General features: G+C 73.8%; 57 protein-coding genes (2 of these 57 cut by a window edge). 41 read left to right on the plus strand and 16 right to left on the minus strand.

The window, feature by feature from the left end; genetic code table 11:
- Together FJQ57_RS17410 and FJQ57_RS17415 are read right to left on the minus strand one after the other, a co-directional pair.
- Positions 1 to 257, minus strand: partial view of a DUF885 domain-containing protein gene (locus FJQ57_RS17410; protein WP_139982752.1) — the 5' end (the start) only. It extends 1438 nt beyond the left edge of the window; 257 of the gene's 1695 nt are visible here — the first part of the coding sequence; its start codon is at positions 255 to 257; the stop codon falls past the left edge of the window.
- 136 nt (positions 258 to 393) lie between these two features.
- A complete protein-coding gene (locus FJQ57_RS17415; RefSeq protein ID WP_139982754.1) occupies positions 394 to 1692 on the minus strand; it encodes a hypothetical protein in 1299 nt (432 codons plus the stop codon).
- A gap of 17 nt (positions 1693 to 1709) precedes the next feature.
- Here FJQ57_RS17415 and FJQ57_RS17420 point away from each other — a divergent pair, with 17 nt between their 5' ends.
- The 5 genes from FJQ57_RS17420 to FJQ57_RS17440 all read left to right on the plus strand — a co-directional run bounded on the left by FJQ57_RS17420 (position 1710) and on the right by FJQ57_RS17440 (position 5943).
- Entirely contained in the window at positions 1710 to 2894 is a 1185-nt protein-coding gene (locus tag FJQ57_RS17420) for an acetoin utilization protein AcuC (RefSeq protein WP_246081883.1), read from the plus strand.
- A 135-nt stretch (positions 2895 to 3029) separates the two neighbouring features.
- On the plus strand, positions 3030 to 3233 hold the full coding sequence (locus tag FJQ57_RS17425) for a helix-turn-helix domain-containing protein (protein ID WP_139982756.1): 204 nt from the start codon (positions 3030 to 3032) through the stop codon (positions 3231 to 3233).
- A gap of 240 nt (positions 3234 to 3473) precedes the next feature.
- Positions 3474 to 3575, plus strand: coding sequence for a 30S ribosomal protein bS22 (locus FJQ57_RS17430; RefSeq protein WP_008356322.1), 102 nt, complete (start codon positions 3474 to 3476; stop codon positions 3573 to 3575).
- Positions 3576 to 3590: 15 nt separating this feature from the next.
- Positions 3591 to 4754, plus strand: coding sequence for an NAD-dependent epimerase/dehydratase family protein (locus FJQ57_RS17435; RefSeq protein WP_139982758.1), 1164 nt, complete (start codon positions 3591 to 3593; stop codon positions 4752 to 4754).
- Positions 4747 to 5943 carry a lysophospholipid acyltransferase family protein gene (locus tag FJQ57_RS17440; protein WP_139982760.1) on the plus strand — a complete coding sequence of 399 codons (1197 nt, stop codon included), beginning with the start codon at positions 4747 to 4749 and terminating at the stop codon, positions 5941 to 5943. The genes FJQ57_RS17435 and FJQ57_RS17440 overlap by 8 nt, the downstream gene beginning before the upstream one ends.
- Before the next feature lie 101 nt (positions 5944 to 6044).
- Here the strand turns inward: FJQ57_RS17440 and FJQ57_RS17445 are convergent, their stop codons facing one another.
- The 3 genes from FJQ57_RS17445 to FJQ57_RS17455 form a co-directional block, all read right to left on the minus strand.
- Positions 6045 to 7193, minus strand: coding sequence for a DUF5667 domain-containing protein (locus tag FJQ57_RS17445; RefSeq protein WP_139982762.1), 1149 nt, complete (start codon positions 7191 to 7193; stop codon positions 6045 to 6047).
- Positions 7194 to 7302: 109 nt separating this feature from the next.
- Complete coding sequence (locus FJQ57_RS17450) at positions 7303 to 8076, minus strand: sigma-70 family RNA polymerase sigma factor (protein WP_139982764.1); 774 nt, start codon at positions 8074 to 8076, stop codon at positions 7303 to 7305.
- A 143-nt stretch (positions 8077 to 8219) separates the two neighbouring features.
- Complete coding sequence (locus FJQ57_RS17455; RefSeq protein WP_139982766.1) at positions 8220 to 9101, minus strand: HAD family hydrolase; 882 nt, start codon at positions 9099 to 9101, stop codon at positions 8220 to 8222.
- A gap of 101 nt (positions 9102 to 9202) precedes the next feature.
- Between FJQ57_RS17455 and FJQ57_RS17460 the strand changes: the two genes are divergently transcribed.
- The 7 genes from FJQ57_RS17460 to hemB all read left to right on the plus strand — a co-directional run bounded on the left by FJQ57_RS17460 (position 9203) and on the right by hemB (position 17385).
- Positions 9203 to 10855, plus strand: a complete 1653-nt coding sequence (locus FJQ57_RS17460) for a class I adenylate-forming enzyme family protein (protein WP_139982768.1) — start codon at positions 9203 to 9205, stop codon at positions 10853 to 10855.
- Entirely contained in the window at positions 10852 to 11088 is a 237-nt protein-coding gene (locus FJQ57_RS17465; protein ID WP_139982770.1) for a glutaredoxin family protein, read from the plus strand. Before FJQ57_RS17460 ends, FJQ57_RS17465 begins: the two co-directional genes overlap by 4 nt.
- A 156-nt stretch (positions 11089 to 11244) precedes the next feature.
- On the plus strand, positions 11245 to 11901 hold the full coding sequence (locus FJQ57_RS17470; protein WP_139982772.1) for a redox-sensing transcriptional repressor Rex: 657 nt from the start codon (positions 11245 to 11247) through the stop codon (positions 11899 to 11901).
- A gap of 289 nt (positions 11902 to 12190) precedes the next feature.
- A complete protein-coding gene (locus FJQ57_RS17480) occupies positions 12191 to 13510 on the plus strand; it encodes a glutamyl-tRNA reductase (RefSeq protein ID WP_139982774.1) in 1320 nt (439 codons plus the stop codon).
- Positions 13507 to 14475 (plus strand): hydroxymethylbilane synthase, encoded by a 969-nt coding sequence (gene hemC, locus FJQ57_RS17485; protein WP_246081884.1) that lies wholly within the window; start codon positions 13507 to 13509, stop codon positions 14473 to 14475. Before FJQ57_RS17480 ends, hemC begins: the two co-directional genes overlap by 4 nt.
- A gap of 77 nt (positions 14476 to 14552) precedes the next feature.
- Positions 14553 to 16277 carry a bifunctional uroporphyrinogen-III C-methyltransferase/uroporphyrinogen-III synthase gene (locus FJQ57_RS17490; protein WP_139982776.1) on the plus strand — a complete coding sequence of 575 codons (1725 nt, stop codon included), beginning with the start codon at positions 14553 to 14555 and terminating at the stop codon, positions 16275 to 16277.
- Between the two features lie 121 nt (positions 16278 to 16398).
- A complete protein-coding gene (hemB, locus tag FJQ57_RS17495) occupies positions 16399 to 17385 on the plus strand; it encodes a porphobilinogen synthase (RefSeq protein WP_139982778.1) in 987 nt (328 codons plus the stop codon).
- An 84-nt stretch (positions 17386 to 17469) separates the two neighbouring features.
- Here hemB and FJQ57_RS17500 read toward each other — a convergent pair whose 3' ends face one another.
- Positions 17470 to 18675, minus strand: a complete 1206-nt coding sequence (locus FJQ57_RS17500; protein WP_246081885.1) for a lytic murein transglycosylase — start codon at positions 18673 to 18675, stop codon at positions 17470 to 17472.
- Between the two features lie 292 nt (positions 18676 to 18967).
- Here FJQ57_RS17500 and hemL point away from each other — a divergent pair, with 292 nt between their 5' ends.
- From hemL to ccsB, 6 genes are read left to right on the plus strand one after another with little or no spacing between them, the layout of a single operon-like run.
- Entirely contained in the window at positions 18968 to 20311 is a 1344-nt protein-coding gene (hemL, locus tag FJQ57_RS17505) for a glutamate-1-semialdehyde 2,1-aminomutase (protein WP_139982782.1), read from the plus strand.
- Positions 20308 to 20988, plus strand: a complete 681-nt coding sequence (locus FJQ57_RS17510) for a histidine phosphatase family protein (protein WP_139982784.1) — start codon at positions 20308 to 20310, stop codon at positions 20986 to 20988. Before hemL ends, FJQ57_RS17510 begins: the two co-directional genes overlap by 4 nt.
- Complete coding sequence (locus FJQ57_RS17515) at positions 20985 to 21545, plus strand: TlpA family protein disulfide reductase (RefSeq protein ID WP_139982786.1); 561 nt, start codon at positions 20985 to 20987, stop codon at positions 21543 to 21545. The genes FJQ57_RS17510 and FJQ57_RS17515 overlap by 4 nt, the downstream gene beginning before the upstream one ends.
- A complete protein-coding gene (locus FJQ57_RS17520; protein WP_139982788.1) occupies positions 21538 to 22305 on the plus strand; it encodes a cytochrome c biogenesis CcdA family protein in 768 nt (255 codons plus the stop codon). The genes FJQ57_RS17515 and FJQ57_RS17520 overlap by 8 nt, the downstream gene beginning before the upstream one ends.
- Positions 22302 to 23960: a cytochrome c biogenesis protein ResB gene (gene resB, locus FJQ57_RS17525; RefSeq protein ID WP_246081886.1), complete on the plus strand. Its 1659-nt coding sequence runs from the start codon at positions 22302 to 22304 to the stop codon at positions 23958 to 23960. Before FJQ57_RS17520 ends, resB begins: the two co-directional genes overlap by 4 nt.
- On the plus strand, positions 23957 to 24994 hold the full coding sequence (ccsB, locus tag FJQ57_RS17530) for a c-type cytochrome biogenesis protein CcsB (RefSeq protein WP_139982790.1): 1038 nt from the start codon (positions 23957 to 23959) through the stop codon (positions 24992 to 24994). Before resB ends, ccsB begins: the two co-directional genes overlap by 4 nt.
- Before the next feature lie 130 nt (positions 24995 to 25124).
- On the opposite strand, the gene FJQ57_RS17535 is transcribed toward ccsB, so the two are convergent.
- The gene (locus tag FJQ57_RS17535) at positions 25125 to 25328 is read right to left on the minus strand and encodes a hypothetical protein (RefSeq protein ID WP_139982792.1); all 204 of its coding nucleotides are present in this window, start codon (positions 25326 to 25328) and stop codon (positions 25125 to 25127) included.
- Positions 25329 to 25398: 70 nt separating this feature from the next.
- On the opposite strand from FJQ57_RS17535, the gene FJQ57_RS17540 reads away from it, so the two are divergent.
- Entirely contained in the window at positions 25399 to 25662 is a 264-nt protein-coding gene (locus FJQ57_RS17540; RefSeq protein ID WP_139982794.1) for a DUF4229 domain-containing protein, read from the plus strand.
- Between the two features lie 30 nt (positions 25663 to 25692).
- Here FJQ57_RS17540 and FJQ57_RS23655 read toward each other — a convergent pair whose 3' ends face one another.
- Complete coding sequence (locus FJQ57_RS23655; protein ID WP_281284283.1) at positions 25693 to 25827, minus strand: hypothetical protein; 135 nt, start codon at positions 25825 to 25827, stop codon at positions 25693 to 25695.
- A 17-nt stretch (positions 25828 to 25844) separates the two neighbouring features.
- Positions 25845 to 26717, minus strand: coding sequence for a 1,4-dihydroxy-2-naphthoate polyprenyltransferase (locus tag FJQ57_RS17545; protein ID WP_139982796.1), 873 nt, complete (start codon positions 26715 to 26717; stop codon positions 25845 to 25847).
- Positions 26718 to 26761: 44 nt separating this feature from the next.
- Between FJQ57_RS17545 and FJQ57_RS17550 the strand changes: the two genes are divergently transcribed.
- The 4 genes from FJQ57_RS17550 to FJQ57_RS17565 are packed head-to-tail and all read left to right on the plus strand — an operon-like array spanning position 26762 to position 32209.
- Positions 26762 to 27736 (plus strand): AMP-binding protein, encoded by a 975-nt coding sequence (locus FJQ57_RS17550; RefSeq protein ID WP_139982798.1) that lies wholly within the window; start codon positions 26762 to 26764, stop codon positions 27734 to 27736.
- Positions 27733 to 28668, plus strand: a complete 936-nt coding sequence (locus FJQ57_RS17555) for an o-succinylbenzoate synthase (protein WP_139982800.1) — start codon at positions 27733 to 27735, stop codon at positions 28666 to 28668. The genes FJQ57_RS17550 and FJQ57_RS17555 overlap by 4 nt, the downstream gene beginning before the upstream one ends.
- Entirely contained in the window at positions 28665 to 30299 is a 1635-nt protein-coding gene (gene menD / locus FJQ57_RS17560) for a 2-succinyl-5-enolpyruvyl-6-hydroxy-3-cyclohexene-1-carboxylic-acid synthase (protein ID WP_139982802.1), read from the plus strand. The genes FJQ57_RS17555 and menD overlap by 4 nt, the downstream gene beginning before the upstream one ends.
- A 32-nt stretch (positions 30300 to 30331) precedes the next feature.
- The gene (locus FJQ57_RS17565; protein WP_139982803.1) at positions 30332 to 32209 is read left to right on the plus strand and encodes a cation:proton antiporter domain-containing protein; all 1878 of its coding nucleotides are present in this window, start codon (positions 30332 to 30334) and stop codon (positions 32207 to 32209) included.
- On the opposite strand, the gene FJQ57_RS17570 is transcribed toward FJQ57_RS17565, so the two are convergent.
- Both FJQ57_RS17570 and FJQ57_RS17575 read right to left on the minus strand, forming a co-directional pair.
- Positions 32199 to 33023 (minus strand): SDR family oxidoreductase, encoded by an 825-nt coding sequence (locus tag FJQ57_RS17570; protein ID WP_139982805.1) that lies wholly within the window; start codon positions 33021 to 33023, stop codon positions 32199 to 32201. The genes FJQ57_RS17565 and FJQ57_RS17570 overlap by 11 nt on opposite strands.
- A gap of 33 nt (positions 33024 to 33056) precedes the next feature.
- Positions 33057 to 33542 (minus strand): GNAT family N-acetyltransferase, encoded by a 486-nt coding sequence (locus FJQ57_RS17575; protein WP_139982807.1) that lies wholly within the window; start codon positions 33540 to 33542, stop codon positions 33057 to 33059.
- 58 nt (positions 33543 to 33600) lie between these two features.
- Here FJQ57_RS17575 and FJQ57_RS17580 point away from each other — a divergent pair, with 58 nt between their 5' ends.
- Positions 33601 to 34392, plus strand: a complete 792-nt coding sequence (locus FJQ57_RS17580) for a PP2C family protein-serine/threonine phosphatase (RefSeq protein ID WP_139982809.1) — start codon at positions 33601 to 33603, stop codon at positions 34390 to 34392.
- Between the two features lie 4 nt (positions 34393 to 34396).
- The gene (locus FJQ57_RS17585; RefSeq protein WP_139982811.1) at positions 34397 to 35044 is read left to right on the plus strand and encodes an MBL fold metallo-hydrolase; all 648 of its coding nucleotides are present in this window, start codon (positions 34397 to 34399) and stop codon (positions 35042 to 35044) included.
- 15 nt (positions 35045 to 35059) lie between these two features.
- On the opposite strand, the gene FJQ57_RS17590 is transcribed toward FJQ57_RS17585, so the two are convergent.
- Positions 35060 to 36346, minus strand: a complete 1287-nt coding sequence (locus tag FJQ57_RS17590; RefSeq protein ID WP_139982813.1) for an isochorismate synthase — start codon at positions 36344 to 36346, stop codon at positions 35060 to 35062.
- 113 nt (positions 36347 to 36459) lie between these two features.
- Between FJQ57_RS17590 and FJQ57_RS17595 the strand changes: the two genes are divergently transcribed.
- The gene (locus FJQ57_RS17595) at positions 36460 to 37095 is read left to right on the plus strand and encodes a hypothetical protein (protein WP_139982815.1); all 636 of its coding nucleotides are present in this window, start codon (positions 36460 to 36462) and stop codon (positions 37093 to 37095) included.
- On the opposite strand, the gene FJQ57_RS17600 is transcribed toward FJQ57_RS17595, so the two are convergent.
- Positions 37083 to 37988, minus strand: coding sequence for a L,D-transpeptidase family protein (locus FJQ57_RS17600; RefSeq protein ID WP_139982817.1), 906 nt, complete (start codon positions 37986 to 37988; stop codon positions 37083 to 37085). The two genes, FJQ57_RS17595 and FJQ57_RS17600, sit on opposite strands and share 13 nt — an antisense overlap.
- A gap of 96 nt (positions 37989 to 38084) precedes the next feature.
- On the opposite strand from FJQ57_RS17600, the gene FJQ57_RS17605 reads away from it, so the two are divergent.
- Complete coding sequence (locus tag FJQ57_RS17605; RefSeq protein ID WP_139982819.1) at positions 38085 to 38774, plus strand: demethylmenaquinone methyltransferase; 690 nt, start codon at positions 38085 to 38087, stop codon at positions 38772 to 38774.
- Between the two features lie 45 nt (positions 38775 to 38819).
- On the opposite strand, the gene FJQ57_RS17610 is transcribed toward FJQ57_RS17605, so the two are convergent.
- The 3 genes from FJQ57_RS17610 to FJQ57_RS17620 are packed head-to-tail and all read right to left on the minus strand — an operon-like array spanning position 38820 to position 40845.
- A complete protein-coding gene (locus FJQ57_RS17610; protein ID WP_211349064.1) occupies positions 38820 to 39584 on the minus strand; it encodes an AIM24 family protein in 765 nt (254 codons plus the stop codon).
- Positions 39581 to 40222, minus strand: coding sequence for an AIM24 family protein (locus tag FJQ57_RS17615; RefSeq protein WP_139982821.1), 642 nt, complete (start codon positions 40220 to 40222; stop codon positions 39581 to 39583). Before FJQ57_RS17615 ends, FJQ57_RS17610 begins: the two co-directional genes overlap by 4 nt.
- A 5-nt stretch (positions 40223 to 40227) precedes the next feature.
- Positions 40228 to 40845 carry an AIM24 family protein gene (locus tag FJQ57_RS17620; protein WP_139982823.1) on the minus strand — a complete coding sequence of 206 codons (618 nt, stop codon included), beginning with the start codon at positions 40843 to 40845 and terminating at the stop codon, positions 40228 to 40230.
- 236 nt (positions 40846 to 41081) lie between these two features.
- Between FJQ57_RS17620 and FJQ57_RS17625 the strand changes: the two genes are divergently transcribed.
- The 14 genes from FJQ57_RS17625 to nuoN form a co-directional block, all read left to right on the plus strand.
- Complete coding sequence (locus FJQ57_RS17625; protein WP_139982921.1) at positions 41082 to 41441, plus strand: NADH-quinone oxidoreductase subunit A; 360 nt, start codon at positions 41082 to 41084, stop codon at positions 41439 to 41441.
- A 97-nt stretch (positions 41442 to 41538) separates the two neighbouring features.
- Entirely contained in the window at positions 41539 to 42093 is a 555-nt protein-coding gene (locus tag FJQ57_RS17630; RefSeq protein ID WP_139982825.1) for a NuoB/complex I 20 kDa subunit family protein, read from the plus strand.
- Position 42094: 1 nt separating this feature from the next.
- On the plus strand, positions 42095 to 42799 hold the full coding sequence (locus tag FJQ57_RS17635) for an NADH-quinone oxidoreductase subunit C (RefSeq protein WP_139982827.1): 705 nt from the start codon (positions 42095 to 42097) through the stop codon (positions 42797 to 42799).
- Positions 42800 to 42848: 49 nt separating this feature from the next.
- The gene (locus tag FJQ57_RS17640; RefSeq protein WP_139982829.1) at positions 42849 to 44195 is read left to right on the plus strand and encodes an NADH-quinone oxidoreductase subunit D; all 1347 of its coding nucleotides are present in this window, start codon (positions 42849 to 42851) and stop codon (positions 44193 to 44195) included.
- A complete protein-coding gene (gene nuoE, locus FJQ57_RS17645; RefSeq protein ID WP_139982831.1) occupies positions 44195 to 45004 on the plus strand; it encodes an NADH-quinone oxidoreductase subunit NuoE in 810 nt (269 codons plus the stop codon). The genes FJQ57_RS17640 and nuoE overlap by 1 nt, the downstream gene beginning before the upstream one ends.
- On the plus strand, positions 45004 to 46326 hold the full coding sequence (nuoF, locus tag FJQ57_RS17650) for an NADH-quinone oxidoreductase subunit NuoF (RefSeq protein ID WP_139982833.1): 1323 nt from the start codon (positions 45004 to 45006) through the stop codon (positions 46324 to 46326). Before nuoE ends, nuoF begins: the two co-directional genes overlap by 1 nt.
- Positions 46323 to 48734, plus strand: coding sequence for an NADH-quinone oxidoreductase subunit G (locus FJQ57_RS17655; protein ID WP_139982835.1), 2412 nt, complete (start codon positions 46323 to 46325; stop codon positions 48732 to 48734). The genes nuoF and FJQ57_RS17655 overlap by 4 nt, the downstream gene beginning before the upstream one ends.
- On the plus strand, positions 48731 to 50038 hold the full coding sequence (gene nuoH, locus FJQ57_RS17660; RefSeq protein WP_139982837.1) for an NADH-quinone oxidoreductase subunit NuoH: 1308 nt from the start codon (positions 48731 to 48733) through the stop codon (positions 50036 to 50038). Before FJQ57_RS17655 ends, nuoH begins: the two co-directional genes overlap by 4 nt.
- Complete coding sequence (nuoI, locus tag FJQ57_RS17665) at positions 50038 to 50667, plus strand: NADH-quinone oxidoreductase subunit NuoI (RefSeq protein WP_281284285.1); 630 nt, start codon at positions 50038 to 50040, stop codon at positions 50665 to 50667. The genes nuoH and nuoI overlap by 1 nt, the downstream gene beginning before the upstream one ends.
- Entirely contained in the window at positions 50664 to 51500 is an 837-nt protein-coding gene (locus tag FJQ57_RS17670; RefSeq protein ID WP_139982839.1) for an NADH-quinone oxidoreductase subunit J, read from the plus strand. The genes nuoI and FJQ57_RS17670 overlap by 4 nt, the downstream gene beginning before the upstream one ends.
- Positions 51497 to 51793, plus strand: coding sequence for an NADH-quinone oxidoreductase subunit NuoK (nuoK, locus tag FJQ57_RS17675; protein ID WP_139982841.1), 297 nt, complete (start codon positions 51497 to 51499; stop codon positions 51791 to 51793). Before FJQ57_RS17670 ends, nuoK begins: the two co-directional genes overlap by 4 nt.
- Before the next feature lie 22 nt (positions 51794 to 51815).
- Positions 51816 to 53735 (plus strand): NADH-quinone oxidoreductase subunit L, encoded by a 1920-nt coding sequence (nuoL, locus tag FJQ57_RS17680; RefSeq protein ID WP_139982843.1) that lies wholly within the window; start codon positions 51816 to 51818, stop codon positions 53733 to 53735.
- Positions 53736 to 53843: 108 nt separating this feature from the next.
- Positions 53844 to 55478, plus strand: a complete 1635-nt coding sequence (locus FJQ57_RS17685; protein WP_139982845.1) for an NADH-quinone oxidoreductase subunit M — start codon at positions 53844 to 53846, stop codon at positions 55476 to 55478.
- 9 nt (positions 55479 to 55487) lie between these two features.
- On the plus strand, positions 55488 to 56177 hold the beginning of the coding sequence (gene nuoN / locus FJQ57_RS17690) for an NADH-quinone oxidoreductase subunit NuoN (RefSeq protein WP_139982847.1). The gene runs 912 nt beyond the window's last position; the window shows 690 of its 1602 coding nt (coding positions 1-690); its start codon is at positions 55488 to 55490; the stop codon falls past the right edge of the window.

A 56177-nucleotide genomic window follows, 5' to 3' on the forward strand; every position in this document is an offset into this window, starting at 1 on the left:
CGGGTGGTGCGCTGCTGGGCGTCGAGCGCGCCGGGGTCGATCGACTCCGCGTCGGCGGCGAAGGTGCGCAGCGCCTCGACCTGCCGGTCCTCCGCAGCCCGGGAGAGGTCCTCGTAGAACGCGGCGTAGCGGTAGAGGCCGAGCAGGTGGGCCTCGGTGGGGTTGGTCTCGAGGTAGTAGTCCCAGAAGGCCGACGCCAGCGTCGTGAGGTCCTCGCTGGCGGTCTGGCTGGGGTCGGTGATCCCGGTCTCGCTCATGCCTCACGACCCTAGACCCGGCCTCGGACAGTGGTCCCGGGACAGGCGCCAGGGCGCCTTCCTCGACCACAGCGCGGCCCGGGCCGGACGGTGGTCGAGGAGGGCCGCCAGGCCCGTCTCGAGACCACGCAGCCGCTCAGGGCGGGTAGTCGCCGTACATCCCCGGCAGCGGGGAGAAGACGACCAGCCAGCCGACCCAGCCGACCTGGCCGAGGACCCCGAGCACGACCCACAGCGCCGTGCGCGCCCGCCACCAGCGCGGCTCGGGCCGGTGCACCCCGACGAGCACGACGGCCAGCGGGAAGAGCGGCAGCAGGTAGCGGAAGATGCTGGTGTGGCCGTCGACGACGGCCAGGAGGTAGAGCGCGTACGCCGCCGACCAGACCCGCAGGCGCAGGTCGAGCCCCGCGCCCAGCCGGGGCACCAGCAGGGCCAGCGCGAGCAGGAGCGGGACGGCGATGCCGAGCGCGGGCAGCACGTAGATCCGGTCGTGGGTGTCGAGTGCCGCGCGCACGGTGCGCTCCCACGGCTCCAGGAACCGGATCTGGTCCTCGCCGCGCCAGGCGGTCATGGTGGCGGGGTAGGCGTCGCGGCGGCCCGTGCCGACGGCGGCCACCGCGGTCCACAGCAGGCCCGACAGGCCGGTCAGGCCGAGGGCGGCGACCATGCCGACCCGCTCGGCGGTGCCGATCGGACGCTCCTCGCGCTGCCGCCACCGCATCCCCAGGGCCACGACCACGACCACCACGAGCGGGAGCGCGATGGGCCGGGTCAGCCCCAGCGCGAGTGCGGTGGCGCCGGTGGCCCACCAGCCCCAGGTGCGCTCGCGCACCAGGAACCACAAGAACGTGACCAGCAGCAGCATCGAGGACGACTCGGTGTAGGCCATCTGCAGCACCGGCGCGACGGGCCACGCCGCCCACACCGCCACCGCGGCCAGCGCCATCGCCTCCGCGCCCGGCCGGCGGGGGAGGGTGTCGACGAGCAGGCGCGCCATCACCATCGCCGCGCCGAGGCCGGCCAGCACGGCCAGCAGCGGCGCGACGGTGCCGAAGCCGGCGCCGGTCAGCGCCATGACCAGCCGGACGGCGTACGGGTAGACGGGGTAGAACGCCCACGGGTTCTGCTCGACCCGGCCGGTGTCGGGGCTGACCGGCAGGGAGTCGGGGTAGCCGTCCTCGGCGATCCGCTGGTACCAGACGGCGTCCCAGTTCAGGGCCAGGTCGATGTCGCCCTCGGCCGGCCCCTGCACGCCGGGGTAGAAGCCCGCGCCGTCGGCCGCGCGGCTCATCAGGACCGCGGTCACCACCCGCAGCACGAGGTAGACCGCGCCGGCCCGCACCCACAGCGGCAGCCCGGACACCGCCGCCCACGGCCCACCGCCGCGGCGCAGGTCGAGGTCGCGCGGGGCTCGCGACGTGGGAGGGGCGGTCATGTGGCTAGTGTCGCAAGGTGCCCTCGTGCCCCGGTCCGGCGTCCGTCGTCTTCGACGAGCGCCTCACCTCCTACGACTTCGGGCCCACCCACCCGATGTCGCCGGTGCGGGTCGACCTCACGATGCGCCTGGCCCGCGCCCTCGGGGTCGTCGGCGAGCGGCTCGAGGTCGTGACGGCCCGCCCGGCGTCGTACGACGAGCTGCGGGCCGTGCACACCGCCGACCTGCTCGCCGCGGTCGCCGCCGGGCGCCCGGACGAGCGCCACGGCCTCGGCACGCCCGACGACCCGGTCTTCGCCGGCATGCACGAGGCGGCCGCGCTCGTGGCCGGCGCCACGGTCGAGGCGTGCCGCCAGGTGTGGTCCGGCGAGCGGCGGCACAGCGCCAACGTCGCCGGCGGGCTGCACCACGCGATGGCCGACCGGGCCAGCGGCTTCTGCGTCTACAACGACGCCGCCGTCGGCATCGCCCAGCTGCTGGCGATGGGCGCCGAGCGGGTCGCCTACGTCGACGTCGACGCCCACCACGGCGACGGCGTCGAGGCGGCGTTCCGCGACGACCCCCGGGTGCTGACGATCTCGCTGCACGAGTCGGGGCAGTTCCTCTTCCCCGGCACCGGGTCCTCCGACGACGTCGGTGGCCCCGGCGCCGAGGGCTTCGCGGTCAACGTGCCGCTCCCGCCCCGCACCGGCGACGCCGGGTGGCTGCGCGCCTTCCACGCCGTCGTGCCCGAGCTGCTGCGCGAGGTCCGGCCGCAGGTGCTCGTGACCCAGCACGGCTGCGACTCCCACCGCGACGACCCGCTGGCCGACCTCGCGCTCAGCGTCGACGCCCAGCGCGCGGCCGCGGTCGCGCTGCACGACCTGGCCCACGAGGTGTGCGACGGACGGTGGGTCGCCCTCGGCGGCGGTGGGTACGCCGTGACCACGGTCGTCCCCCGTGCCTGGACCCACCTGCTCGCGACCGTGGCGGGCCGGCCCCTCGACGTCGCGACCCCGCTGCCGGAGGCCTGGCGGGCGCGGGTCGAGGAGCTGATCGGCGAGCCCGGGCCGGAGCGGATGGGTGACCGGGAGCCCGGTGACGAGCCCGGTTTCACCCCCTGGGACCAGGGCTACGACCCCGCCGACGACCTCGACCGGGCCGTCCACGCGACCCGTGCAGCGGTCTTCCCGTACCACGGGCTCGATCCCCAGGCTTGGTAGGCTCGCCGGGACTCACAAGTTCCATCCGGCAAATCCTTCCCCACCAGTCACACCAAGCCCTATTGTCTGCTTCGTCGCGCCCGTGTCATCACCGGTGGGGAAGCCGGTGGCGGACGCAGAGAAAGCTGGTGCCCCATGTCGAGCTCGTCCGGAGGCTTGTCCGACCCCAAGTTCCTCACCATCGCCGAGGTCGCCGCGATCATGCGCGTCTCGAAGATGACCGTGTACCGCCTGGTGCACGGTGGTGACCTCCCCGCCGTGCGCGTGGGGCGGTCGTTCCGCGTCTCGGAGGAGGACGTGGACGAGTACCTGCGCAAGAGCTTCTACTCGGCCGGCTGACGCGTCGACCGGTCGCCCGGACGACGGGCGGCCGGTCCCCGTCGACCGTCCCGCGGGCGTCCTCGCGCGCCCCGGGTCGGTCGCCGGCGTCCGGGACCCCCACGCGTCGCCGTACGACGTGCGGCGCTCCGCGCGGCGGTCCTGTGACGGACGCGATTCCGTACCCGCTGCGGGTGCCGGTTAGGCTTGCCGTCTGCCCGGGTCCCCGGGTGGTCGTTGCACGTTCGAGAGTTGGGTTCCGTGGGTTCCGTCATCAAGAAGCGCCGCAAGCGCATGGCCAAGAAGAAGCACCGCAAGCTGCTGAAGAAGACGCGCGTGCAGCGTCGCAAGCTCGGCAAGTAGCGCCGCTCCTTCGCCATGTCCGGGGGCGGCGGCAAGGTCGTGCTGGTCACCGGGGTCTCCCGTGACCTCGGTCGCCGCTGCGCCCGCGCGATCGCCGAGGACCCCTCGGTGCGCCGCGTCATCGGCGTCGACGTCGTGCCGCCCCGCGGTGACGTCGGCGGCGTGTCGTTCGTGCGCGCCGACATCCGCAACCCGGTCATCGCGAAGATCATCGCCAAGGAGGACGTCGACACCGTCGTCCACATGAGCGTCATCGCGACCCCCGGCACCGCCGGGGGTCGGAGCACGATGAAGGAGCTCAACGTCATCGGGACGATGCAGCTCCTCGCCGCCTGCCAGAAGGCGCCCAGCGTGCGCGACCTGGTCGTGAAGTCGACGACCACCGTGTACGGCGCCAGCAACCGCGACCCGGCGATGTTCACCGAGGGCATGGAGCCGCGCCGCGCCCCGCGCGCCGGCTACGCCAAGGACGTCGCCGAGATCGAGGGCTACGTGCGCGGCTTCGCCCGTCGGCGCACCGACGTCCGGGTGACGATGCTGCGCTGCGCCAACGTCATTGGGCCCCACGTGGTCAGCCCGATCACCTCCTACTTCCGGCTCCCGGTGGTCCCGACCGTGCTCGGCTACGACGCCCGGATGCAGTTCCTGCACGAGGACGACCTGCAGGCCGTCCTCCAGCACGCCGTCTCCACCGACGTCGCCGGCACCTTCAACGTCGCCGGCGACGGCGTCCTGATGCTGAGCCAGGCCGTGCGCCGCCTCCAGCGCCCGGCCGTCCCGCTGCCCGGCTTCGCCGTCGGCTCGCTCGGCTCGGCCCTGCGCTCGGCGCGGGTGGCCGACTTCTCGCCCGAGCAGCAGTCGTTCCTCACCTACGGCCGCGGCGTCGACACCACCGCGATGCACGAGGTCCTCGGCTTCCGTCCGCGCTACACGACCGCCGAGGCCTTCGCCGACTTCGCCTCCGGCCTGCCCCCGACCGGCGGGCGCGCCGAGCGCGCCCTGGCCGGCGTCGCCGAGCGGCTGCCCAGCACGCCGGCGTACGCCGCCCCCTCGGCCCTGCCCGGCGCGCCCGGCGCCGTGGGTGGCGACGACAGCACGGTGCTCAGCCTCGCCGCGGCGCGCACCCCCGCCCGGTCCGCACGCGCGCACCGCGGCCAGGGGGGTGGTCGCCGTGGGTGACGCCGAGATCATCCCGATCGGCACCCGGGGCAAGCCCGGGCGCGGCACCGGCAAGGCCCCCTCGTCGGCGGCCCGCGGCCTCGCGGCCGGCGGCCGGTCAGCCGAGCCCACCGACCCGCCGACCGACCCGCCGGTCGACCCGCCGGCCGACGAGGCCATCCCGCCGGCCGCACCTGGCGAGCCAGGCGCGCCCGAGGCCCCCGTCGAGGTGGACGTCGAGGTGGAGGTCGAGGAGACCGCGGTCGTCGCCGCGGGCACGTCCTCCGTCGCCGCCCGCGAGCGCCACCCGCTGGCCGGCATCCCGGTCTCGGCCTGGCTCTCGGCGTTCCAGCAGGCCGCGGTCGAGGTCTTCGGCGAGCACTGGGAGCCTCGGCTGGCCCAGTTCCTGGCCTTCCTGCGCCGGCGGGTCACCGGCGACTACGTCGTCGACGAGTACGGCTTCGACGCCGAGATCACCCAGTCCTTCTTCATGGCGGCGCTGCGGCCCATCGCCCAGCAGTGGTTCCGCATCGAGCTGCGCGGCGTCGACAACATCCCGACCGACGGCGGCGCGCTGGTCGTGTCCAACCACTCCGGCACGATCCCGGTCGACGGCCTGATGACGATGGTCTCGATCCACGACGCCACCGGACGCCACCTGCGCCCGCTCGGGGCCGACCTCGTGTTCCGGATGCCGGTGGTCTCCTCCCTCGCCCGCAAGAGCGGCGCCACCCTCGCCTGCAGCGAGGACGCCGAGCGGATGCTGCGCGACGGCGAGCTCGTCGGGGTATGGCCCGAGGGGTTCAAGGGCATCGGCAAGCCCTACTCACAGCGCTACAAGCTGCAGCGCTTCGGCCGCGGCGGCTTCGTCTCCGCCGCCCTGCGCACCGGTGTGCCGATCGTGCCGCTCGCGGTCGTCGGCGCCGAGGAGATCTACCCCCTCGTCGGCAACATCCCCGCGCTCGCCCGGCTGCTCGGCGTCCCCTACATCCCGATCACGCCGCTGTTCCCGCTGCTCGGCCCGCTCGGCCTGGTGCCGCTGCCGTCCAAGTGGCTGCTGGAGTTCGGCGAGCCCATCCGCACCGACGAGTACGACGACGGCGCGGCCGACGACCCGATGCTCGTCTTCGACGTCACCGACCAGGTGCGCGAGACCATCCAGCAGACGCTCTACTCGCTGCTGGTGCAGCGGGAGTCCGTCTTCCGCTGACCCGTCCGCCGGGGGTGGGACACCGACCGTCCGAGCGCCGCCGACGGTCGCCAGGTCACCGCGAGCCCCGGCCGGAGCCGGCTCGCACCGTGCTGCCCAGGCTAGGGCTGGCCGGAGCCGCCGAGCAGCTTGTCGACGGTGCCGAGCGTGTCGTCGAGCAGGCCGCCGAGCGGGTTCTTGACCCCGGTGACGATGTCGCCGAGCGGGTCCTTGGTCGACGGCCGCGGAGCCTCGGGGGCGCGCGGAGGCGTCGGGAGGGTCGGGGTCTGCGGGGTCTCGGGCGTCTTCGACGGGGCGGTGGGCGCCGGGGCGGGGTCGCTGCCGGCGGTGGCGCCGCTGCGGCCCTTGGCCGGCGCGGAGCCGCCGGGGCGCTGGGTCGGGGTGGCGGCGCGCGGGGCGTCGGCCTCGACCTCGTCGAGCAGCGGCCCGAGGGCCGCGGTCTCGACGAGCTCGTCGAGGAGCGGGAGGGTGCTGCAGCTCGGGCAGGCGTCGTAGGCGCGCTGGGTGATGCGGTCGATGACCTGGGTCGCCTCGACCAGTGAACCGCGCACGTCGACGGGGACGAGACCCTCGAGCGCCTGCAGCGACTCCAGGCTCTGTGCGGTGAAGGAGCGCAGCTCCTGGAGCGAGGACTCGCGGCCGGTCACGGCGAAGTCGCTGATCAGCAGGTCGCTGGCCTCCTCGGCCTGGGCCGTGAAGTCGGCCAGCGTCTCGGCGATGACGGCCGGGTCCTGCTCACCGGAGCGGCTGAGCTCGTCGACCTCGTCGAGGCGCCCGGCGGCGTTGTCGAGCAGGGTGGCGCCCTTGCCCTCGGGGTCGCGCACCGCCGTGACGTGCACCTGCTCCAGGGCCCGCTTGAGGGGGTAGAGGGTGTCACCGGGCAGGGCCGACTGGGCCGCGACCGACATCGAGGTCGAGGCGCTGACCAGGGCGAAGCCGCCGACCAGGGCAGCGACGCGGCGCTCGCGTCGGCGCGTGCGGGTCGAGGTGGTGGTGCGCGCGGTGGCGGCGGGGACGGGCGTCGGCTCGGCTGCGACCAGCTCGGTCTCCGCGGCCAGCAGCAGCCGGCTGCGCAGGTCGGAGACGAACGCGGGCCGCGCCTCGGGGGCCGGGGCGCTGCGCAGCGCGGCGACCAGCTCCAGCATGCGGGCGGTCTCGAGGTCCTGGGCCTCCCCGGCGGCGCGCGTCGAGGAGCCCTCGAGCAGCGAGCTGAAGCGCTCGGCGCGGCGTCGCGCGAACACGGGGTTCATCGGGTCCGTCCTGGGGATGCGGGGGCGGCTGTCAGCGACTCCAACGAGGCCGGTGCGGCCGGGGTTACGGCCGGGGCGCGGGTGATGTGGACGAGAGGGGTGAGGTGCGTCATCGATCGCGGATCCCCTCGGGCATCAGCTTGGCCAGGTTGCGCACCCCGCGCAGCTGCAGCTGCTTGACGGCGCCGTCGCTGCGCCCGAGGGCGGCCGCGGTCTCGGCGATGCTCATGTCCTGCAGGAAGCGCATGACGAGGCAGTCGCGCTGCTCGTCGGGCAGCTGGGTGAGGGCCTCGAGCAGCAGCTCGTGGGTGATGCCGGCCAGCACGACCGACTCGGGGCCCTCGGTCGTGTCGTCGTGCGCCCCCATGTCCTCGGTCGTGGTCTCGAGGCGGGTGCGGCCGGCCTTGAAGTGGTCGACGGCGAGGTTGCGCGCGATGGTCATCAGCCAGGCGCCGAAGTCCTTGCCCTGCCAGCGGAACGACGTCATGTTGCGCAGCGCGCGGAAGAACGTCTCCGAGGTGAGGTCCTCGGCGAGCGCGGCCGACCGGGTGCGGTAGAAGAGGAAGCGGTAGACCGAGGGCTGGTAGTGGTCGTAGAGCTGGCCGAACGCCTCGGCGTCACCGCCGCGGGCCAGCTCGACCAGCGCGATCAGCCGCGTGCGGTCGGTCTCGGACTCCTCCGAGGAGGTGGCCAGGCCGGCGTCGCCGTAGCGGCCGCCCGGCTCGGGGCCCGGCCCGACGTCGTACCCCTCGGAGACGGCCTCGGTGAGCAGCATCCCGGTCCCGGCCCCGCCGGCGACCGCCGGGACGGGCTGGAGGGCGCGCAGGACGGCGGCGCGCAGGGACTCGAGCCCGCGCGTGACGTCCGGCCTCGACCGAGGCATGTGCCCTCCCAGGACGGGCTCCCTCCAGAGCCCTTCTGGCGAGGGTAGATCAGCGGCAGCACACCCGTACACCAAAGCGGGCAGCCGAGGGGTCTGGACCACGAGGTGATCTGCGTCACGTGGCCGGGGCCGTCGGCGACGGGTCAGCGGCGACCGCGCAGGGCGATGCCGGCCGCGACGGCACCGGTGACCGCGCCGGCCACCCCGCCGACGACCACGCCGGCGCGCGCGGCCTTGCGGCCGGTGCGGTAGTCGCGGACCCGCCAGCCGTGCTCGCGGGCGTGGGCCCGCAGGCGGGCGTCGGGGTTGATGGCCACGGGGTGGCCCACCAGGCCCAGCATCGGCAGGTCGTTGACCGAGTCGGAGTACGCCGAGCAGCGGGCCAGGTCGAGGCCCTCGCGCACCGCGAGGGCCTTGATGGCCTCGGCCTTGGCGGGCCCGTGGAGGAGGTCGCCGACGAGCTGTCCGGTGTAGACGCCGTCGACGTGCTCGGAGACCGTGCCCATGGCCCCGGTCAGCCCGAGCCGCCGCGCGATGATCTGGGCGATCTCGATGGGGGCGGCGGTGACCAGCCAGACCCGCTGCCCCTGGTCGAGGTGCAGCTGGGCGAGCGCGCGGGTGCCGGGCCAGATGCGGTGGGCCATCACCTCGTCGAAGATCTCCTCGCCGAGCTCCTCCAGCTCGGCGACGGTGTGGCCGGCGATGAACCCGAGCGCGGAGTTGCGGGTCTCGGCGATGTGGTCGGGGTCCTCGACCCCGACGACGCGGAAGTAGAGCTGCATCCACATCGCGCCGAGGATGTCCTTGGTCGTGAAGAACTTGCGCCGGTGCAGCCCCTTGGCGAGGTGGAAGATGCTCGCGCCCTGCATCACGGTGTTGTCGACGTCGAAGAACGCCGCGGCCGCCGGGTCGCCCGGGGCCTCCAGCGCGGACTCGACCTCGGTCGCCGCGGCCGCCGCCTCGCCGGCCAGGACGGAGCGCTGCCGCAGGTCGAGCGGTCGACGCTGCTTCTCGGCGGGGGCCACGGGGCCACTGTAGGAGCAAGCCCACCCCGTCAGGTGACCCTCCGCGCCGGCCCGTCGTCCACGACGGGTCGACGGCGACGGCGGCTCGTAGACTGCCGCGCATGCCTGGCGCCCCCACCCCCGACCGAGCGGCCGGCCCCGTGGGCCTCCCGGGCCCGGCCGCGCTGGTCACGAGCGCCGCGGCCGAGCACCCCGACAAGCTCGCGATCGTCGAGGCCGGCGGCCGCAGCCTGACCTGGGCCGCCCTCGACGACGAGGTGGCGCGCGTGGCGACCGGGCTCGGGGCGGCCGGCGTCCTGGCCGGCTACCGGGTCGTGCTCGTGCTCGGCAACCGCCTCGAGTTCGTCACGACCTACCTCGGCACCCTGCGCGCCCAGGCGGTCGCCGTCCCGCTCAACCCCGTGTCCAGCGCCCGCGAGGTGGCCCGTGTCCTCGCCGACTGCGGTGCCCGGGTCGTCGTCGCCGACGTCGACACGGTGACCCTCGTGCGCGAGGCCGTCGCCGGTGTCGACGCCGCGCTCGCCGGCGCGCCCGGCACCCTCGACGACGACTTCCCGGCCGAGGTCCGCGACCGGCTCGTCCGCCCGCGGGTCGTGGTGGTCGGGGCGACGCTGCAGCCGGGGGAGCGGTCCTACGACCACCTGCGCGCCGACACGGCCCGCCCGGCGCCGCCGCTGCAGGACCCCGAGCGGGTCGCGGCCCTGCTCTACACCAGCGGGACGACGGGGCTGCCGCGCGCGGCCATGATCAGCCATCGTGCGCTCGCCGCCAACATCGAGCAGGTCGCCGAGGTCGAGCCGCCGATGGTCCACGGCGACGACGTGGTGCTGGGGGTGCTCCCCCTCTTCCACGTCTACGGGCTCAACGCGGTCCTCGGCACGGTGCTGCGCAGCCGGGCCAAGCTGGTCCTGGCCGAGCGCTTCGACCCCCAGGGCACCCTCGACCTCGTCGACGACGAGGCCTGCAGCGTGCTCCCGGTCGCGCCGGCCGTGTTCGCCCACTGGCGCGAGGTCGACCTCGACGGCCGGCTCGGACCGGTCCGGCTCGTGCTGTCGGGCTCCGCGCCCGTCGGCCCCGAGGTCACCGCCGCGTTCACCGCCCGCACCGGGGTGCCCGTCCACCAGGGCTACGGCCTGACGGAGGCGGCCCCCGTCGTCACCAGCACCCTCTGCTCCGCCGACCCGGCGCCCGGCAGCGTGGGCGCGCCCCTCGACGGGATCGAGCTGCGCCTGGTCGAGGAGACCGGACGGGTCGTGCCCCACGGGTCCGACGACCCCGGCGAGATCCAGCTGCGCGGCCCCAACCTGTTCAGCGGCTACTGGCCCGACGGGGCCGACGGTCCCGACGCCGAGGGCTGGTGGTCCACCGGCGACGTCGGGTTCGTCGACGCCTCCGGCGACGTCTTCCTGGTCGACCGGGTCAAGGAGCTGGTCATCGTCTCGGGCTTCAACGTCTACCCGGTCGAGGTCGAGCGGGTCGCGGCCGAGGTCGAGGGCGTCGCCGACGTCGCGGTGATCGGGGTGCCCGACGAGGAGACCGGCGAGGCCGTCGTCGCCTACGTCGTGGCGCCCGGGCGGGGCGTGGAGGCCACCGCCGAGGCGGTCCGGGCCGCGTGCGAGCGGTCCCTGGCGCGGTTCAAGGTGCCCGCGCGCATCGAGGTCGTCACGACCCTGCCGCACGGCACCACCGGCAAGGTGCAGAAGGGCCGGCTGCGCGGCCTTGAGCGCCGCCGCGCCCTGGGGCTGCTGGAGTGAGCGCGCGCGTCACGCTCTACTCCCGCGCGGGCTGCCACCTGTGCGAGGAGGCCGAGGCCGTGGTCGCCCGGGTCTGCGCCGACCTGGGGGAGGAGTACGCCGTGGTCGACGTCGACGGAGACCCCGAGCTGCAGCGCCGGTTCACCGACGAGGTCCCGGTGACCTTCGTCGACGGTCGCCAGCACGACTTCTGGCGGGTCGACGAGGCCCGCCTGCGCACCGCGCTGGCCTGAGCACGACGTCACTCCCCGGACCTGTCGCCGACACCCTCCGCGCAAGTCCCCGGGGACGTGTGCTAGGTCTCGCCGCCGGATTTTGTTCCCCCGTTCACAAAGTCCTACGGTGAACGGGTCGGTCCACCCCTTCCGGACCGTCTAGGAAGCAGAGCGGTGACCGCACGCAGCAGCAGCGAGAGCGCCCGGGAGATCCCAGAGGCGACGGTCGCGCGGCTGCCCGTCTACCTGCGGGCGCTGACGACCCTGGCCGACGACGGCACCCGCACCTGCTCCAGCGAGGAGCTGGCCCTGGCGGCCGGCGTCAACTCCGCCAAGCTCCGCAAGGACCTGTCCTACCTCGGCAGCTACGGCACCCGCGGCGTCGGGTACGACGTCGACTACCTGCGCTACCAGATCGCCCGCGAGATCGGCGTCACGCAGGACTGGCCCGTCGTCATCGTCGGCATCGGCAACCTCGGCCACGCCCTGGCCAACTACTCCGGCTTCCGCAGCCGCGGCTTCCGGGTCGTGGCCCTGCTCGACGCCGACGACACCCGCCACGGCGAGGTCGTCGCGGGCGTCGACGTACGACCGTTCGGCGACCTCGAGGAGATCGTCGCGACCCACGGCGTGGCCATCGGCGTCATCGCGACGCCCGCCCACGCCGCGCAGGACGTGGCCGACCGGATGGTCGGCTGCGGCATCACCAGCATCTTGAACTTCGCTCCCGGCGTGCTCGCCGTGCCCGAGGGCGTCGACGTCCGCAAGGTCGACCTGTCGATCGAGCTCCAGATCCTGGCCTACCACCAGCAGCGCAAGGCCGCGCTGTGACCGATCCCGTGACCAGTCCCGTGACCAGTCCCGTGACCAGTCCCGTGACCAGTCCCGTGACCAGTCCCGTGACCAGTCCCGTGACCAGTCCCGTGACCAGTCCCGTGACCAGTCCCGTGACCAGTCCCGTGACCAGTCCCGTGACCAGTCCCGTGACCAGTCCCGTGACCAGTCCCGTGACCAGTCCCGTGACCAGTCCCGTGACCAGTCCCGTGACCAGTCCCGTGACCAGTCCCGTGACCAGTCCCGTGACCAGTCCTGTGAGCCCGACGAGCGTGAGGAGCAACCCGTGAGCGTGCTGGTCGTCGGCATCTCCCACAACTCAGCCCCCGTGTCCGTGCTGGAGCGGGTGGCCCTGGACGCCCCGGGCGTGCAGAAGCTGCTCACCGACGCGGCCACCTGCGAGCACGTCACCGAGGCCGCGGTGGTCTCCACGTGCAACCGCGTCGAGGTGTACGCCGAGGTCGACCGCTTCCACGGCAGCGTGGAGTCCCTCTCGCGCCTGCTCGTCGAGCGCACCGGCGAGTCCGCCGAGTCGATGGTGCCCCACCTCTACGTCCACTACGACGACGGCGCGGTGGCCCACCTGTTCCGGGTGGCTGCCGGCCTCGACTCGATGGCCGTCGGCGAGGGCCAGATCCTCGGCCAGGCACGCGACGCGCTGCGCCTCGGCCAGGAGGTCGGCAGCGTCGGCCCCGCCCTGAACTCGCTGTTCCAGCAGGCCCTGCGCGTGGGCAAGCGCGCCCGCGCCGAGACCGGCATCGACCGCGTCGCCCCGACCCTGGTCACCGCCGGGCTCGACCGCGCCGACGCGTCCTCGACCACCGGCGAGGCCGTCCGCGGCAAGTACGTCGTCGTGGTCGGCGCCGGCGCGATGGCCGGCCTGGCCACCGCCACCGTCAGCCGGCTCGGCGCCGCCCACATCAGCGTGGTCAACCGCTCGCCGGAGCGCGCCCGCCGGCTCGCGACCGAGCACGGCGGCGTCGCCGTGGCCCTGGCCGACCTGGCCGACGAGCTGACCCGCGCCGACGTCGTGATCACCTGCACCGGGGCGACCGGGGTGCTCATCACCCGCGACATGGTCGCCCGGGCCCGCGAGGGCCTCGACCGTCCGCTCGCGCTGGTCGACGTGGCCCTGCCCCACGACGTCGAGCCCAGCGTCGGCGAGCTGCCGGGGGTCACCCTGACCGGCCTGGCCGAGCTCGCCGGCACCCTCGCGGGCAGCGACGCCGGCCGCGAGGTCGCCGAGGTGCGCCGCATCGTCAGCGAGGAGGTCACCGCCTTCCTCGCCGCCCGTCGCCAGGCCAGCGTCACCCCGACCGTGGTCGCGCTGCGCTCGATGGCCACGTCGGTCGTCGACGCCGAGATGGCCCGCCTCGAGGCGCGGCTGCCGGGCCTCGACGACCACGCCCGCGCCGAGGTGCGCCACGCCGTGCGCCGCGTCGCCGACAAGCTGCTGCACGAGCCGACGGTGCGCGTGAAGGCCCTGGCCAACGAGCAGGGCGCGGTGTCCTACGAGCGCGCGCTCGCCGAGCTGTTCGCGCTCGACCCCGAGGCCGTCGAGGCCGTCACCCGGCCCTCCGCGGTGGGGGAGGCCCCCGCCCCGTGAGCCCCACCCCTGCCCCCGTGCGCATCGGCACCCGCCGCAGCCTGCTGGCCACGACCCAGGCCGGCCACGTCGCCGACCTCGTGCGCAGCCGGCTCGGCCGCGAGGTCGAGCTGGTCGAGATCACCACCGACGGCGACCGCACCCAGGCCCAGGGCACCCCGCTGTCCACCCTGCCGGCCAGCAGCACCGGCGTGTTCGTCGGAGCGCTGCGCGAGGCGCTGCGCGACGGTCGCGTCGACGTGGCCGTCCACTCGCTCAAGGACCTGCCGACCCAGCCGGAGGACGACCTGGTCGTGGCCGCGATCCCGACCCGCGAGGACCCCCGCGACGTCGTGGTCGCCCGCGACGGCCTCACCCTCGGCGAGCTCCCCGTCGGCTCCCGGGTCGGCACGGGCTCGCCCCGCCGGGTCGCCCAGCTGCACGCCCTCGGCCTCGGTTTGGAGGTCGTCGGCGTCCGTGGCAACGTCGACTCCCGGATCGGCAAGGTGCGTGACGGCCAGCTCGACGGCGTCGTCCTCGCCCGCGCCGGTCTCGCCCGCATCGACCGCCTGGCCGACGCCACGGAGGTGCTCGACCCCTTGCAGATGCTGCCCGCCCCCGGCCAGGGTGCGCTCGCCGTGGAGTGCCGCGCCGACGACGCCCTCGCCGCCGAGCTCCGCACCCTCGACCACGCCCCCTCGCGCGCCGCGGTCGAGGCCGAGCGGGCCGTGCTCGCCACCCTCGAGGGCGGCTGCTCGGCCGCCATCGGCGCCCTCGCCGAGGTCGTCGAGGGCGAGGAGGGCGAGGAGCTGTGGGTGCGCGCCATCGCCCTGTCGCCCGACGGCGGCCTCTCGGTCCGCATGTCGGCCTCCGGCGCGCTCGACGACCCGGCCGGCCTCGGCGCCCGCCTGGCCGCCGAGATGCTCGCCGACGGGGCCGCCGAGCTCGACCCGCCCGGCGACGTACCGCCGCCCGTCACGCCCTAGACCCAGCACGACCAGCACGACCAGCACGACCCGCCAGTCCCACGCACGACACCACCACGTCAGCAGAGGTGCCCAGCATGACCCGAGCCAAGACCCCCGCCACCGCCGCGCGGGCCTCCGAGACCGTCGCCGACCGGATCGCCCGGTCGTGGGTCTCCTTCGTCGGCAGCGGGCCCGGTGACCCCGACCTGCTGACCGTGCGCGCCGTCGACCTGCTCCGCCAGGCCGACGTCGTGGTGACCGAGACCCCCGACCACGCCGCGCTGGTGCGCACCGTGCTCGGCCTGCCCACGCCCGCCGAGCCGGTCGAGCCCGCCGAGGGCGAGGCCGAGGTCGAGGTCGAGCAGGTCGGACCCGAGCTCGTCGACGGTGGCTTCGGCGACGACGGTCAGCCGCTGACCCACGCCGCGCGGGCCAAGGTCGTCGTCAAGCAGGCCAAGCGTGGCCTGCGCGTCGTCCGGCTGCTGGCCGGCGACCCGTTCCTCTACGCCTCGGGCCCCGAGGAGGCGCAGGCCTGCGCCAAGGCGGGCGTCGGCTTCGAGATCGTCCCCGGCGTCTCCTCGGTCGCCGCGGTCCCGGCGTACGCCGGCATCCCGCTGACCACCAAGGACCACCGCGAGGTGGCCGTCGTCAGCTGCGGCGACAACGCCGCCACCCGCACCGACTGGACGCCGTACGCCGACGGCCGCACCCTCGTGCTGCTCTCGGCCGTCGGCCAGATCGGCGACATCGCCGCCGCCCTCGTCGCGGCCGGCCGCTCGCCGGAGACCCCGATCGCGCTGACCCGCGTCGGCACCACGACCGAGCAGACCACCCTGACCTCGACGCTGGCGACCGTGGCCGCCGACGTGCGCGCCGCCCGCGTGGCCCCGCCCGCCGTCGTGGTGGTCGGCGACGTGGTCGACCTGCGCGGCACGCTGTCGTGGTTCGAGACCAAGCCGCTGTTCGGCTGGCGGGTGCTGGTGCCCCGCACCAAGGACCAGGCGGCCTCGCTGTCCTCCGGCCTGCGCGGCCACGGCGCGGTGCCCGAGGAGGTGCCGACCATCTCGGTCGAGCCGCCCCGCAACCCGCTGCAGATGGACAAGGCCGTCCGCGGCCTCGTCGAGGGCCGCTACGAGTGGATCGCCTTCACCTCGGTCAACGCGGTCAAGGCGGTGCGGGAGAAGTTCGAGGAGTACGGCCTCGATGCCCGCGCCTTCTCCGGCCTCAAGATCGCTGCGGTCGGCGACAAGACCGCCGCCGCCATCGCCGCTTGGGGCCTGCGCGCCGACCTCGTGCCGTCGGGCGAGCAGTCCGCCGCCGGCCTGCTCGAGGACTGGCCCGAGTACGACGAGGTCCTCGACCCGATCAACCGGGTCTTCCTGCCCCGCGCCGACATCGCCACCGAGACCCTCGTGGCCGGCCTGGTCGAGCTGGGCTGGGAGTGCGACGACGTGACGGCCTACCGGACCGTGCGCGCCACCCCGCCGCCCGCGCCGGTGCGCGACGCGATCAAGTCGGGCAAGTTCGACGCGGTCGTCTTCACCTCCTCCTCCACGGTGCGCAACCTCGTCGGCATCGCCGGCAAGCCGCACCCCTCGACGGTCATCGCGGTCATCGGCCCCGCCACTGCCAAGACCGCCGAGGAGCACGGCCTGCGGGTCGACGTGATGGCCCCCAAGCCCGACGTCGACGAGCTGGTCGGCGCCCTGGCCGACTTCGGCGCCGACCGCCGCCTCGCCCTGCTCGAGGCCGGCGAGCCCGTGACCAAGCCGTCCGACCGCAAGCCCGCCGCCCGGCGGTCCTCGCGCGCGAAGGCCTGACGGGGCTGGTGGGAGATTCTCCGGTTAAGCGGAGGATCTCCCACTTCTGGTCGGAAGTTCCCCGTCAGGAGTGGCAGTTTCTCCGCTTAACCGGAGATTTTGCCGGGCCCCAGGAGTCGACATGATCGAGATCGAGCGACCCGTCGTCCGACCGCGCCGGCTGCGGACGACGCCGGCGCTGCGGCGCGCGGTGGCGGAGACGTCGCTGGAGGCGCGGCAGCTGATCCTGCCCGTGTTCGTGCGCGAGGGGGCGACCGAGGCGCGGCCGATCACCTCGATGCCGGGCGTCGTGCAGCACAGCCCCGACACCCTGCGCGCCGCGGCCGCGGAGGCGGCCGAGCTCGGGCTGGCCGGGATCATGCTGTTCGGGATCCCCGAGCACAAGGACGCCGTCGGCTCGGGCGCCGTCGACCCCGACGGGGTGCTCAACCGGGCCATCGCCGACGTCGTCGCCGAGGTCGGCGACGCGCTGCCCGTGATGGCCGACCTGTGCCTGGACGAGTTCACCGACCACGGGCACTGCGGGGTGCTCGACGCCCGCGGCCGGGTCGACAACGACGCCACCCTCGAGGTGTACGCCGAGATGGCCCGCGCGCAGGCCGCGGCCGGCGCCCAGCTCGTCGGACCCAGCGGCATGATGGACGGGCAGGTGCGGGTCGTGCGCGACGCGCTCGACGGCGCCGGGCACACCGACGTCGCGGTCCTGGCCTACTCGGCCAAGTACGCCTCGGCCTTCTTCGGTCCGTTCCGCGAGGCCGTCGACTCCTCCCTGCAGGGCGACCGCCGCACCTACCAGCAGGACCCCGCCAACGGCCGCGAGGGCGTGCGCGAGGCGCTGCTCGACGTCGCCGAGGGCGCCGACATCGTGATGGTCAAGCCGGCCCTGGCCTACCTCGACGTGCTGTGGCGGGTGCGCGAGGCGGTCGACGTGCCGGTGGCGGCGTACAACATCTCCGGCGAGTACGCGATGGTCGAGGCCGCCGCGGCCCACGGCTGGATCGACCGCGAGGCGGCGATCGTGGAGACGCTGGTCTCGATCCGGCGAGCGGGCGCCGACCTGGTGCTCACCTACTGGGCCGCCGAGGCTGCGCGCCTGCTCGCCCGCTGACGCCGCACGACCGAGCACGACGAAGGCCCGCCGTCCCCGAGGGGAGGGCGGGCCTTCGGCGTGCCGGTCAGCGGCCGGATCGGCTCACGGCTTGGTGGTGTAGTCCTTGATGCACCGGTCGAACGGGTCGTCCTTCTTGAGCAGGTTGTCGACGTAGCCGTCGAGGGTGCACTGCACGATCGCCTGGGCGAGGGTCAGCACGTCGTCGACGGGCTTGATGCTCGTCTGGGGCAGGGAGGGCACGGTGACCGGGGCCGAGGGGAGCACGGCGCCGGGCTTCTTGCCGTCACCCTTGTCGTCGTCGGCCTCGGGCTGCTCGGCCGGGGCCGGCTCGTCGGGCTGCTCGGCCGGGGCTTCCTGGGCGGGCTCGACCGGACGGGCGGTCTGGCCGCCGCCGTTCTTGCCGCCCTGGTCGCCGCGACCGCCCTTGCCGCCCTGCCCGCCACCGGGGACGGTGTCGGCGGTGCGGGTGGGGGTGAGGAAGCCGGCGGCGACGGTGCCGTCGGGCACCTGGGTGAAGTCGCCGGCGAGGTAGGCGTCCATGATCGAGAGCACGAGGTCGACGTAGGACTCGGACTGGTTGTAGCGGAACACCGAGGACCGCTGGCCGGTCAGCGTGGACAGGTCACCCGCGGGGCCCTCGCCGGAGCAGAGGTAGACCGCGGCGGCCAGGGCGGCGTCGTCGACGTCCTGGGGGTTGCGCACGCCGTCGTTGTCGGCGTCGACGCCCACGGCGGCCCAGGTGGAGGGGATGAACTGCATCGGGCCGACGGCACGGTCGTAGGCGGTGTCGCCGTCGTACTGGCCGGCGTCGGTGTCACGGATCAGCGCGGTGCCGCCCGTGCCGGTCAGCGGCACGCCCAGGATGTCGGGCTTGGCGAGGCCGTCGGCGGTCAGCGTCGAGCCGCCGAAGCGGCCGTGGTCGGACTCGACGCGACCGATGGCGGCGACGAGCTGCCAGGGCAGCTTGCAGGCGGGGTCGGCTGCGTTGATGACGGTCTCGGCGCGCTGGTAGGCCGCGAGCGCCGCCGACGGGATGCCGTTGGTGGTGGAGGAGGCCACGATCTGCGTGGCGTCACCCTGGACGCCGCCGACGGTGCCGGTGACCTGGCCGCCGGGCGCCGACGGGTCGGAGAGCGACGCGGGGTCCTCGATGGCCTGGCTCGGCACCCCGGAGCCGTCGGGCAGCACGCCGGGGCTCTCGGCGGCCGGGGCCGACACGGTCGAGGCCGGGGACACCGACGCGGTCAGGCTGGCGGTCCACGCGGCCGAGAGAAGTGCGAGCGGCACCAGGGCCGCCGACTTCTGGACACGGCCGAAACGCGAGGTGGACAATCTGGGCTCCCTTGGGACGAGGCAGGACGCTCGTCTACCCCATGGCGTCCTCGATCGATCAACGAAGTCTCTCACGCAGGGTTACGGTCGTCACAAGATCCTTGTGAGGGTTGTCACTCCTCGCGACCACGGTGCACGCCGTCCCGCAGCGTGCCGCCCGTCGCGACGGGCCGGGCCGTGGTAGGGCGTGGCCGAGCGCACGTCGCCCCGGATCGCACCGTGTGGTCCGTCGAGGGACAATGGACGAGTGACCTCCCCTGCCGCCGGCGACGACGCCGGCAACCCGGGCTCGCGGGCGCTGTTCGACCGGGCGCGCGCCGTCATCCCGGGCGGCGTCTCGTCGCCCGTGCGGGCCTTCAACGCCGTCGGCGGCACCCCGCGCTTCATCCGATCGGCGCAGGGTGCCTGGCTCACCGACGCCGACGGCCACGAGCTCGTCGACCTCGTGTGCTCGTGGGGTCCGATGCTGCTCGGCCACGCCCACCCCGAGGTGCTGGCCGAGGTGCAGGCCGCGGTCGGCCGCGGCACGTCGTACGGCGCCCCGACCGAGCCGGAGCTCGAGCTCGGCGAGGAGATCGTCGCCCGGACGCCGGTCGAGCGGGTCCGCTTCGTCTCCTCCGGCACCGAGGCGACCATGTCGGTGGTGCGGCTCGCCCGCGGGTTCACCGGCCGCGACGTCGTGGTGAAGTTCGCGGGCTGCTACCACGGCCACGTCGACGCCCTGCTGGCCTCGGCCGGCTCCGGCCTGGCCACCTTCGCCGTCCCCGGCACCCCCGGCGTCCCCGCCTCCTCGACCGCGCTCACCCTCGTCCTGCCGTACGGCGACCGCGCGGCCGTCACGGCCGCCTTCGCCGAGCACGGCGAGCGGATCGCCTGCCTGGTCACCGAGGCCGCCCCCGGCAACATGGGCGTGATCGCGCCCGAGCCCGGCTTCAACGCCTTCCTGGCCGAGACCTGCCGCGCCCACGGCGCCCTGTTCGTCACCGACGAGGTGATGACCGGCTTCCGGGCCTCCCGCCAGGGGCAGTGGGGGCTCGACGGAGCCGTGGAGGGCTGGGTACCCGACCTCATGACGTTCGGGAAGGTGATGGGCGGCGGGTTCCCCGCCGCGGCGTTCGGCGGCCGCGCCGACGTGATGTCGATGCTGGCGCCCGAGGGGCCCGTCTACCAAGCGGGCACCCTCTCGGGCAACCCGGTCGCGACGACGGCGGGCCTGGCCACGCTGCGCCGCGCGACCGACGAGGTCTACGCCCACCTGCACGCGGTGGGCGAGACCATCAAGGCCGCGACCACGGCCGCGCTCGACGCCGCCGGCGTCGCGCACGTGGTGCAGTCGACCGGGACGATGTTCTCGGTGTTCCTCTGCGAGGGGCCGGTGCGCGACTTCGACGACGCCTCGCGCACCGACCAGGCGGCGTACGCCGCGTTCTTCCACGCGATGCTCGACGCCGGGGTCTACCTCCCGCCGTCGGCCTTCGAGGCGTGGTTCGTCTCCGCCGCCCACGACGAGCGGGCCGTCCAGGTCGTGCTCGACGCGCTGCCGGGCGCGGCGCGGGCCGCCGCCGGCGCGCAGCAGGGGGCCGCGCGGTGACCCCCGACACCGTCGTCCACCTCGTCCGCCACGGCGAGGTCCACAACCCCGAGGGCGTGCTCTACGGCCGCCGCCCGGGCTTCCACCTCTCCGAGCTCGGACGGCAGATGGCCGAGAAGACCGCGGCCGCCCTGGCCGGGCGCGACATCGTGCACCTGGTCACCTCGCCGCTGGAGCGGGCACGCGAGACCGCGGCCCCCCTCGCCCTGGCGCGCGGGCTCGACCCCCACGTCGACGAGCGCGTGCTGGAGTCGACCAGCCACTTCGAGGGCGACACCTTCGAGACCGGCGGCCGCGCCCTGCTGCACCCCGGCAAGTGGCGCCACCTGTGGAACCCGCTGCGCCCCTCCTGGGGCGAGCCGTACGCCGAGATCGCCGCGCGCATGCTGGCCGCGGTGCACGACGCGCGCGAGCAGGCGACCGGGCACGAGGCCGTGGTCGTCTCCCACCAGCTGCCCATCTGGACGACCCGGATGTCGGTCGAGCGCCGCCGCACCTTCCTGCACGACCCGCGCAAGCGCCAGTGCACCCTGTGCTCGGTCACCTCGCTGCGCTTCGTCGGCGACCGGGTGACCCAGGTCGTCTACAGCGAGCCGGCCGGCGACCTCATCCCGGTGCACGCCAAGTCGGCGCCGTTCTCGGCCGGCGGCGCCCCCGAGGAGAAGAGACCCACGTGACCCGTCCCGGTGCCCTCCTGGTGTGCGTCACCGTCGTGCTCGGCCTGCTCCTGGCCGGGTGCAGCGGGGGCGTGCAGGGCACCGGCGACGCCAACTACGCCGAGGACAACGCCGTCCAGACGGTCCCCCCGGGCGAGCGGGGCGACCCGGTCGAGATCTCCGGCACCTCGCTGCAGGGCGAGCCGGTCGACCTGGCCGACTACCGCGGCGACGTCGTCGTGCTGAACTTCTGGGGCTCCTGGTGCAACCCCTGCCGCGACGAGGCACCCGTGCTCAAGACGGCCTCCGAGGAACTGGACGCGGTCTTCCTGGGCGCCCAGCTGCGGGCCGACAGCACCGCCGCCTCGATCGCCTTCGAGGAGGAGTTCGGCATCACCTACCCCACGATCGCCGACGGGGGCTCCTCCGCGCTCGCGCTCGGCCGCTGGGCCCCGCGCGCAGCGCCCTCGACGGCCGTCCTCGACCGCGAGGGGAGGGTCGCCGCACTCATCAGCGGCGTGGTGCCCTCGGTGATCACGCTGGAGGAGCTCGTCGAGGAGGCGGGCGCCGATGGGTGAGTGGTTCCAGCAGCAGGCCGGCGCCGGCCCGCTCGCGCTCGCGCTCCCCGTGGCCGCGGTCGCCGGCCTGGTCTCCTTCTTCAGCCCCTGCGTCATCCCCCTGCTGCCGGGCTACCTCTCCTACGCCACCGGCGTCTCGGGTGCCGACCTCGCCGACGGGCGGGCGAGCGAGCGCCGCGGCCGGATGCTGCTCGGCTCGCTGCTCTTCGTCCTCGGCTTCACCGTCGTCTTCGTGCTGTACGGCGTCGCGGTCGGCGGCGTGGGCCTGTGGCTCCAGCGGTACGCCGACACCATCACCTTCGTCATGGGCCTGCTGCTCATCGTGCTGGGCCTCGTCTTCGCGGGCGTCGTGCCGTGGCTCCAGCGGGAGTGGCGCATCCACTCGATGCCGGCCGTCGGGCTCGGGGCGGCGCCGCTGATCGGCGCGTTGTTCGCGCTCGGGTGGACGCCGTGCGTGGGCCCGACCTACAGCGTGATCGTCTCGCTCACCTACTCCACCGACGGCGCCACAGCCAGCCGCGGGGCGGTGCTCTCGGCGGCGTACGCTCTGGGCCTCGGCATCCCCTTCATCCTCGTCGGGGTGTTCTACGCCCGCTCGCTGCGCGCGCTGCGCTGGGTCCGTCGCCACCAGCTGGTCGTCATGCGGGTCGGCGGCGCGATGCTCGTGCTCGTCGGGCTGATGCTCGTCACCGGCTGGTGGGACCAGGCCATGCAGTGGGTCCAGCTCCGGCTCGTCGGCGGGTTCGAGGTGGCGGTGTGACCGACGTCCGCGAACGCCCCGCCGCCGGGCCCGGTGCCGGCGACCGCCGTCCCGGCGAGCTCGGGGCGCGCGAGCTGGGCCGCTGGACCTGGCGCCAGCTCACCTCGATGCGCACCGCGCTGGTGCTGCTGCTCCTGCTGGCCCTGGCGGCCGTGCCGGGCTCGGTCGTGCCCCAGGAGGGCGTCGACGCCCTGGCCGTCTCGCGCTGGAAGGCCGACCACCCGACGCTGGCGCCGGTCTACGAGCGGCTCGGCCTCTTCTCGGTCTACGACTCGGCGTGGTTCTCCGCGATCTACCTGCTGCTCATGGTCTCGCTCGTGGGCTGCATCATCCCCCGCACCCTCGTCTACGCCCGGGCGATGCGGGCGCAGCCGCCGGCCGCGCCGCGCAACCTCTCCCGGCTGCCCGACCACCGCTCCTACCGCACCGACCTCGACGCCGACGAGGTGCTCGACCGGGCTCGCGCCGCGCTCCGCGGGCGCCGCTACCGCCTGCGCCGCGACCAGGACGGCGCGGTCAGCGCCGAGAAGGGCTACCTGCGCGAGGCCGGCAACCTGCTCTTCCACGTCTCGCTGCTCGTGGTGCTCGCGGGCTTCGCCTGGGGCTCGCTGTTCGGCTACCAGGGCGGCGTGATCGTGCTCCAGGGCGGCACCTTCGTCAACACCGCCGCGGCCTACGACGACCTCGACCCGGGCAGCCAGTTCGGTCCCGAGGACTTCGACCCCTTCGACTTCACCGTCGACGACTTCGACATCACCTGGCTGACCTCCGGGCCGGCGTACGGCACGGCGCGGGAGTTCAGCGCCGCCCTGCGCTACCGCGAGAGCCCCGGCGCCCCCGAGCGCACCTACGACCTCCGGGTCAACCACCCGCTGACCGTCGACTCCACCGACGTGTTCCTCATCGGCCACGGCTACGCACCCGTCATCACCGTGCGCGACGGCCGCGGCGAGGTGGTCTACGACGGCCCGACGGTGTTCCTGCCCCAGGACCAGACCTTCCTGTCCTACGGCGTGGTCAAGGCCCCGAGCGCGCAGCCCGGCCAGATCGGGCTCGACGGCGTGCTGTTCCCGACGTTCGAGATGAACGCCGACGGCGACCCGGTGACGGTGTTCCCCTCCCCGGAGAACCCGCTGGTCTCCATGAACGTCTGGACCGGCGACCTCGGCCTCGACGACGGGGTAGCCCAGTCGGTCTACGTGCTCGACACCGACGCCGCGACGCCGGTCGAGGGTCCCGACGGCCGGCAGCTGCGCATCGACCTGCGCCCCGGCGAGACCGAGCAGCTGCCCGACGGGCTCGGCTCGGTGACCTTCGAGGGCGTGCAGCCGTGGGTCCGGGTGCAGGTCAGCAAGACCCCCGGCAAGGAGCTCGCGCTCGCGGGCGTCGTGCTCGCGCTCGTGGGCCTGCTCGGGTCGCTGTTCATCCGGCCGCGACGGATCTGGGTCCGCGCGGTGCCGGTGGCGGCCGCGCCGGCGGGGGCGGGACCCGACGGGGACGACGTGGGTGCCGACGGTGACCAGGTCGGTGGGACCATGGTGGAGGTGGGCGTGCTCGACCGCTCCGGCGGCGCCGACCTCACCGACGTGCTCGACGAGATCGTGGCCGACCTGCGCACCGCAGCCGGCCGGCCGACCGAGGAGGAGACGGCGTGACCGACGCGGCGTGGGAGACGCTCAGCAACCAGGCCATCGGCGCCGCGGGGGTGGTCTACTTCATCGCCCTGCTCGTGACCCTGGCCGAGTGGGCCAGCCTGCGGCAGGTCGCGACGACCGAGCCCGCGGTGGCGGGCGCCGGTGCGGCCGGCGAGGCCGGCGGTGTCGCGGTGGCGACCCGCCAGGGGCCGGAGGGTGGTGACGACGCGACCGCGCGGCGTACCGACTTCCTCGGCCGGCTCGGCGTCCTGCTCACCGTCCTCGCCTGCGCGGCCCACCTCGTGGCCCTGCTGGGGCGCGGCATGGCCGCCGACCCCAACCGGGTGCCGTGGGGCAACATGTACGAGTTCACGATCTCGGGCACCTTCGTGGTGACGCTGATCTACCTCGTGCTGATGCGCAGGTACGCCCTGCAGTGGATGGCGCCGCTCGTGCTGACCTTCGTCACCGCGACGCTCATGGTCGCGGTCATCTGGCTGCACGACGAGGTCGCCCCGCTGACCGAGGCCCTCAACTCCTACTGGCTGGTCATCCACGTCGTCTCGGCCGTCATCGCGACCGGCGCCTTCACCGTGGCCGGCCTGCTGTCGATCGTCTACCTCGTCAAGCTCCGCCGCGGCGGCGACGCGGCCGCGCGCCCGGGCTCACGGGTGCCGCCCCTCGCGGTCCTCGACCGGGTCTCCTACCGCATCCACGCCTTCGCGTTCCCGGTGTGGACCTTCGCGGTCCTCATCACCGGTCCGATCTGGGCCCACGAGGCCTGGTCGCGCTACTGGAACTGGGACCCCAAGGAGGTCTGGGCGTTCATCACCTGGGTCGTCTACGCCGCCTACCTGCACGCCCGCGCCACGGCCGGGTGGAAGGGCCGCAACGCCGCGATCCTGGCCTGCGTCGGCATGGCGACGCTGTGGTTCAACTTCATCGGCATCAACTACTTCTCCTCGACCAGCCAGCACTCCTACGCCGGCGCCGAGGCCCCCGCGGCCGTCGCCGACGTCGTGCCGGGTGGTCCGTCCGGGTCGGCCGGGGGCTGACCGTCTCTGCCCGGTGCGGGCAGGGAGCTTCGTCGATGCACTTGAGGTTCACCACCCAGGTGGTGGATCTCGACCCCGACTGGCCGCGGCGCCGGCTCTGACCACCCACTGCCCACCGGGGCGGCAGCGGTCAGTCGGCCGGGTCCTCGGGCTCGCGACGCTTGCGGTCGAGGTCGCGCAGGAAGTCCTCGTCGTCGTCGGGGGCGACGATGCGGCGCGGCTCGGGGCGCTGCCGCGGACGGGGCTGGGGCATCACGCCACGCTGCTGGAAGACGCGCACCAGCAGGTAGGTCGCCAGCGCGAAGACGGCGAGGATGAACAGGAACCGCAGCACGCCTCCAGGGTAGGCCGACGGTGGTCACCGCACAGCCGGCGGCCCGTGGACCGACGGCTAGGGTGGCGGCGTGAAGGAGTTCGTCGTCTACACCCTGCTGCGGCTCGCGCTGTTCCTGCTGACCTGGGGCGCGGTCACCGGGGCCTGGCTGCTGGCGACCGACAAGGCCCCGATCGGGCTGACCTTCATCATCGCCCTCGTGCTCAGCGGCATCGGGTCCTACTTCGTGCTCGCCGGCCCGCGGGCCAAGCTGGCCAACCACGTCGAGGCGCGCGCCGAGCGCGCGACGGCCGCGTTCGAGGAGCGCCGCGCGCGCGAGGACGCCGACGACTGAGCCCCCGCGTCGGCCGGCCGTCGACCGGGGTCAGTCGCGGCGGCGGTCGAGGTGGCGCTGCACGCGGCGCTCGGGCTGGCCGAGGACCTTGGCCAGCAGCGGCACGCGGAACTTCCAGGCCGCCACGAGGGCGACGACCACGAGCAGGATGACGAAGAAGGTCATGGCCTGACCGTACGCCGTCAGGCCAGCACGAGCGGCGCGGCGACGAGCACGGCCCAGACCAGCTCGGCCAGGCCGGTGGTCTGCAGCACCGGGATGAGGCCGGGTCCGGTGGCGCCGCGCAGCACGACGGCGACGCCGCGGCCGCCGAGCACGAGGAACCCGAGGCCCACCAGCGCCCACCACGTCGTCAGGGCGGCGACGAGCACGACCGCGACGGCCGCGAGGCCGACCAGGCCGGCGTACAGCAGGCGGGTGCGGTGGTCGCCGAGACGCACGGCGAGGGTCTGCTTGCCGACCTCGCGGTCGGTGGGGATGTCGCGCAGGTTGTTGGCGACGAGGATCGCGCAGGCCAGGGCGCCGATGCCGACCGCGGCCGCGACGGCGTCGAGCGACCAGGCCTCCACCTGCACGTAGTAGGTGCCGACGACCGCGACCAGGCCGAAGAACACGAAGACCATGACCTCGCCGAGCCCGAGGTAGCCGTAGGGCTTCGAGCCGCCGGTGTAGTACCAGGCGGCGAGGACGCTGACCAGGCCCACGGCGACCAGCCACCAGGCCGTCGTGGCGGCCAGCACGAGGCCGGCCACGCCGGCGACCCCGAAGGCCAAGAACGCGGCCCGCTTGACCGCCGCGGGCGGGGCGAGGCCGGTGGCGGTGAGCCGCACCGGGCCGACCCGGGCGTCGTCGGTGCCGCGGATGCCGTCGGAGTAGTCGTTGGCGTAGTTGACCGCCACCTGCAGCGCCAGGCTGACGACCAGGGCGAGCAGGGCCTTCCACCAGACCTCGCCGTCGTCGAACGCCGCCACGGCGGAGCCGGCGAGCACGGGGGCGACCGCCGCCGGCAGCGTGCGCGGACGCGCGCCCTGGACCCACTGCGCCGCCGTCGCCACGGGTGGGATTCAAGCAGCCCACCCGGGGCCGTAGCCTCGGCAGGGTGGAGACGGGCGAGCTGCGGCGGTGGCTGGAGGCCGCCGACGACCCCGCGCCGCTCGTCGTCGAGACCTCCGGCTCGACCGGCCGGCCCAAGCGGGTCGTGCTGCCCCGGCGGGCGGTCCTGGCCTCGGTGGTCGCCACCGAGCGACGCCTCGGCGGGTCGGGCCGCTGGGCGCTCAAGCTGCCCCCGTCGTACGTCGCCGGGCTGCAGGTGGTGTGCCGCTCGCTCGTCGCGGGCCACGAGCCGTTCACCGGCGAGGGGTGGCCCGAGGGGGTCGGCTGGTTCACCAGCCTGGTGCCGACCCAGCTGCGCCGCCTCCTCGACGACGAGGGCGAGGTCGAGGCCCTGCGCCGCGCCCACACCGTCCTGCTCGGCGGCGGCCCCGCCGACCCGGCCCTGCGCACCCGCGCGGCCGAGGCGGGCGTGCGGGTCGTGGCCACCTACGGGGCGGCCGAGACCGCCGGCGGCTGCGTCTACGACGGCGTGCCGCTCGACGGCGTCGGCGTGCGCATCGCGGTCAGCGGGCGCATCGAGGTCACCGGGCCCACGCTGTTCGCCGGCTACGAGGGCGAGCCCGGGCTGACCGCCGAGGTGCTGGTCGACGGGTGGTTCCGCACCGCCGACGCCGGCCGCATCGACGACGACGGCCGCCTGCAGGTGCTGGGCCGCCTCGACGACGTCGTGGTCAGCGGCGGCGTCAACGTGCCCGGCCCGGCCGTGGCCGCCCGGCTGCGCGCCCACCCGGCCGTGCGCGACGCCGAGGTCGTCGGCGTGCCGGACGAGGAGTGGGGCCACCGGCTCGTGGCGTTCGTCGTGGGCCCGGTCTCCGAGGCCGAGGCCCGCGCGTGGGTCGCTGCCGAGCACCCCCGGTCGTGGGCGCCGCGCCAGGTCGTCGGGGTCGAGGAGATCCCGCTGCTGGCCAACGGCAAGCCCGACCGGGTGCGCCTGCGGGCGCTGGCCGGAGCGGCGTCGTGAGGGTCCTGAGCGTGCCCATGCGCACCCGCTTCCGCGGCATCACCACGCGCGAGGTCGCCCTCGTCGAGGGGTCGGCCGGGTGGGGGGAGTGGTCGCCCTTCCTCGAGTACGACGCCGCGGTGGCCGCCCCCTGGCTGGCCTGCGCCCGCGAGGCGGCGGCCGGCGACTGGCCCGCGCCGGTGCGCGACCGGGTGCCGGTCAACGTCACCGTGCCCGCCGTCGGCCCCGAGCAGGCCCACGCGACCGTGGTCGCCGGCGGCTGCACCACGGCCAAGGTCAAGGTGGCCGAGCCCGGCCAGGCCCTGGCCGACGACGAGGCCCGCCTCGAGGCCGTGCGCGACGCCCTCGGACCCGACGGGCGGGTGCGGGTCGACGCCAACGGGCTCTGGTCGGTCGAGGAGGCCGTCACCGCGATCAGGCGGCTCGACCGCGCCGCCGGCGGCCTGGAGTACGTCGAGCAGCCGGTCGCGGCCGTCGAGGATCTCGCGCGCGTGCGCCGCCGCGTCGACGTCCCGGTCGCGGCCGACGAGTCGATCCGCCGGGCCGACGACCCCTACCGGGTGCGCGACCTCGAGGCGGCCGACGTGGCGGTGCTCAAGGTGCAGCCGCTGGGCGGCGTGCGGGCCTGCCTGCGCATCGCCGAGGACATCGGCCTGCCGGTCGTCGTCTCCAGCGCGCTGGAGACCTCGGTCGGCATCGCGGCCGGTCTCGCGCTGGCCGCCGCCCTGCCCGAGCTGCACCACGCCTGCGGGCTGGCCACGGTGCAGCTGCTCACCGACGACGTCGCGGTCGCGCCGCTGCTGCCGGTCGAGGGCCACCTCCCGGTCGGTCGGCCCGCCGTCGACCCGGCAGCGCTCGACCGGCTGGCCGCCCCCGCCGACCGGGTCGCCTGGTGGACCGACCGCCTGCGCGACGTCGAGGCGGTCCGGTGAGCAGCCACACCGCCACCGACCTGGCCCGCGACGTCGTGCGGCGGCTGCTCGACGCCGGCGTCGAGGAGGTCGTGGTCGCCCCGGGCAGCCGCAACGCCCCGCTGTCCTTCGCCGTGCACGACGCCGCCGCCGCGGGCCGGCTGCGGCTCCACACCCGGGTCGACGAGCGGTCGGCCGGGTTCCTCGCGGTCGGCCTGGCCCGCAGCCACCGCCCCACCGCCGTGGTCTGCACGTCGGGCACGGCCGTGGCCAACCTCCACCCCGCCGCCCTCGAGGCCACCCACGTCGGGCTGCCGGTCGCCTTCGTGACCGCCGACCGGCCGGCCCGGCTGCGCGGCACCGACGCCAACCAGACCACCGACCAGGTCGGCGTCCTCGGGCCGCTCCTGGCGACCCGCGACCTCGACGCGCCCGGCCCGCTCGACCTGCCCCTCCGGTCCGACGGGCGCCTCGCCGGCCCGGTGCACCTCAACGTGCAGCTCGACGAGCCGCTGCTGCCCGACGGCCCGTGGGTCCTCGACCCCGCCCCCGAGCGTGCGCCCTCGACCGCCACCGCCCGCCGGGAGCCGCCGCCCGCGACCGAGCTCGTCCGCGGGCCGCGCACCGTCGTCGTCGCGGGCGACGACGCCGGGCCGGCCGCCCGGCGGCTGGCCGAGCGGTCCGGCTGGCCCCTGCTGGCCGAGCCGTCCTCCGGCGCCCGCACCGGCGCCGCCGCCCTGCGCTGCTACCGCCTGCTGCTCGCCACCGACCTCGGCGCGGCCGTCGAGCGGGTCGTCGTCCTCGGCCGCCCCACGCTGTCGCGGCCCGTGAGCCGGCTGCTGGCCCGCGACGACGTCGAGGTGCACGAGGTGACCGCCACCGGCGCGTGGAGCGCCCGGCCCTACCCGGTCACGTCCTCGGCGCCGGCCTTCGCGCTGACCGGCAGCGGCGAGGGCGAGCAGCCCGACGACCCCGCCTGGGCCGCCGCCTGGCACGAGGCCGACCGCGCGGTCGGTCGCCGCCTCGACGCCCTCCTCGCCGCGGAGGCCGACCTGACGCCGTACGAGGTGGCGGGGACGGTGCACGCCGCGCTCGACCCGGGCATGCAGCTGGTCGTCGGCGCCTCCAGCCCGATCCGCGACCTCGACCTGGTCGCCCGTCCGACGCCGGTGGGGGAGCGGCGCAAGGTCGTGGCCAACCGTGGCCTGGCCGGCATCGACGGCACGGTCTCGACCGCGATCGGGGCCGCGCTCGGCCGGCCAGAGGGGCCCACGCTGGCCCTGCTCGGCGACGTGACGTTCCTCCACGACAGCAACGGCCTGGTGCTCGGCCCGCACGAGCCGCGGCCCGACCTGGTCGTCGTGGTCGCCAACGACGACGGCGGCGCGATCTTCTCCATGCTCGAGCAGGGCGCCGAGCACGGGCACCCCGAGCACGGCGCGCGGTTCGAGGCGCTGTTCGGCACCCCGCACGGCGTCGACCTCGCCTCCCTGTGCGCGGCGACCCGCACCCCGCACACCCGCGTCGACTCCCTGCCCGAGCTGCAGCAGGTGCTGCGCTCGCCCAACGGCGGCATCGAGGTCGTCGAGGCCCGCGTCCGGCGCGACGGCCGCCGCGCCCTCGACGAGCGCATCCGGGCCCTGCGCCCCTGACCCCCTCGGGCCCCGGCTGGCACGATGGGCCGGTGGAGATCGCCCTGCTGCTCGTCGGACTCGCGGTCGCCGTCCTGGCCATCACGGCCGCCGCCGACCGCATCGACGTCCCGGCGCCGCTGGTGCTGGTCGTCGCCGGGGCCGCGGCGTCGTACGTGCCGGGCGTGCCCGACGTCCAGCTCGAGGCCGAGGTCGTGCTGCTCGGCCTGCTGCCGCCGCTGCTCTACGCCACCGCGATCCAGACCTCGCTCGTCGACTTCAACGCCAACCGCCGCTCGATCCTGCTGCTCTCGATCGGGCTCGTCGTCTTCACCGCCGCCGGCATCGCGCTCGTCGTCAAGGCCCTGCTGCCCGACCTCGGGTGGGGTGCGGCGTTCGCCATCGGCGCGGTCGTCGCGCCGCCCGACGCGGTCGCGGCCACCGCGGTCGGCCGCCGGATCGGGCTGCCCCGGCGGATCACCACGATCCTCGAGGGCGAGTCGCTGCTCAACGACGCCACCGCCCTGGTCTCGCTGCGCACCGCGATCGCCGCGGGCGGCCTGGCCGCCGACCACCACGACCGCGTGACCGCGTTCAGCGTGGCGCTCGACTTCCTCGTCGCGGCCGGCGGCGGCGTGCTGATCGGCCTGGCCTTCTTCGTCGTCGTGGCCCGGCTGCGGCGCCACGTCGAGGACCCGCTCCTCGACACCGGCATCTCCCTGGTCGTCCCCTTCGCGGCGTACGTCGCGGCGGAGGAGGTGCACGCCTCGGGCGTCATCTCCGTCGTGGTCGCCGGGCTGCTGCTCGGCCACAAGGCGCCGCTCCTGCAGACCGCCCAGAGCCGGATCGCCGAGCGCAACAACTGGCGCACCATCGCCTTCGTCCTGGAGAACGCGGTCTTCCTGCTCATCGGCCTGCAGGCCTCGATGATCCTCGAGGGCGTCGACGACAGCGGCGTCTCCGGTGGGCGGGCCGCGGTGATCTGCGCCGCCGCCCTGGTCGGCGTGATCGTGCTGCGGCTGCTGTGGGTCTTCCCCGCGCGCTACCTCATCGTCCGGCCCGGCGGGCTGACCGAGGAGCGGCGCCGCCCGCCGGTGGCCTACACGTTCCTGCTCGGGTGGGCCGGCATGCGCGGCGTCGTCACGCTCGCGGCGGCGTTCGTGATCCCCGAGGAGACGCCCTACCGCGACCTGCTCCTGCTGGTCGCGTTCACGGTCACGGCCGGCACCCTGATCATCCAGGGCGCGACGCTGCCGTGGCTCGCCCGGCGGTTGGAGGTGCCCTCGCCCGACCCGATGGACGACGCGCTGGCCCGCGCGACCCTGCTCCAGCAGGCGTCCAAGGCCGGGTTCCGCCACCTCAAGGAGACCGACGTCGACGACGTCCACGGCGTCGGGGCGCTGATCAAGCAGCGCATCGAGCAGCGCAACTTCGCCGCCTGGGAGCGGCTCGGCACCACCGCCGACGAGGAGACGCCGAGCGAGGTCTACTCCCGCATCCGGCTGTCGATGATCGAGGCCGAGCGGACGCGGGTGCTGGAGATCCGCTCCGAGGGCAGCGTGCCGTCGGTGGTTGTCGCGCAGGTGCTGGCCATGCTCGACATCGAGGAGTCGATGCTCGACCGCGCCACCCAGGAGCGCGCCGACCTGCGCACCTCCTCCCTGCGTCGGCCGGGGGAGGAGTGCGAGCACCTCGAGGCCCACCCCGTCACGACCACGCAGACCGACGGCACCTGCCCGCAGTGCGTGGCCGCCGGCCACCGGTGGGTCGCCCTGCGCCAGTGCCTGACCTGCGGGTTCGTCGGCTGCTGCGACTCCTCGCCCGACCGGCACGCCACGGCCCACTTCCACGAGACCGGCCACCCGGTCATGGAGTCCGCCGAGCCCGACGAGGACTGGCGGTGGTGCTACGTGCACCACCTCACGGCCTGAGGGTGTCCTCCAGGGTCCGCGGGGCGTGCCCGGTGACCCGCTGCACGTCGTCGGTGACCCCGGCGCACGACCCGTCGGCGATCGCGGTGTAGGTGCTCACCCACGCGTCGACCTGCCAGTCGGGCGTGCCCGGCCAGCCGGCGCGGCGCGAGGCCCAGGCCTCCTCGACCGTCTCGCGCTCGTAGCGCAGCTCGCGGCCCAGCACCGCGCCCGCCCGGGCCGCCACCTCGTCGAGGGTCAGCGCCTCCGGCCCCGTCAGCGTGTACGTCGCCCCCGCGTGCGCGGCCGGGTCGCGCAGCACCGCGACCGCGACGTCGGCCACGTCGGCGCGGGCCACGCCGGCCACCCGCCCGTCGCCGGCCGGGCCCCGCAGCACGCCGTCGGCGTCGGCGAACTGCGGCAGCACGTCGAGGTAGAAGTTGTCGCGCAGGAACGTGGACGCCATCCCGCTGGCGCGGATCGCCTGCTCGGTGTCGTGGTGGTCGCGGCCGAGGGTGAACGTCGCGTCCGGCGCCGCCCCGGCGAAGGACGTGTAGACCACGTGCCGCACCCCGGCCCGGGCCGCCGCCTCGACGAAGGTCCGGTGCTGGTCGCGCCGGTGCTCGTCCTCGGCCGCCGAGACCATGAGCAGCACGTCCACGCCCGCCAGCGCCGCCTCGGCCGCCGGCCCGTCGTCGTACGACGCGGTGCGGACGTCGAGGCCGAGGTCGGGCGCCCGGGCGGGGTCGCGGACGAGCAGCCGGGGGCCGAGGTCGGCCAGGGCGCGGGCGACGGGGCCGCCGAGGGCCCCGGTGGATCCGGTGAGGGCGAGCACGCCCCCGAGCCTCGCACGGGGAGGGTCGGCCGCTCAGGCGGGCCGGCGCACCATCCGCAGCTCGCGACCGGCCCGGTGGCGGTCCTCCACGGCCGCACCGTCGGGCGCGAAGCCCCGCCGCTCGTAGAACCGGGTCGCGCGGTCGTTGCCCTCCAGCACCCACAGGTACGCCGGCCGGTCGGCCACCACGGCGTCCAGCAGCGCGTCGGCGAGCCCGCTGCCCCAGTGGGCGGCGCGCAGGTAGATCGCGTACAGCTCGAGGTCGACCGGCGGCACGTCGAGCCGCGGCGGACCCGACGTGGCGAACCCGACCAGCCCTGCGTCGTCGGCCACCCACGTGCGCAGCTCGGGGCGGGCCAGCACCGCGCGCCGGTGCGCGACCCGCTCGGCGACCGGTGCCCCGAACACCTCGGCGAACACCTCGGGCGCCACGAGGTCGGCGTACGCCTCGTGCCAGCAGGCCTGGTGCAGTGCGACGAACGCCTCGGCGTCGTCGGGCACCGCGGGCCGCAGGTCCACAGCGGGATCCTAGGCGGATCTCAGGTCACGCCGGGGTCGCGTGCGGCATCGTGGGGTCATGTTGCAGATGGTCGCCGCCGCCGGGAGCCACCCCGGCCTGCGTCGCGCGACCAACGAGGACTCCGGGTACGCCGGCCCCTCCCTGCTCCTCGTCGCCGACGGTGTCGGCGGGTCGCAGGCCGGCGAGGTCGCCTCGGCCACCGCCACCCTCGCCGTGGCCCGGCTGGCCGCCCGACGCCGCGGGCTGGAGCCGGTGGCCACCCTCGACGCGGCCGTCCGCGAGGCCCGCGAGGCCCTGGTCGCCCACGAGCAGGAGCACGCCGGGGACCAGGGCCTGTCGACCACGCTGACCGCCGTGCTGACCGACGGCCGCCGCTGCGCGCTGGTGCACCTCGGCGACTCCCGTGCCTACGTGCTGCGCCGCGGCCGGTTCGCCAGCCTGACCCGCGACCACACCCTCACCGCGTCCATGCTCCGCGCCGGCCTGCTCACGCCCCAGCAGGCCGAGGTCTCCGAGCACCGCCACCGGATCACCCGCTGGCTGGGCACCCAGGGCGTCGGCGACGAGCTCGAGCCCGACCTCGGCCGCCTCGAGCTGGAGGTCGGCGACCGGGTCGTGCTGTGCACCGACGGCGTCACCGACCACGTCGAGGACGGCGCGCTCGCCCGGCTGGTCGCGGGCGGGACGCCCGAGGAGGTCGTGGCCCGCCTCGTCGGCGCCGGTCTCGACGGCGGCGGCCGCGACAACCTCACCGTCGTCGTCGGCGACGTGGTCGAGCGCGGCGCCATCGCCACCGGCGGCCGGGTCGTCGGCGCCGCGGCCGAGCCGGTCCGCGCCGCCGTACGGTGAGGGCATGGCGGACTTCCGGCTGACCAAGTTCGGGCACGCGTGCGTGCGCATCGAGCACCGCGGCGTGACGGTCGTCGTCGACCCGGGTGGGTTCACCCAGCGCGAGGCCGTGGCGGGGGCCGACGTCGTGCTGGTCACCCACGAGCACGCCGACCACTACGACGCCGACCACCTGCGCGCGAGCGACGCCCCGATCCACACCGTCGAGGCCGTGGCTGCGGTCATCCGGGAGCAGGCGCCCGACCTCGCCGACCGCGTCGTGGTCGTGGAGCCGGGCCAGCGGCTCGACGTCGGCCTGCCGGTCACCGTGGTCGGCGAGAGGCACGCCGTCATCCACGAGGACCTGCCGCGCGTCGACAACTCCGGCTACCTGCTCGACCTCGACGGCACGACCGTCTTCCACCCCGGCGACGCGCTGACGGTGCCGGAGGAGCGGGTCGACGTGCTGCTCGCCCCGGTCTCCGCGCCCTGGCTCAAGGTGGGGGAGGCCGTCGACTTCGTGCGCGCCGTCGCCGCGCCCCGCACGGTCGCCATCCACGACCGCGTCTACAGCGAGGTCGGCCTGGCCATGGTCGAGGGCCACCTGACCCGGCTCGCCCTCGGCGAGGGACGCACCTTCACCCGGCTCGCCGACGGCGACGACCTCGCCTGAGGCGGACGGGCCCGGCTACTCGCCGAGCGAGTCGCGCACGGGCACGAACTTCGCGTGCGCCTCGGCCAGCTCCGAGGCCGGGTCGGAGTCGCCCACGACGCCGCAGCCGGCGAACAGCCGCACCGTCGGGCCGTCGACCTCGGCCGAGCGCAGGCCGATGCCCCACTCGCCGTCGCCGGCGGCGTCCATCCAGCCCACGGGGCCGGCGTACCGCCCGCGGGGCATGCCCTCGATCCGGGCGATGAGGTCGACCGCGACGTCGGTGGGGTGCCCGCCGACGGCCGCGGAGGGGTGGAGCGCGGCGGCCAGGGCCAGCGACGTCGCGGTGGCGGAGTCGTGCACCACCCCGGTGACGTCGGTGGCCAGGTGCATCACGTTGGGCAGGTGGAGCACGAACGGCGCCTCGGGCAGGTTCATCGAGGAGCAGAACGGCGCGAGGGAGGTGCCGACCGACCGGACGGCGTACTCGTGCTCCTCGAGGTCCTTCGACGACCGGGCCAGGGTGGCGGCGAGCATGAGGTCGCGCGCGTCGTCACCGGTGCGCCGGATGGTGCCGGCGAGCACGCGGGAGGTGACCAGCCCACGCTCGCGGCGCACCAGCAGCTCGGGCGTGGCGCCGAAGAACCCGTCGACGTGGAAGGTCCAGCAGGTCGGGTAGCGCTCGGCGAGCCGCCGCAGCGGCCACCGCACGTCGACGTCGGCGTCGGCCGTGGCGACGAGGTCACGGGCCAGGACGACCTTCTCCAGCGCCCCGGCCTGGATGCGCTCGACCGCCTCGGCGACCGCGGCCATCCAGGCGTCGGGCCCGAGGTGGCCGTCGGCGAACCGGACGCCCGCGGGCGGCTCGGGCGCCTCGGCGGGTGCGGGTACGTCGAGGGGCCCGGCCAGGCCCGTGGAGGACACGGTGGTGAGCCAGGCCCGGTCGCCGCGGCGCCCCACCAGGACCTCCGGCACGACGAGCACGGAGTCACCGGGGGAGTCGGCGAAGGCCATGGCGCCGAAGCAGACCAGGCCGCTGCCGGGCTCGCCGACCTCGTCGCGCACCACCGCGCGCGCCGCGGTGGCCGACCACCAGGCGTCGGCCTCGGCGAACCGGTCGGCACCCGTCGTGCGGACCGTCGCGGCCGTGCCCCAGCCCACGAGGCCCTCCCCGCGGCGCAGCCACGCGACGAGGTCACCGCCCGGGCGGTCGGCGGGGGCGGGCAGCAGGGCCACGAGCGAGGCCAGGTGGTCGGGGTCGACCGCCGTCGTGCGGACCACGAGCGACACGTCCGGCCGGTCGGCGGGGGCACCTTGGGTCACGTCCCGAGACTACCGAGACGAGGACGTCGGACCCCGTGCGGTCGGCGTGACGACGGGCACGCCCGGACGCCCCTCACCCCTCCAGTCGCGGTCGTGCTGCCACACTCGGTCGAGTGCCCGACACCAACCGCACACCGCTCGTCAGCCTCGCCGTGGGGGTCGTCGCCCTCGCGGGCGTCGTCGGCTTCGCCGCCGGCCTGCCCGAGGGACCTGCGTCCGAGACCGAGGGCGGGTCCTCGAACGAGGCCGCCCCGACGCTGCCCGACGAGCTGCCCAGCGGCCTCGTCGCGGTCGACCTCGGCACGGCTCCGGCCGAGCTCGCCCAGCAGCTCGGCGACGTCGCGTCGGTCAAGACGCAGCAGGACTCGATCGTCGCCGGCCTCGACGACCTGTACGGCGCCGCCTCGGCCATGCGCATCTACTTCTCCGAGGACCCCGCGGCGCTCGTCCAGGCGGTCGCCGTCGACGAGGCCGCGGGGCCGTTCCTGCAGACCCTGCCCCTCGACCCGGCCACCGTGGGCCTGGCCCGGCTGCCCACCGAGATGGTGCGCCGGGGCGAGGCCGTCTGCTCGGTGACCTGGGGCCAGGAGGTGCCGGAGGGCCAGCCGGTCGACCCGACCGAGGTGCCGCAGTCGGTGCGCTGCCAGCAGGGTGGCGGCGGCCGCACCTACGACGTCCTGGCGCGGGGCCTCGACCTCGACCAGACCGTCGCGGCGGTGCAGGACCTCGCCGGGTCTCAGGACCAGTAGACGACGACCTGGTCGCCCAGGCGCACCTGGTCGAACAGGCCGGCGATCGCGTCGAGGTCGCGCACGTTGACGCAGCCGTGCGACGCCCCGTCGTACCCACGGGCCGCGAAGTCGGACGAGTAGTGCACGGCCTGGCCGCCGGAGAAGAACATCGCGTACGGCATCGCCGTGTGGTAGATCGTCGAGGTCCACTCACGGTGCATGCGGTCGACGGTGAAGACGCCCTCGCGCGTCGGCGTCGACTCCGAGCCGAACCGCACGTCGACGGTCAGGCGCACCTCGCCGTCGACCACCCACCGCAGCGTGCGGGAGGACTTGTCGACGCAGAGCACGCGGCCGGTGCTGCAGCGCGCGTCGAGCGCGCCCGGGGTGTTGGTCCCCAGCCGGTTGGCCAGCTCGTCGGCCGTCGGCTCGGTGGTCATCGCCTCGAGCCGGTCCATCGTGCGGCGGTCGACCTCACCGGTCACCGGGATCTCCCGCTTGGCCTGGAAGCCCTCGACCGCGGCCGTGGTCACCTCGCCGTAGGTGCCGGTGACGTCCTGCTCGAACCAGTCGATCTGCCGCAACCGGGCCTGCAGCTCCCGCACCTCGTCGCCCTCGTCGCCGGGGGCGAGGATCGCCGGGCCGGGCACGAGCTCCGGCTCCGGCGCCGGCTCGGGGGCTGGCGCGGGGGTCGGGGTCGGGGCGGACTCCGGCGTCGGGGTCGCCCGGGGAGCGGGGGCCGGGCGGGGCGCGCGGTCCGACACGACCGGAGCGCGGTCGGCGACGGGGGTCGGGCGCGGCCCGGCGGCGGCAGCGTCGCCGGATCGTGAGGACCAGGCGACGCCGTACGCGCTGAGCGCGACGAGCGCCCCGACGGCGAGGACGAGGACGATGCGGCGGACGGTGTTCATGGTGCCTTCCTGGAGGGTGCGGTGGTGGGGGTCTGGCACCAGGGGAGACGCCACCCGCACCCGTTTGGTTGCGGGTGGTTGACCTAAGGTCGTGGCGTGGCCCGCGCGCAGCTCGACAAGCAACCCGTCGACGTCCAGCAGATGTTCGACACGGTCGCGCGCCGCTACGACCTCACCAACGACGTGCTCTCGCTCGGCCAGGACCGCCGCTGGCGCAAGGCCGTCATCGACGCCGTCGACCCGCAGTACGGCGAGCGCGTGCTCGACCTGGCGGCCGGCACCGGCACCTCGAGCGAGCCGTTCGAGGAGCGCGGCGCGCGCGTCGTGCCCTGCGACTTCTCCCTCGGCATGCTCCGCGTCGGCAAGCAGGCCCGTCCCCACCTGCCCTTCACCGCGGGCGACGGCACCCGGCTGCCCTTCGCCGACGACACCTTCGACGCGGTGACGATCTCCTTCGGGCTGCGCAACATCGTCGACCCGCTGGCCGGGCTGCGCGAGATGCGCCGGGTCACCCGCCCCGGTGGCCGGCTCGTGGTCTGCGAGTTCAGCCACCCGACGTGGAAGCCGTTCCGCACGGCGTACGTCGAGTACCTCATGCGCGCGCTGCCGCCGGTGGCCCGCGCGGTCTCCTCGGCGCCCGACGCCTACGTCTACCTCGCCGAGTCCATCCGCGCCTGGCCCGACCAGGCCGGCCTCGCCGCGATGGTCGCCGAGGCCGGCTGGGCGGGTGTCGAGTGGCGCAACCTCTCCGGCGGGATCGTCACCCTCCACCGCGCCCAGGCCTGACGCCGACCCGTCGCGGTCGCGCGACGGGTCAGCGGGGGCGGGGGCTCAGAACTGGCCGGACTGGCCGCGCTGGACGAGCCGCTGGCCGAGCTGGGCGGCGCTGTGCGGGTCGAGCATGTGGGTCTGGGACTCGATGACCTGCGCCAGGGCCGGGTTGTGCCGCAGCACCTCGGAGGACTGCAGCAGCACCGTGCCGGCGCCGGTGAAGTCGTACTGGCGCTCCTCGCCGGACTCGCGCCCGAACATGGCCCCGATGCCCGACATGAACGACTGCGCCATCCAGTGGTGGTCGTAGTGCTGGGAGGGGGAGGGGCAGTCGGCCCAGCCGAGCAGCGCCTCGGGGTCGGCCCGGAACGGCGGCTCGACGAAGATCACCGGCCCCGAGGACGAGGCGAGGAACTTCCCGGTGCCGATGAGGGTGAGGAACCCCGGCACGATCGACTGCTTGAGCTCCAGGCCGGTCTCGAACGCCAGGAGGTTGGTCGACTTGATGGTGAGGTTGCCGTCCTCGAGGTCGTAGGAGTTGATGTCGTAGCCGCGGTCGCCGATGACGAGCTTGCCGTGGCCGGCGGCGACCACCCACTCCTGCGTGTAGAGGGGGGAGGAGAAGCGGGCGGCGACCCAGGCCGCGCGCGAGGCGAAGGCGGCGACGCCGGAGAAGTCGATGTTGCCGTAGTAGGCGATCATCGCGCCCTTGGACGTGAACCACTCGCCCTGCAGGTCGATGCAGAAGGAGTAGGCGTTGATGTTGTCGTTGGAGGGCAGCGTCTTCTCGTCGAAGACGGTCGAGCCGGTGGGCATGTCGATCATGAGAACTTCTGCTCCGATGCCTGGACGTAGACGCGACCGTGGCCGGTCACGTGCAGCTGGGTGGCCTCGCCGGACCCGCGACCGACGACGTCGCGGATGCCGGCGCTGACGCGGAAGTCGACGTTGAGCGCGCCGACGTGGCCGACGTAGGCCTGCGGGTCGACGCCGACCGTGTCGCCGTTGACCGGGATCTCGAACGCGCCGCCGTGGGAGAGCACCGCCACGGTGCCCTGGCCGCTGAGCTTGGTGGTGAACAGGCCCTGGCCGGTGGCCATGCCGCGCACCGCCTGGCGCACGCCGCCCGAGCCGATCATCTCGATGGAGGAGCTGAGGTGGGCGTCGTGGGCGAGGAGCCGGTCGGCCTCGACCGTCAGCGTCTCGTTGGCGAGCTGGATGACGGTGACGTACAGGCCGCGGAAGCCGTAGAGCACCGTGCCCTGGCCCTCGGCGACCATCATGGCGACGCTCTCGCCCGACATCGCGCGCCCGACCATGCCGCCCACGCCGCCCCCGCCGTGGATGGGGCGGAAGGAGACCCCGCCGGAGTAGCCGAGCATCGCGCCGCGGCGGGCGATGACCTCGCCGCCGGGCCGGACCTCGGTGCGCACGACCTTCTTGTTGAGCTGCTCGAAGACCATCGCCGTCACCTCTCCGCGGGCTGGATGTAGACGGTGCCCTGGCCCTCGAAGCGCAGGCTGAACGGCTCACCGCCGCCCTCGCCGGCCAGGCTGCGCCAGGTGACGCCCGAGACCAAGCTCATCTGGAGCTGGCCGGTGCCGGCGACGTAGGCGTCGGGGTCGACGACCAGCGGCATCCCGGGCGCGACGGCCAGCGGGATCATCGGGCCGTCGGACATGATCGCGCACTGCCCGGTGCCGGAGACCGACGTCGTGGCCAGGCCCTGGCCGCTGGTCATGCCGCGCAGGCCGGAGAACTGGACGTCGAGGCGCAGGCCGCTGGTCACGGCCAAGATGTGCTCGGACTCGACGGTCAGCTTGTCGTCCTGCAGCCCGACGACGGTGACGTCCATGGCGTCCTGGGCCAGGAAGGCCCGGCCCTGGCCCTGGCACTCCATCAGCGTGATGCTCTCGCCGGCGACGCGCTGGCGGACCGCGGCCCGCAAGCCACCTCCGCCGCCCATGCCGGCGTGCTTGAACGAGACGGTGCCCTGGTAGGCGACCATCGAGCCCTGGGCGGCTCGGATGCTGTCGCCGGCCAGGTCGGCCACGAGCACTTTCTTGTCGGCGGTGAGGGTCGCCATCGGGCCTCCGGTGCGGTCGGGGGGTGCGGACCTCGCACCTTAGTGGCCACGGCCGACGCGCGAATTACGCAACGTCGGCGTACCCGAAATTCGCAGGTCAGGACGCGTTTGGGGGCCCTCCCCCGGGTGTGACCTACGGCGCTCCGAGTGGCAGTATGGCGGGGAGCGCACCTCGTGATTCGTTTCACAAGGTCACAGGCCAGGTGTACGGGGTGCGGACCGAAGGGATCAGCCGGATGGACATCTACACCCCCGTCCTGGTGCTGGGGGCACTCGCGGCGCTGTTCGCCGTCGGCTCCATCATCACGAGCATCTTCGTGGGCCCCGCCCGCTACAACCGCGCCCGGCTCGACTCCTACGAGTGCGGCATCGAGCCCACCCCGCAGCCCGTCGGCGGCGGCCGGTTCCCGGTGAAGTACTACATCATCGCGATGCTCTTCATCATCTTCGACATCGAGATCATCTTCCTCTACCCCTGGGCCGTGAACTTCGACCAGATGGCCCTGTTCGGGCTCATCGAGATGGTCCTGTTCATCGGCACCGTGTTCGTCGCCTACGCCTACGTCTGGCGCCGCGGCGGGCTCGACTGGGACTGAGCGGCACCAGCGGCACCAGCGGCACGAGCGGCACGAGCGGCACCACCCCCACCTCCACCGCCACCACACGGCACCACGAACCCGGGAGGGACACAGCATGGGCATCGAGGACAAGCTCCCCAGCGGTGTGCTGCTCAGCACCGTCGAGGGCCTGAGCGGTTACATGCGCAAGGCCAGCTTCTGGCCGGCCACCTTCGGCCTGGCCTGCTGCGCCATCGAGATGATGACCAGCGGCGGCCCCAAGTACGACCTGGCCCGGTTCGGCATGGAGGTCTTCCGGGCCAGCCCGCGCCAGGCCGACCTGATGATCGTGGCCGGGCGGGTGAGCCAGAAGATGGCCCCGGTCCTGCGCCAGATCTACGACCAGATGCCCAACCCCAAGTGGGTCCTGGCCATGGGCGTGTGCGCCAGCTCCGGCGGCATGTTCAACAACTACGCGATCGTCCAGGGCGTCGACCACGTCGTCCCCGTCGACATGTACCTCCCGGGCTGCCCGCCGCGGCCGGAGATGCTCATCGACGCGATCCTCAAGCTCCACGACCAGGTGCAGGCCGGCAAGGCCGGTGCCCACCGCGCGGCCGAGATCGAGCAGCGCGAGGTCGCGGCGCTCAACGCGCTGCCCACGTCCGAGATGAAGGGTCTGCTCCGCTGAGATGAGCGACGAGGACACCACCACCGGCCCCGACCAGGCCGACGGCAAGACCCCCGCGACCACCGACCAGGAGGTCCGCGCGGTCGGCGAGCGCACCGGCATGTTCGGCGTGCGCGGCTCCGGCGACACCAGCGGGTACGGCGGCCTGGTCGCCCCGATCGTCTTCCCCGGGGCCGCCCAGCGCCCCTTCGGCGGCTGGCACGACGAGGTGGCCGACGCCCTCGAGCAGGTCACCTCGCTCGGCCGGGTCGTCGTGCACCGCGGCGAGATCACCTTCCACGTGCGGCGCGAGGACCTCCTCGCCACCGCCAAGCACCTGCGCGACGACCCCGCCCTGCGCTTCGAGCTCTGCTCGGGCGTCAGCGGCGTGCACTACCCCGAGGACAAGGGGGCCGAGCTGCACGCGGTCTACCACTTCACCTCGATGACCTTCAACCGGATCATCCGGGTCGAGGTCAGCGTCCCCGACAGCGACCCGCACCTGCCCTCGATCGTCGCGGTCTACCCGACCCTCGACTGGCACGAGCGGGAGACCTGGGACATGTTCGGCATCGTCTTCGACGGCCACCCGGCGCTGACCCGGATCCTCATGCCCGACGACTGGCCGGGCCACCCGCAGCGCAAGGACTACCCCCTCGGCGGCATCCCGGTCGAGTACAAGGGCGGCACCGTCCCGCCCCCCGACCAGCGCCGCTCGTACAACTGATGATGTCCCCCCAGCACGCCCAGCGACCCACCCAGCGGAGGAGCCACCCATGAGCACCACCGACGACGTCTACGCCGGCGCCAACGACACCAGCGAGGGCAAGGTCTTCACGGTCACCGGTCGCGACTGGGACCAGATCGTCGAGGGCCTCTCCGGCGCCGAGGGCGTCGAGGAGCGGGTCGTGGTCAACATGGGCCCGCAGCACCCCTCGACCCACGGCGTGCTCCGCCTGATCCTCGAGATCGAGGGCGAGACGGTCACCGAGGCCCGCTGCGGCATCGGCTACCTGCACACCGGCATCGAGAAGAACATGGAGTTCCGCTCCTGGGTGCAGGGCACGACGTTCGTGACCCGCATGGACTACCTCTCGCCGCTGTTCAACGAGGCGGCCTACTGCTTCTCCGTCGAGCGGCTGCTCGACATCGAGGACGACATCCCCGAGAAGGCCCAGGTCATGCGGGTCCTGCTCATGGAGCTCAACCGCCTCTCCTCCCACCTGGTCGCCATCGCGACCGGCGGCATGGAGCTCGGCGCGCTGACCGTGATGACCATCGGCTTCCGCGAGCGCGAGCTCGTGCTCGACCTGTTCGAGCTCATCACCGGCCTGCGCATGAACCACGCGTTCATCCGACCCGGCGGCGTCGCCCAGGACCTCCCGCCCAACGCGCTGCAGGAGATCCGCGACTTCACGGCCCTGATGCGCAAGCGCCTGCCCGAGTACGCCGCGCTGTGCAACGCCAACCCGATCTTCAAGGCGCGGCTGACCGACGTGGGCCACCTCGAGCTCGACGGCGTGCTGGCCCTCGGCCTGACCGGCCCGGTCCTGCGCTCGACCGGCTACCCCTGGGACCTGCGCAAGACCCAGCCCTACTCCGGCTACGAGACCTACGACTTCGACGTCCAGACCTGGGACACCTGCGACGCCTACGGCCGCTTCCGCATCCGGCTCAACGAGATGTGGGAGTCGCTGCGCATCGTCGAGCAGGCCGTCGACCGGCTCGCCGGCCTCGAGGGCGCCCCGGTGATGATCGGCGACAAGAAGATCGCCTGGCCGAGCCAGCTGGCCATCGGCAGCGACGGCATGGGCAACAGCCTCGACCACATCCGCCACATCATGGGGGAGTCGATGGAGGCCCTGATCCACCACTTCAAGCTGGTGACCGAGGGCTTCCGCGTCCCGCCGGGCCAGGCCTACGTGCCCATCGAGTCGCCCCGCGGCGAGCTCGGCGCCCACGTCGTCTCCGACGGTGGCACCCGTCCGTTCCGGGCGCACTTCCGCGACCCGTCCTTCACCAACCTGCAGGCGACGAGCGTGATGAGCGAGGGCGGCCAGGTCGCCGACGTCATCGTCGCGATCGCCTCGATCGACCCCGTGATGGGAGGCGTCGACCGCTAATGGCGCTCAGCACCGACACCCTGGGCGAGCTGCGCGAGATCGCCGCTCGCTACCCGCAGAAGCGCTCCGGCCTGCTGCCGATGCTGCACCTCGTGCAGTCCTCGGAGGGGCGGGTGACGCCCGAGGGCATCGAGGCCTGCGCGGAGATCCTCGAGATCAGCCCGGCCGAGGTCAGCGGCGTGGCGACCTTCTACACGATGTACAAGCGCAAGCCCGTCGGCGACTACCACGTCGGGGTCTGCACCAACACCCTGTGCGCGGTCATGGGCGGCGACGAGATCTTCACCCGGCTCAAGGACCACCTCGACGTCGGCAACGACGAGACCAGCGCCGACGGCAAGATCACCCTCGAGCACGTCGAGTGCAACGCCGCCTGTGACTACGCGCCGGTGGTGATGGTCAACTGGGAGTTCATGGACAACCAGACCCCCGACTCGGCGGTCCAGGTCGTCGACGACCTGCGCGCCGGTCGCGAGGTCCGATCGACCCGCGGCCCGGCGCTGTGCACGTGGCGCGAGGCCGAGCGGGTGCTGGCCGGGTTCCCCGACGGCCGCGTCGACGAGGGTCCCTCGGCCGGCCCGGCCTCGCTGCTCGGCCTCGGCATCGCCCGCGAGCGCGGTTGGACCGCCCCCGACGCCCCGGCTCCGGCCGCCGTGTCGGGCGGCGACCCGGCCCCCGCCGTACCCGAGGAGCGTGCGGAGGAGCCACGAGCCACGGCCGAGTCCGGCGACTCGACGACCAAGGCCGCCGCCGTCGAGGAGGACGCACCGACCTCCGAGACCGCGGCCGAGAAGAAGGAGGCGGACTGATGAGCACCATCGACACCCTGACCCCCGTCCTCACCGACGACTGGGACGCCGAGCAGAGCTGGAAGCTCGCGACCTACGAGTCGCGCGGCGGCTATGAGGCCCTGCGCACCGCGCTCGGCATGGCGCCCGACGACATCGTCGCCGCCGTCAAGGACTCCGGCCTGCGCGGCCGCGGCGGCGCGGGCTTCCCGACCGGCATGAAGTGGTCCTTCATCCCGCAGGACAACCCCAAGCCGAAGTACCTCGTCGTCAACGCCGACGAGTCCGAGCCGGGCACCTGCAAGGACACCCCGCTCATGATGGCCTCGCCCCACACCCTGGTCGAGGGCGTCATCATCAGCTCCTTCGCCATCCGGGCCAACCACGCCTTCATCTACATCCGCGGCGAGATCCTCCACGTCATCCGCCGGGTCCAGGCCGCGGTCGCCGAGGCGTACGCCGCCGGTCACCTCGGCAAGGACATCCACGGCTCCGGCTACGACCTCGACGTGGTCGTCCACGCCGGCGCCGGCGCCTACATCTGCGGCGAGGAGACCGCGCTCCTCGAGGGCCTCGAGGGCCGCCGCGGCCAGCCCCGGCTGCGCCCGCCGTTCCCGGCCGTGGCCGGCCTCTACGCCAGCCCGACGGTCATCAACAACGTCGAGTCGATCGCCTCGGTGCCGAGCATCATCAGCCACGGCGCCGAGTGGTTCGCCTCGATGGGCACCGAGAAGTCCAAGGGCTACGGCATCTTCTCCGTCTCCGGCCACGTCGAGCGGCCCGGGCAGTACGAGGCGCCCCTCGGCATCACCCTGCGCGAGCTGCTGGAGATGTCCGGCGGCGTGCGCCACGGCCACCGGCTGAAGTTCTGGACGCCCGGCGGCTCCAGCACCCCGCTGCTGACCGACGAGCACCTCGACGTGCCGCTCGACTTCGAGGGCGTCGCCGGGGTCGGCTCGATGCTCGGCACCCGCGCGCTGCAGGTCTTCGACGAGACCACCTGCGTCGTGCGGGCCGTGCTGCGCTGGACCGAGTTCTACAAGCACGAGTCCTGCGGCAAGTGCACCCCGTGCCGCGAGGGCACCTGGTGGCTGGTGCAGACCCTGGCCGCGCTCGAGCGCGGCGAGGGCAGCGAGGCCGACCTCGACCTGCTGCTCGACCAGTGCGACAACATCCTCGGCCGCTCGTTCTGCGCGCTCGGCGACGGCGCCACGAGCCCGATCTCCAGCTCGATCCAGTTCTTCCGCGACGAGTACCTCGCCCACCTCACCCACGGTGGGTGCCCGTTCGACCCGGCCGCCTCCACGGCCTGGGCCGGTTCCCTCACCGGAGCAGCCAAGTGACCACCACCCCCGACAAGACCGGCGTCGAGCTGGTCTCGGTGACGATCGACGGCATCCAGGTCGACGTCCCCAAGGACACGCTCGTGATCCGGGCCGCCGAGCAGGTCGGTGTCCAGGTCCCGCGGTTCTGCGACCACCCGCTGCTCGCGCCGGTCGGCGCCTGCCGCCAGTGCCTCGTCGACGTGCCCGACGCCGGCAACGGCCGCGGGTTCCCCAAGCCGCAGGCCGCCTGCACCCTGCCCGTCGCGCCCGGCATGGTGGTCAACACCCAGGTGACGAGCGAGGTCGCCGACAAGGCGCAGCAGGGCGTCATGGAGTTCCTGCTCATCAACCACCCGCTCGACTGCCCGGTCTGCGACAAGGGCGGCGAGTGCCCCCTGCAGAACCAGGCCATGAGCAACGGCCGCGGCGAGTCGCGGTTCGTCGGCTCGGGGGCGGGCGGCGTCAAGCGCACCTTCCCCAAGCCGATCAACCTCAGCCCGCAGGTCCTGCTCGACCGCGAGCGCTGCATCGTGTGCCAGCGGTGCACCCGCTTCGCCGCCGAGATCCCCGGCGACCCGTTCATCGCCCTGGTCGAGCGCGGCGCGCAGCAGCAGATCGGCATCGCCGAGAACGCGCCGTTCCTGTCCTACTTCTCGGGCAACACGATCCAGATCTGCCCGGTCGGTGCGCTGACCTCGGAGTCCTACCGGTTCCGGTCGCGGCCCTTCGACCTCGTCTCCAGCCCCTCGGTCGGCGAGCACGACGCGTGCGGCTCGGCGATCCGGGTCGACCACCGCCGCGGCAAGGTCATGCGCCGGCTCTCCGGTGACGACCCCGAGGTCAACGAGGAGTGGATCACCGACAAGGACCGCTTCGCGTTCACCTACGCCACCGAGGCCGACCGCATCACCTACCCGCAGGTGCGCGACACCGACGGGTCGCTGCGTCCGGCGTCGTGGATCGAGGCCTTCGCGGTCGCGGCCCGCGGGCTGCGCGAGGCCGGCGGCGTCGGCGTGCTGGCCGGTGGCCGGCTCACCGCCGAGGACGCCTTCGCCTACAGCACCTTCGCCCGCGTCGCGCTCGGCACCAACGACATCGACTTCCGGGCCCGGCCCCACTCGGCCGAGGAGGCCGAGTTCCTGGCCGCGCACGTCGTGACCACCGGTCCCGAGGCCGGCGCCGTCACCTACGCCGACCTCGAGTCGGCCTCCACGGTGGTGCTCGTCGGGCTCGAGCCCGAGGACGAGGCCGGGGCGGTGTTCCTGCGGCTGCGCAAGGCGGCGCTGCACCACGGCACCCGGGTGCTCGCGCTGGCGCCGTACACCACCCGCGGCCTGGGCAAGATGAACGGCACCCTGGTCCCGACGGCCCCGGGCGAGGAGCCCGCCGCCGTCGCCGGGCTGCTCGGCACCGAGCACGGTCTCGACGCCCGCTCGGTCGTCATGGTCGGCGAGCGCCTGGCCACCGTGCCCGGCGCGCTCACCGCCGTGGCCGACCTGGTCGCCAAGACCGGGGCCCGGCTCGCCTGGGTCCCGCGGCGCGCGGGCGACCGCGGTGCGCTCGAGGCCGGCTGCCTGCCGGGCCTGCTGCCCGGTGGCCGCCCGGTCGCGGACGCCGCGGCCCGCGTCGACGCCGCCGCCTCGTGGGGCGTCGACACCCTGCCCGACACCCCGGGCCGCAACGGCGACGCGATCGTCGCCGCCGTCCTGGCCGGCGAGCTCGGGGGCCTGGTCGTCGGCGGGGTCGACCCGCTCGACACGACCGACCCGGCCGCCACCCGGGCCGCGGTCGAGCAGGCCTCCTTCGTGGTCGCCCTCGACCTGCGCGCCAGCGACGTGACCCGCGCCGCCGACGTCGTCCTGCCGGTCGCCCCGGTCACCGACAAGGCCGGGTCGTTCGTCAACTGGGAGGGCCGCGTCCGCTCCTTCGAGCGCATCCTGGCCAACCCGGCCTCGCTGCCCGACTCGCGCGTCCTCGCCGGCATCGCCGAGGAGCTCGGGCGGCCGCTGGGCTTCCGCACCGTCGAGGACGTGCGGGCCCAGATGGCCGAGATGGGTCCGTGGGACGGCCCCCGCGCCACCATGACCCCGGTCGAGCCCGTCGCCGACACCGCGCGTCCCGGCGAGGGCCTGCGCCTGGCGTCGTGGAAGCAGATGATCGACAACGGCACGATGCTCGCCGGCGACAAGCACCTGGCCGCGACCGCGAGGCCCGCGGTCGCCCGCGTCGCCCGGGCCGTGCACGACGCCTGCGGCCCGATGGTCACCGTCACCGGTGACCGCGGCTCGGTCACCCTGCCCTCCGAGGTCGCCCCCGACCTGGTCGACGACACCGTCTGGCTCCCCGCGAGCTCGACCGGTCGTGGCCTGCTCGCCGATCTCGCCTCGCCCGGGTCCCGGGTCACCGTCACCGGAGGCAACGCATGAGTCCCCTCGCCAGCCCGCTGGTCACCGACGCGGGCCTGCAGGCCTTCGGGCGCGACGTCTGGTGGGTCGTCGGGCTGAAGGTCCTGCTGATCTTCGTCGTCCTGGTGCTGCTGACGCTGTTCAACATCTGGTTCGAGCGCCGCGTCGTGGCCCGGATGCAGCACCGCATCGGCCCCAACGTGCACGGGCCCTTCGGCCTGCTGCAGTCGCTCGCCGACGGCGCCAAGCTGATGTTCAAGGAGGACATCATCCCCAAGGCCGCCGACAAGGTGGTCTTCATCCTGGCGCCGATCATCGCGGTGATCCCCGCGTTCGTGACCTTCAGCGTGATCCCGTTCGGGCCCGAGGTGAACTTCTTCGGGCAGGTGACCCCGCTCCAGCTGACCGACATGCCCGTCGCGGTGCTGTTCGTCATGGCGATCGCCTCGATCGGCATCTACGGCATCGTGCTCGGCGGCTGGTCCAGCGGGTCGACGTACTCCCTGCTCGGCGGCCTGCGCTCGAGCGCGCAGATGATCTCCTACGAGGTCGCGATGGGCCTGGCCCTCGTCGCGGTCTTCCTGTACGCCGGCTCGATGTCGACCTCCGAGATCGTGGCCGCCCAGGAGGACCTCTGGTTCGGGCTGATCCTGGTCCCGTCGTTCGTCATCTACGTGATCGCGATGGTGGGCGAGACCAACCGCGCGCCGTTCGACCTCCCCGAGGCCGAGGGCGAGCTGGTCGGCGGGTTCCACACCGAGTACTCCTCGATCAAGTTCGCGCTGTTCTTCCTCGCCGAGTACGTCAACATGGCCACCGTCTCGGCCCTGGCCACGACGCTGTTCCTCGGCGGCTGGCGCGCGCCGTTCTGGATCGACGAGCTGTACGCCGGCTTCAACTCCGGCTACTGGCCGGTGCTGTGGTTCTTCGGCAAGGTCCTGGTCTTCATCTTCTTCTTCATCTGGCTGCGCGGCACGCTGCCCCGGCTGCGCTACGACCAGTTCATGTCCTTCGGCTGGAAGGTGCTGATCCCGGTCTCCCTGGTCTGGATCATCGCCGTGGCGACCCTGCGGGTCGCCCGCACCGAGGGCTGGTTCGAGGGCACCAACCTGCTCATCGTGCTCGGCGTCGCACTCGTCGTCGTCCTCGGCCTGTTCTTCATCGGCGGCAAGGAGTCCGCCGAGGAGACCGACGGCGAGGTCCGCGCCGGCAGCGGCGGCTTCCCGACCCCGCCGATGCCCGTCGGCGGTGCCGTGCGCGGCTCGGCCGCCCCCCTGACGTTCGACGACCCGTCCCGCGTGACCGTGGCGGGGGAGGAGGCCTGATGGCCGAGAAGAGGTCCGGCGCGTCCGGACAGCCCGAGCAGCCCCGCGACGGTCGCCCCGTCGACAACCCGGGCTCGAAGTCGCTCAAGGAGCAGTTCCTCGACCCGGTCGCCGGGTTCGGGGTCACGTTCCGCACGATGTTCCGCAAGGTCGTCACCGAGCAGTACCCCTTCGAGAAGCAGCCGACCGCGCCGCGCTTCCACGGCCGCCACCAGCTCAACCGCTGGCCCGACGGCCTCGAGAAGTGCATCGGCTGCGAGCTGTGCGCGTGGGCCTGCCCGGCCGACGCGATCTACGTCGAGGGTGCCTCCAACGACGACGCCGCGGGCGAGCGCTTCAGCCCCGGCGAGCGCTACGGCCGCGTCTACCAGATCAACTACCTGCGCTGCATCCTGTGCGGCCTGTGCATCGAGGCCTGCCCGACCCGGGCCCTGACGATGACCAACGAGTACGAGCTGGCCGACGACAACCGCGCCGACCTGATCTACGAGAAGTCCGACCTCCTCGCGCCGCTCCTGCCCGGCATGGAGCAGCCGCCCCACCCGATGGTCGACGGCTTCGACGAGGGCGACTACTACCGCGGCGGCCTGTCGGGCCGCCCCGCGCCGGTCGGAGGCGAGCAGCCGTGATCTCGTTCTGGGCCCTCGCCCCGGTGATGGTCGTCGCCGCCCTCGGCATCCTCGTGGTGCGCAAGGCGGTGCACGCCGCGCTGCTGCTCGCCGTGGTGATGATCAGCCTGGCCGTGCAGTACGCCGCGCTCGACGCGCCGTTCCTCTTCGCGGTGCAGATCATCGTCTACACCGGCGCCATCCTCATGCTGTTCCTCTTCGTGCTGATGCTCGTCGGTGTCGACGCCTCCGACTCGATCGTCGAGACCATCAAGGGCCAGCGCCTCATGGCCATCGCGGTCGGCCTGCTGCTCGGCGTCGTGCTCGTCGTGGCCATGGCCCAGCTCACCCTGGGCACCGCCACCGGGCTCGACTCGGCCAACGAGGGCGGCAACGTGCCCGCCCTGGCCAACATCGTGTTCTCCCGCTACGTCTTCGCCTTCGAGGTCACGAGCGCGCTGCTCATCACCGCCGCGGTGGGCGCGATGGTGCTCGCCCACCGCGAGCGGCTCACGCCCAAGGCCTCCCAGGCCTCGCTGGCCGCCCAGCGCCTGCGCGACTACGCCGACAAGGGCACCCACGTCGGACCGCTGCCGGCCCCAGGCGTGTACGCCCGCCACAACGCCGTCGACACCCCGGCCCTGCTCCCCGACGGCACCGCTGCGGAGTCGTCGGTCTCGCGGGTCCTCGCCGCACGCGGTACCGTCCGCTCCGCGCCGGCCATGGCCGACGACATCGAGGAGCTCAAGCGCCAGCTCGGCGTCGACCCCGCCGCCCGGCCCAACACCGGCGGACGGGGCCAGGCCGCGGCCACCACGACCACCGAGGACGTCGAGAAGGGTGAGAGCGCATGACCGAGCACTACGTCGTGCTCTCGGCGATCCTCTTCACCATCGGCGCCGTCGGCGTGCTGGTCCGCCGCAACGCCATCGTCGTGTTCATGTGCGTCGAGCTGATGCTCAACGCCTGCAACCTCGCGCTGGTGGCCTTCGCCAAGCAGCACGGCAACCTCGACGGGCAGGTGGCGGCGTTCTTCGTGATGGTCGTCGCGGCCGCCGAGGTCGTCGTCGGCCTGGCCATCATCATGACCATCTTCCGCACCCGTCGCTCGGCCTCGGTCGACGACGCGAGCCTCCTGAAGTTCTGAAAGGTCCCGCTCGATGTTCCTGATGGAGGCTGCGACCGAGATCCCGGTCGTCGACCCCGGCAGCGCCGACGGGATCTTCTCCCTCGTGTGGCTCGTCATCGCCCTGCCGCTGGCCGGCGCCGCCGTGCTGCTCCTGGGCGGCCGGTTCACCGACCGCTGGGGCCACCTGCTCGGCACCGCCATGCCGATCGGCTCGTTCGTCATCAGCGTGCTGATGTTCCTGCAGCTGATGGACCGCGGGGAGGAGGAGCGGCAGGTCGTCCAGGAGCTGTACGACTGGATCAACGTCGGCTCGCTCGACGTGGGCATGGACTTCCTCTACGACCCGCTCTCGGCGCTGTTCCTGCTGCTGATCACGGGCGTCGGGTCGCTGATCCACATCTACTCGATCGGCTACATGAGCCACGACCCGAGGCGCCGGCGGTTCTTCGGCTACCTCAACCTCTTCGTGGCCGCGATGCTGATGCTCGTCCTCAGCGAGAACTACCTCGGCCTGTTCCTGGGCTGGGAGGGCGTCGGCCTCGCGTCGTACCTGCTGATCGGCTTCTGGCAGCACAAGCCGTCCGCGGCCGCGGCGGCCAAGAAGGCGTTCGTCATCAACCGTGTCGGTGACATGGGCATGGCGGCCGCGATCTTCCTGGCCTTCACGCTGTTCCACTCGACCAGCTTCCGCGAGATCAGCGCGCAGGCCGGCGGGGCCAGCGAGGGCTACATGACCGCCTTCGGCCTGCTGCTGCTCGTCGGCGCCTGCGGCAAGTCGGCGCAGTTCCCGCTCCAGGCCTGGCTGCTCGACGCGATGGAGGGCCCGACCCCGGTCTCGGCCCTCATCCACGCCGCCACCATGGTCACCGCCGGCGTCTACCTCATCGTCCGGTCCAACTTCGTCTTCGAGCGCGCCCCCGACGCCCAGACCGTCGTCATCGTCGTCGCGGTGATCAGCATCCTGTGGGGTGCGGTCATCGGGTGCGCCAAGGACGACATCAAGAAGGCCCTCGCCGGGTCGACCATGAGCCAGATCGGCTACATGATGCTCGGCGCCGGGCTCGGCACCGCCGGGTACGCGTTCGCGATCTTCCACCTGCTGACCCACGGCTTCTTCAAGGCCAACATGTTCCTCGGGGCCGGCTCGGTGATGCACGGCATGGACGACGACGTCGACATGCGGCACTACGGCCTGCTCCGCAAGGCCATGCCGATCACCTTCGGCACCTTCCTGGTGGGCTACCTCGCGATCATCGGCATCCCGCCGTTCGCGGGCTTCTGGTCCAAGGACAAGATCATCGAGGTCGCGCTCGGCCACAGCCTGCTGGTCGGGGCGTGCGCGCTGGTCGGCGCCGGCGTGACGGCGTTCTACATGACGCGCCTGCTCCTGATGACCTTCTTCTCGCAGAAGCGCTGGCAGAAGGACGTCCACCCGCACGAGTCGCCCGCGGTGATGACCTTCCCGCTCATCGCCCTGGCCGTGCTCTCCGCCGCCGGCGGCATCCTGCTGCTGGGCAACTGGATCCTGCACTGGCTCGAGCCGGTCGTGGGCCCCGAGGCCCACCCCGAGCTGCCGCTGCCGATCTGGGCCATCACCGCCACCACCCTGGTCATCGTGGTCATCGGCGTCGCGGTCGCGGTCGTGCTCTACCAGCGCCGCGAGGTCCCGGCCGTCGCCCCGACCGACGTCTCCTTCGCCACCCGCGCGGCCCGCAACGAGCTGTACGGCAACGAGATCAACGAGGGCCTCGTGGTCGGTCCCGGCCGCCGCCTGGTCGCCGGGCTGTTCGTCTTCGACCGCTCCGGTGCCGACGGCACGTTCATGGGCGGTGGTGCCGCGGTCAAGGGCATCGGCACGGTGCTCCGCCGCGTCCAGACCGGCTACGTGCGCTCCTACGCCCTGTCCATCCTCGGAGGCGTCGTCGTCGTCGCCCTCGCCATGCTGGCGGTGAACCTCTAGTGGCACCCCACGACGTTCCCCGCCTCCCCCGCTTCGCTCCTCCGACGGACAACGCCGCGGGGACCCCGCCGCGGGTGGCCCGGTCGGCACGGAAGGTGACTCACTGAGATGCTGACTGTCCTCATCCTGGTGCCCCTCGTCGGGGCCCTGGTCATCCCGTTCCTCCCGGCGGCGTCCGCGCGCGCGGTCGGCCTCGGCTTCTCCGCCGGCACCCTCGGCCTCGGCATCGCCGCCCTGACCCAGTTCGAGACCGGCGGCGGCATGCAGCTGCAGGAGCAGGTCGAGTGGATCCCGGCGTTCGGCGTCAACTACGCCGTCGGTGTCGACGGCCTCGGCATCCTCATGGTGCTGCTCACCGTCGTGCTCACGCCGATCGTCATGATCGCCGGCTGGCACGAGGGCGACGAGGCCCCACGGTCCTACTACGCCTGGATGCTCGCCCTCGAGGCGCTGTCCCTGGCCGTGTTCTGCGCGACCGACGTGTTCTTCTTCTACGTCGTCTTCGAGGCCACCTTGATCCCGGCCTTCTACCTCGTCGGCGGCTTCGGCCGCGACGGGCGCGGCGCGGCCGCGGTGAAGTTCCTGATGTTCCAGCTGGCCGGCGGCCTCGTGCTGCTGTTCTCGGTCATCGGCCTGTACGTCGTCTCGGCGGACCAGGGCACGCCGTCCTACCTGCTCTCCGACCTCCAGCAGCTCGACTTCTCCGAGGGCACCGGTCGCTGGCTGTTCCTCGGCTTCTTCATCGCCTTCGCGATCAAGGCGCCGCTGTTCCCGGTGCACACCTGGCTGGCCGACACCACCGAGAAGGCCACCCCCGGCACGAGCGTGATGCTGGTCTGCGTGCTCGACAAGATCGGCACCTTCGGCATGCTGCGCTTCTGCCTCGGCCTCTTCCCCGAGGCCTCGCAGTGGGCGACGCCGGTCGTGGTCACCCTCGCGCTCATCTCGATCATCTACGGCGCGCTCGTGGCCATCGCCCAGGACGACGCGCTGCGCCTGGTCGGCCTCACCTCGCTGAGCCACTTCGGCTTCATCGTGCTCGGCATCTTCGTCTTCAGCACCCAGGGCCACTCCGGCGCCATCCTCTACATGGTCAACCACGGCATCGGCACGGCCGCGCTCTTCCTGACCGTCGGCTACCTCGTCCACCGGCGGGGCACCGCGCTCATCTCCGAGATGGGCGGGCTGGAGAAGACCGTCCCGGTGCTGGCCGGCCTGACGCTGGTCGCCGGCCTCGCCACGCTGGGCCTGCCGGGCCTGAGCCCGTTCGTCTCGGAGTTCCTGGTCCTGCTGGCGGCGTTCGACTACGCCTGGTGGGTCGGCGGCACCGCCGTGGTCGGCATCGTGCTGGCGGCCATCTACGTGCTGTGGATGTACCAGCGCATCTTCACCGGTGGCGGGGCCGACCCCGCGGCCCACGACGCCGCCGGTCACGGCCACGACGCGGGTGACGCCGAGGGCGACGCCCACGGCGCCACCCCGGCCGGCCACGGCCAGTCCGCCACCACGACGGCCACCGCGACGGCCACCGCCACCGCAGCCACGACCACGGTCGTGCCCGACGCGAGCCGCCGCGAGGTGCTCGCCGTGGCCCCGCTGATGGTGGCGCTGGTGTTCTTCGGCTTCTACCCCCAGCCCCTGCTCGACCTGAGCAACCCCTACGCCCGTGACCTGCTCGCGCAGGTCGGCGTCCAGGACGATGCCCCGAAGGTCCCGGCCACCGGGGCCGAGAGCGGCGAGTGAGGTAGCGAGATGGACTACGTCAGCCCCGTCATCGAGTACGCCGAGCTCTCACCGCTCTTCGTCGTCTTCGGCGCCGCGGTCATCGGTGTGCTCATCGAGGCCTTCGCGCCCCGCCCCCTGCGGCACGTCCTGCAGACCTCCGTCGCGGCCGTCGGCGTGGTCGGCGCCGGTGTCGCCACCGTCCTGGTCGGCCTCGACCTGGCCGAGAGCGGCGCCGGCCGCGGCCTGGTCGGTGCCGAGGGCTCGGTCGTCGTCGACGGCCCCACGGTCTACCTCTGGGGCCTGGTGCTGGTCTTCTCCGCCGCGGGTGTCGCGCTGTTCTCCGAGCGCAAGCTCGAGGCGGGCGTCCCCGTGTTCGCCGGTGCTGCCGCGACCCTGCCCGGGTCGGAGGGCGAGCGCGAGGCCTCGACCCGGGGCCTCGCCCACACCGAGGTCTACCCGCTGCTCATGTTCGCCGTCGGCGGCATGATGCTCTTCCCGGCCTCGGGCGACCTGCTCACCATGTTCATCGCCCTCGAGGTGCTCTCGCTCCCGCTGTACCTGCTCTGCGGCCTGGCCCGACGTCGGCGCCTGCTGAGCCAGGAGGCGGCGCTGAAGTACTTCCTGCTGGGCGCGTTCTCCTCCGGCTTCTTCCTGTACGGCGTCGCGCTGGTCTACGGCTACGCCGGCTCGATGGACCTCGACGTCATCCACGACGCC

It is taken from the genome of Nocardioides litoris (assembly GCF_006346315.1).
Taxonomy (GTDB): Bacteria; Actinomycetota; Actinomycetes; order Propionibacteriales; family Nocardioidaceae; genus Nocardioides; species Nocardioides litoris.

What these genes read in the sequence shown, in the direction of transcription:
- FJQ57_RS17415 (WP_139982754.1), bottom strand. Translation starts at nt 1,692, where the DNA reads ATGACCGCCCCTCCCACGTCGCGAGCCCCGCGCGACCTCGACCTGCGC.
- FJQ57_RS17425 (WP_139982756.1), top strand. Translation starts at nt 3,030, where the DNA reads ATGTCGAGCTCGTCCGGAGGCTTGTCCGACCCCAAGTTCCTCACCATC.
- FJQ57_RS17435 (WP_139982758.1), top strand. Translation starts at nt 3,591, where the DNA reads ATGTCCGGGGGCGGCGGCAAGGTCGTGCTGGTCACCGGGGTCTCCCGT.
- FJQ57_RS17445 (WP_139982762.1), bottom strand. Translation starts at nt 7,193, where the DNA reads ATGAACCCCGTGTTCGCGCGACGCCGCGCCGAGCGCTTCAGCTCGCTG.
- FJQ57_RS17450 (WP_139982764.1), bottom strand. Translation starts at nt 8,076, where the DNA reads ATGCCTCGGTCGAGGCCGGACGTCACGCGCGGGCTCGAGTCCCTGCGC.
- FJQ57_RS17460 (WP_139982768.1), top strand. Translation starts at nt 9,203, where the DNA reads ATGCCTGGCGCCCCCACCCCCGACCGAGCGGCCGGCCCCGTGGGCCTC.
- FJQ57_RS17490 (WP_139982776.1), top strand. Translation starts at nt 14,553, where the DNA reads ATGACCCGAGCCAAGACCCCCGCCACCGCCGCGCGGGCCTCCGAGACC.
- hemB (WP_139982778.1), top strand. Translation starts at nt 16,399, where the DNA reads ATGATCGAGATCGAGCGACCCGTCGTCCGACCGCGCCGGCTGCGGACG.
- FJQ57_RS17520 (WP_139982788.1), top strand. Translation starts at nt 21,538, where the DNA reads ATGGGTGAGTGGTTCCAGCAGCAGGCCGGCGCCGGCCCGCTCGCGCTC.
- FJQ57_RS23655 (WP_281284283.1), bottom strand. Translation starts at nt 25,827, where the DNA reads ATGACCTTCTTCGTCATCCTGCTCGTGGTCGTCGCCCTCGTGGCGGCC.
- FJQ57_RS17580 (WP_139982809.1), top strand. Translation starts at nt 33,601, where the DNA reads ATGTTGCAGATGGTCGCCGCCGCCGGGAGCCACCCCGGCCTGCGTCGC.
- FJQ57_RS17585 (WP_139982811.1), top strand. Translation starts at nt 34,397, where the DNA reads ATGGCGGACTTCCGGCTGACCAAGTTCGGGCACGCGTGCGTGCGCATC.
- FJQ57_RS17600 (WP_139982817.1), bottom strand. Translation starts at nt 37,988, where the DNA reads ATGAACACCGTCCGCCGCATCGTCCTCGTCCTCGCCGTCGGGGCGCTC.
- FJQ57_RS17610 (WP_211349064.1), bottom strand. Translation starts at nt 39,584, where the DNA reads ATGATCGACATGCCCACCGGCTCGACCGTCTTCGACGAGAAGACGCTG.
- FJQ57_RS17615 (WP_139982821.1), bottom strand. Translation starts at nt 40,222, where the DNA reads ATGGTCTTCGAGCAGCTCAACAAGAAGGTCGTGCGCACCGAGGTCCGG.
- FJQ57_RS17620 (WP_139982823.1), bottom strand. Translation starts at nt 40,845, where the DNA reads ATGGCGACCCTCACCGCCGACAAGAAAGTGCTCGTGGCCGACCTGGCC.
- FJQ57_RS17625 (WP_139982921.1), top strand. Translation starts at nt 41,082, where the DNA reads ATGGACATCTACACCCCCGTCCTGGTGCTGGGGGCACTCGCGGCGCTG.
- FJQ57_RS17630 (WP_139982825.1), top strand. Translation starts at nt 41,539, where the DNA reads ATGGGCATCGAGGACAAGCTCCCCAGCGGTGTGCTGCTCAGCACCGTC.
- FJQ57_RS17635 (WP_139982827.1), top strand. Translation starts at nt 42,095, where the DNA reads ATGAGCGACGAGGACACCACCACCGGCCCCGACCAGGCCGACGGCAAG.
- FJQ57_RS17640 (WP_139982829.1), top strand. Translation starts at nt 42,849, where the DNA reads ATGAGCACCACCGACGACGTCTACGCCGGCGCCAACGACACCAGCGAG.
- nuoE (WP_139982831.1), top strand. Translation starts at nt 44,195, where the DNA reads ATGGCGCTCAGCACCGACACCCTGGGCGAGCTGCGCGAGATCGCCGCT.
- nuoF (WP_139982833.1), top strand. Translation starts at nt 45,004, where the DNA reads ATGAGCACCATCGACACCCTGACCCCCGTCCTCACCGACGACTGGGAC.
- nuoH (WP_139982837.1), top strand. Translation starts at nt 48,731, where the DNA reads ATGAGTCCCCTCGCCAGCCCGCTGGTCACCGACGCGGGCCTGCAGGCC.
- nuoI (WP_281284285.1), top strand. Translation starts at nt 50,038, where the DNA reads ATGGCCGAGAAGAGGTCCGGCGCGTCCGGACAGCCCGAGCAGCCCCGC.
- nuoK (WP_139982841.1), top strand. Translation starts at nt 51,497, where the DNA reads ATGACCGAGCACTACGTCGTGCTCTCGGCGATCCTCTTCACCATCGGC.
- nuoL (WP_139982843.1), top strand. Translation starts at nt 51,816, where the DNA reads ATGGAGGCTGCGACCGAGATCCCGGTCGTCGACCCCGGCAGCGCCGAC.
- FJQ57_RS17685 (WP_139982845.1), top strand. Translation starts at nt 53,844, where the DNA reads ATGCTGACTGTCCTCATCCTGGTGCCCCTCGTCGGGGCCCTGGTCATC.